General features: G+C 54.3%; 48 protein-coding genes and 1 pseudogene (1 of these 49 running past the window's edge). 22 read left to right on the top strand and 27 right to left on the bottom strand.

Going from position 1 to position 46,246, the window contains the following annotated elements; genetic code table 11:
• The 4 genes from repA to V7775_RS20425 form a co-directional block, all read left to right on the top strand.
• Positions 1 to 680, top strand: a 680-nt coding sequence (gene repA / locus V7775_RS20440) for a plasmid partitioning protein RepA (protein ID WP_335753777.1), incomplete at its 5' end; no start/stop codon positions are given.
• A 72-nt stretch (positions 681 to 752) separates the two neighbouring features.
• The gene (gene repB, locus V7775_RS20435; protein WP_335753776.1) at positions 753 to 1,748 is read left to right on the top strand and encodes a plasmid partitioning protein RepB; all 996 of its coding nucleotides are present in this window, start codon (positions 753 to 755) and stop codon (positions 1,746 to 1,748) included.
• A 164-nt stretch (positions 1,749 to 1,912) separates the two neighbouring features.
• On the top strand, positions 1,913 to 3,211 hold the full coding sequence (repC, locus tag V7775_RS20430) for a plasmid replication protein RepC (RefSeq protein WP_335753775.1): 1,299 nt from the start codon (positions 1,913 to 1,915) through the stop codon (positions 3,209 to 3,211).
• Positions 3,212 to 3,431: 220 nt separating this feature from the next.
• Positions 3,432 to 5,303 carry a BTAD domain-containing putative transcriptional regulator gene (locus tag V7775_RS20425; protein WP_335753774.1) on the top strand — a complete coding sequence of 624 codons (1,872 nt, stop codon included), beginning with the start codon at positions 3,432 to 3,434 and terminating at the stop codon, positions 5,301 to 5,303.
• A 35-nt stretch (positions 5,304 to 5,338) separates the two neighbouring features.
• On the opposite strand, the gene V7775_RS20420 is transcribed toward V7775_RS20425, so the two are convergent.
• Genes V7775_RS20420 through V7775_RS20410 form a run of 3 tightly spaced genes read right to left on the bottom strand, consistent with a single transcriptional unit; the run spans position 5,339 to position 8,405 of the window.
• Positions 5,339 to 6,040, bottom strand: coding sequence for a hypothetical protein (locus tag V7775_RS20420; protein WP_335753773.1), 702 nt, complete (start codon positions 6,038 to 6,040; stop codon positions 5,339 to 5,341).
• Positions 6,033 to 7,514, bottom strand: a complete 1,482-nt coding sequence (locus tag V7775_RS20415; protein ID WP_335753772.1) for a peroxidase family protein — start codon at positions 7,512 to 7,514, stop codon at positions 6,033 to 6,035. The genes V7775_RS20420 and V7775_RS20415 overlap by 8 nt, the downstream gene beginning before the upstream one ends.
• Before the next feature lie 15 nt (positions 7,515 to 7,529).
• Entirely contained in the window at positions 7,530 to 8,405 is an 876-nt protein-coding gene (locus tag V7775_RS20410) for a YcaO-like family protein (protein ID WP_335753771.1), read from the bottom strand.
• A gap of 181 nt (positions 8,406 to 8,586) precedes the next feature.
• Here V7775_RS20410 and V7775_RS20405 point away from each other — a divergent pair, with 181 nt between their 5' ends.
• From V7775_RS20405 to V7775_RS20345, 13 genes are all read left to right on the top strand, one after another.
• On the top strand, positions 8,587 to 9,438 hold the full coding sequence (locus V7775_RS20405; protein ID WP_335753770.1) for a hypothetical protein: 852 nt from the start codon (positions 8,587 to 8,589) through the stop codon (positions 9,436 to 9,438).
• Positions 9,439 to 9,450: 12 nt separating this feature from the next.
• Positions 9,451 to 9,768: a hypothetical protein gene (locus V7775_RS20400; protein WP_335753769.1), complete on the top strand. Its 318-nt coding sequence runs from the start codon at positions 9,451 to 9,453 to the stop codon at positions 9,766 to 9,768.
• Positions 9,769 to 9,796: 28 nt separating this feature from the next.
• Positions 9,797 to 10,201, top strand: a complete 405-nt coding sequence (locus V7775_RS20395; RefSeq protein WP_335753768.1) for a hypothetical protein — start codon at positions 9,797 to 9,799, stop codon at positions 10,199 to 10,201.
• Between the two features lie 21 nt (positions 10,202 to 10,222).
• Positions 10,223 to 12,943, top strand: a complete 2,721-nt coding sequence (locus V7775_RS20390; RefSeq protein ID WP_335753767.1) for a hypothetical protein — start codon at positions 10,223 to 10,225, stop codon at positions 12,941 to 12,943.
• Positions 12,936 to 13,601 (top strand): tlde1 domain-containing protein, encoded by a 666-nt coding sequence (locus tag V7775_RS20385; protein WP_335753766.1) that lies wholly within the window; start codon positions 12,936 to 12,938, stop codon positions 13,599 to 13,601. Before V7775_RS20390 ends, V7775_RS20385 begins: the two co-directional genes overlap by 8 nt.
• 543 nt (positions 13,602 to 14,144) lie before the next feature.
• On the top strand, positions 14,145 to 14,483 hold the full coding sequence (locus V7775_RS20380) for a DUF736 family protein (RefSeq protein ID WP_335753765.1): 339 nt from the start codon (positions 14,145 to 14,147) through the stop codon (positions 14,481 to 14,483).
• Positions 14,484 to 14,622: 139 nt separating this feature from the next.
• A complete protein-coding gene (locus tag V7775_RS20375; protein ID WP_335753764.1) occupies positions 14,623 to 15,285 on the top strand; it encodes a DUF6088 family protein in 663 nt (220 codons plus the stop codon).
• Positions 15,285 to 16,325 carry a nucleotidyl transferase AbiEii/AbiGii toxin family protein gene (locus V7775_RS20370; RefSeq protein WP_335753763.1) on the top strand — a complete coding sequence of 347 codons (1,041 nt, stop codon included), beginning with the start codon at positions 15,285 to 15,287 and terminating at the stop codon, positions 16,323 to 16,325. Before V7775_RS20375 ends, V7775_RS20370 begins: the two co-directional genes overlap by 1 nt.
• Before the next feature lie 384 nt (positions 16,326 to 16,709).
• Positions 16,710 to 16,886: a hypothetical protein gene (locus V7775_RS20365; protein ID WP_170124821.1), complete on the top strand. Its 177-nt coding sequence runs from the start codon at positions 16,710 to 16,712 to the stop codon at positions 16,884 to 16,886.
• A 511-nt stretch (positions 16,887 to 17,397) separates the two neighbouring features.
• Positions 17,398 to 18,120 (top strand): helix-turn-helix domain-containing protein, encoded by a 723-nt coding sequence (locus V7775_RS20360; protein WP_335753762.1) that lies wholly within the window; start codon positions 17,398 to 17,400, stop codon positions 18,118 to 18,120.
• Positions 18,113 to 20,041: a relaxase/mobilization nuclease domain-containing protein gene (locus V7775_RS20355; protein ID WP_335753761.1), complete on the top strand. Its 1,929-nt coding sequence runs from the start codon at positions 18,113 to 18,115 to the stop codon at positions 20,039 to 20,041. The genes V7775_RS20360 and V7775_RS20355 overlap by 8 nt, the downstream gene beginning before the upstream one ends.
• Positions 20,042 to 20,056: 15 nt before the next feature.
• A complete protein-coding gene (locus V7775_RS20350) occupies positions 20,057 to 21,970 on the top strand; it encodes a type IV secretory system conjugative DNA transfer family protein (RefSeq protein WP_335753760.1) in 1,914 nt (637 codons plus the stop codon).
• Positions 21,971 to 22,365: 395 nt separating this feature from the next.
• Positions 22,366 to 24,828, top strand: a complete 2,463-nt coding sequence (locus V7775_RS20345; protein WP_335753759.1) for a hypothetical protein — start codon at positions 22,366 to 22,368, stop codon at positions 24,826 to 24,828.
• A 12-nt stretch (positions 24,829 to 24,840) separates the two neighbouring features.
• On the opposite strand, the gene V7775_RS20340 is transcribed toward V7775_RS20345, so the two are convergent.
• Positions 24,841 to 25,299, bottom strand: coding sequence for a hypothetical protein (locus V7775_RS20340; RefSeq protein WP_335753758.1), 459 nt, complete (start codon positions 25,297 to 25,299; stop codon positions 24,841 to 24,843).
• Positions 25,300 to 25,475: 176 nt separating this feature from the next.
• On the opposite strand from V7775_RS20340, the gene V7775_RS20335 reads away from it, so the two are divergent.
• Positions 25,476 to 25,793, top strand: a complete 318-nt coding sequence (locus V7775_RS20335) for a hypothetical protein (protein WP_335753757.1) — start codon at positions 25,476 to 25,478, stop codon at positions 25,791 to 25,793.
• Positions 25,794 to 26,098: 305 nt separating this feature from the next.
• Here V7775_RS20335 and V7775_RS20330 read toward each other — a convergent pair whose 3' ends face one another.
• The 16 genes and pseudogenes from V7775_RS20330 to V7775_RS20255 all read right to left on the bottom strand — a co-directional run bounded on the left by V7775_RS20330 (position 26,099) and on the right by V7775_RS20255 (position 38,696).
• Positions 26,099 to 26,635 (bottom strand): helix-turn-helix domain-containing protein, encoded by a 537-nt coding sequence (locus tag V7775_RS20330; RefSeq protein ID WP_335753756.1) that lies wholly within the window; start codon positions 26,633 to 26,635, stop codon positions 26,099 to 26,101.
• 1 nt (position 26,636) lies between these two features.
• The gene (locus V7775_RS20325) at positions 26,637 to 26,993 is read right to left on the bottom strand and encodes a hypothetical protein (RefSeq protein ID WP_335753755.1); all 357 of its coding nucleotides are present in this window, start codon (positions 26,991 to 26,993) and stop codon (positions 26,637 to 26,639) included.
• A gap of 338 nt (positions 26,994 to 27,331) precedes the next feature.
• Positions 27,332 to 28,297, bottom strand: a complete 966-nt coding sequence (gene virB11, locus V7775_RS20320; RefSeq protein WP_443070151.1) for a P-type DNA transfer ATPase VirB11 — start codon at positions 28,295 to 28,297, stop codon at positions 27,332 to 27,334.
• Between the two features lie 11 nt (positions 28,298 to 28,308).
• A complete protein-coding gene (locus tag V7775_RS20315; protein ID WP_335753753.1) occupies positions 28,309 to 29,736 on the bottom strand; it encodes a TrbI/VirB10 family protein in 1,428 nt (475 codons plus the stop codon).
• Between the two features lie 2 nt (positions 29,737 to 29,738).
• Entirely contained in the window at positions 29,739 to 30,470 is a 732-nt protein-coding gene (locus V7775_RS20310) for a TrbG/VirB9 family P-type conjugative transfer protein (RefSeq protein WP_335753752.1), read from the bottom strand.
• A 4-nt stretch (positions 30,471 to 30,474) separates the two neighbouring features.
• Positions 30,475 to 31,146 carry a virB8 family protein gene (locus V7775_RS20305; RefSeq protein WP_335753751.1) on the bottom strand — a complete coding sequence of 224 codons (672 nt, stop codon included), beginning with the start codon at positions 31,144 to 31,146 and terminating at the stop codon, positions 30,475 to 30,477.
• Between the two features lie 19 nt (positions 31,147 to 31,165).
• Positions 31,166 to 32,178 (bottom strand): annotated as a pseudogene (locus V7775_RS20300) (type IV secretion system protein).
• A complete protein-coding gene (locus V7775_RS20295; RefSeq protein ID WP_335753750.1) occupies positions 32,179 to 32,601 on the bottom strand; it encodes a hypothetical protein in 423 nt (140 codons plus the stop codon). It abuts the pseudogene before it with no gap.
• Positions 32,598 to 33,365 (bottom strand): type IV secretion system protein, encoded by a 768-nt coding sequence (locus V7775_RS20290; protein WP_335753749.1) that lies wholly within the window; start codon positions 33,363 to 33,365, stop codon positions 32,598 to 32,600. Before V7775_RS20290 ends, V7775_RS20295 begins: the two co-directional genes overlap by 4 nt.
• Positions 33,362 to 34,474: a lytic transglycosylase domain-containing protein gene (locus V7775_RS20285; protein ID WP_335753748.1), complete on the bottom strand. Its 1,113-nt coding sequence runs from the start codon at positions 34,472 to 34,474 to the stop codon at positions 33,362 to 33,364. The genes V7775_RS20290 and V7775_RS20285 overlap by 4 nt, the downstream gene beginning before the upstream one ends.
• Complete coding sequence (locus V7775_RS20280) at positions 34,471 to 34,677, bottom strand: hypothetical protein (protein ID WP_335753747.1); 207 nt, start codon at positions 34,675 to 34,677, stop codon at positions 34,471 to 34,473. Before V7775_RS20280 ends, V7775_RS20285 begins: the two co-directional genes overlap by 4 nt.
• Positions 34,674 to 37,064: a type IV secretion system protein B4 gene (locus V7775_RS20275; protein ID WP_335753746.1), complete on the bottom strand. Its 2,391-nt coding sequence runs from the start codon at positions 37,062 to 37,064 to the stop codon at positions 34,674 to 34,676. The genes V7775_RS20280 and V7775_RS20275 overlap by 4 nt, the downstream gene beginning before the upstream one ends.
• Positions 37,039 to 37,317, bottom strand: a complete 279-nt coding sequence (locus V7775_RS20270; protein WP_335753745.1) for a type IV secretion system protein VirB3 — start codon at positions 37,315 to 37,317, stop codon at positions 37,039 to 37,041. The genes V7775_RS20275 and V7775_RS20270 overlap by 26 nt, the downstream gene beginning before the upstream one ends.
• Positions 37,318 to 37,448: 131 nt before the next feature.
• Positions 37,449 to 37,730 carry a TrbC/VirB2 family protein gene (locus tag V7775_RS20265; protein ID WP_335753744.1) on the bottom strand — a complete coding sequence of 94 codons (282 nt, stop codon included), beginning with the start codon at positions 37,728 to 37,730 and terminating at the stop codon, positions 37,449 to 37,451.
• A 14-nt stretch (positions 37,731 to 37,744) separates the two neighbouring features.
• A complete protein-coding gene (locus V7775_RS20260) occupies positions 37,745 to 38,398 on the bottom strand; it encodes a lytic transglycosylase domain-containing protein (protein WP_335753743.1) in 654 nt (217 codons plus the stop codon).
• The gene (locus V7775_RS20255) at positions 38,382 to 38,696 is read right to left on the bottom strand and encodes a hypothetical protein (protein ID WP_335753742.1); all 315 of its coding nucleotides are present in this window, start codon (positions 38,694 to 38,696) and stop codon (positions 38,382 to 38,384) included. The genes V7775_RS20260 and V7775_RS20255 overlap by 17 nt, the downstream gene beginning before the upstream one ends.
• Before the next feature lie 131 nt (positions 38,697 to 38,827).
• On the opposite strand from V7775_RS20255, the gene V7775_RS20250 reads away from it, so the two are divergent.
• Complete coding sequence (locus V7775_RS20250) at positions 38,828 to 39,406, top strand: hypothetical protein (protein ID WP_335753741.1); 579 nt, start codon at positions 38,828 to 38,830, stop codon at positions 39,404 to 39,406.
• Between the two features lie 566 nt (positions 39,407 to 39,972).
• Here the strand turns inward: V7775_RS20250 and V7775_RS20245 are convergent.
• Together V7775_RS20245 and V7775_RS20240 are read right to left on the bottom strand one after the other, a co-directional pair.
• Entirely contained in the window at positions 39,973 to 40,986 is a 1,014-nt protein-coding gene (locus V7775_RS20245) for a zinc-binding alcohol dehydrogenase family protein (protein ID WP_335753740.1), read from the bottom strand.
• 68 nt (positions 40,987 to 41,054) lie between these two features.
• Positions 41,055 to 41,597 (bottom strand): YbhB/YbcL family Raf kinase inhibitor-like protein, encoded by a 543-nt coding sequence (locus tag V7775_RS20240; RefSeq protein ID WP_335753739.1) that lies wholly within the window; start codon positions 41,595 to 41,597, stop codon positions 41,055 to 41,057.
• 327 nt (positions 41,598 to 41,924) lie between these two features.
• Between V7775_RS20240 and V7775_RS20235 the strand changes: the two genes are divergently transcribed.
• A complete protein-coding gene (locus V7775_RS20235) occupies positions 41,925 to 42,299 on the top strand; it encodes a LysR family transcriptional regulator (protein WP_335753738.1) in 375 nt (124 codons plus the stop codon).
• The gene (locus V7775_RS20230) at positions 42,247 to 42,852 is read left to right on the top strand and encodes a substrate binding domain-containing protein (protein WP_335753780.1); all 606 of its coding nucleotides are present in this window, start codon (positions 42,247 to 42,249) and stop codon (positions 42,850 to 42,852) included. Before V7775_RS20235 ends, V7775_RS20230 begins: the two co-directional genes overlap by 53 nt.
• Positions 42,853 to 42,887: 35 nt before the next feature.
• Here the strand turns inward: V7775_RS20230 and V7775_RS20225 are convergent, their stop codons facing one another.
• The 5 genes from V7775_RS20225 to V7775_RS20205 form a co-directional block, all read right to left on the bottom strand.
• On the bottom strand, positions 42,888 to 43,295 hold the full coding sequence (locus V7775_RS20225) for a DoxX family protein (RefSeq protein WP_335753779.1): 408 nt from the start codon (positions 43,293 to 43,295) through the stop codon (positions 42,888 to 42,890).
• Positions 43,296 to 43,364: 69 nt separating this feature from the next.
• Positions 43,365 to 43,733, bottom strand: coding sequence for a hypothetical protein (locus tag V7775_RS20220; protein ID WP_335753737.1), 369 nt, complete (start codon positions 43,731 to 43,733; stop codon positions 43,365 to 43,367).
• A gap of 71 nt (positions 43,734 to 43,804) precedes the next feature.
• A complete protein-coding gene (locus tag V7775_RS20215) occupies positions 43,805 to 44,986 on the bottom strand; it encodes an MFS transporter (protein ID WP_335753736.1) in 1,182 nt (393 codons plus the stop codon).
• 25 nt (positions 44,987 to 45,011) lie between these two features.
• On the bottom strand, positions 45,012 to 45,683 hold the full coding sequence (locus V7775_RS20210) for an SDR family oxidoreductase (protein WP_335753735.1): 672 nt from the start codon (positions 45,681 to 45,683) through the stop codon (positions 45,012 to 45,014).
• Complete coding sequence (locus V7775_RS20205) at positions 45,680 to 46,078, bottom strand: VOC family protein (protein ID WP_335753734.1); 399 nt, start codon at positions 46,076 to 46,078, stop codon at positions 45,680 to 45,682. The genes V7775_RS20210 and V7775_RS20205 overlap by 4 nt, the downstream gene beginning before the upstream one ends.
• A gap of 105 nt (positions 46,079 to 46,183) precedes the next feature.
• On the opposite strand from V7775_RS20205, the gene V7775_RS20200 reads away from it, so the two are divergent.
• A protein-coding gene (locus tag V7775_RS20200; RefSeq protein WP_335753733.1) for a LysR family transcriptional regulator crosses the window boundary here: on the top strand, positions 46,184 to 46,246 show its 5' end (the start). It continues 837 nt past the right edge of the window; the window shows 63 of its 900 coding nt (coding positions 1-63); its start codon is at positions 46,184 to 46,186; its stop codon lies off the right edge, out of view.

The following is a 46,246-nucleotide window of genomic DNA, read 5'->3' as shown; positions in this document are numbered from 1 at the left end:
ATGAAACACTTCGGTACGACGATGAGCGCCGACCGATCAGCACGGTTATTCGGCCGACCAACTTTCCAAACCTGGATATCGTTCCTGCGAGCCTTGATCTTCAAGAATATGAGTATGACACCCCTGTTGCGCTCACGAGCCGTGATCCATCCGAGGGCCGCGCCTTCTTCACGCGCATTTCCAAAGCCCTAGAAGAGGTTGATGATCGCTACGATGTTGTTGTCATCGACTGCCCTCCTCAGCTTGGATATCTGACTCTAACCGCCCTTACAGCGTCTACTTCCGTATTGGTAACGGTGCACCCGCAGATGCTGGATGTGATGTCTATGAGCCAGTTTCTCTTAATGCTCGGCGGCATTCTGAAAACGATCCGTGATGCTGGCGCAGAGATGAAGCTAAAGTGGTTCCGCTATCTCGTAACGCGTTTTGAACCAACGGATGGCCCGCAAAAGCAGATGGTTGGGTTTCTGCAGGCAATGTTCCCCGACCAGATGCTCAGCGCGCAGATGGTGAAGTCCACCGCGATTTCCGATGCGGGGATCACCAAGCAAACACTGTACGAAGTCGAGCGCGCCCAGTTTGTGCGTTCAACCTATGATCGGGCGATCACATCTTTGAACGCTGTGAATGATGAAATCGTTGACCTTGTGCATCAAGCATGGGGGCGGGATCTGCCATGATTTTGACAGCCGTGCAGATTGGTTTTGACAGCCGTGCAGATAACCAGATCGACGAACATTTGGGAGGGCGACATGGCTAGAAAAGATCTGTTGAAATCCGTGATGGGTGACACTGCTCAAAGTACGCCTGGAACTGAACGCTCCAACTACGCGATGCGCGGTGCGTCCAAATCAATGAAGGTTTCCATTGATAGCCTTGCGGAAAACTCCAAGCGCTTGCTTGAAGGCGAAACGATTGTCGAGATCGACACCAATCTCATCGATGCCTCCTTCATCAATGATCGCTTAAGCGGTGATGACGATGCCTTTGATGAGCTCAAGAACTCGATTGCGGCGAGTGGTCAAGATACGCCAGTTCTTCTGCGCCCTCATCCAGAAGCGTCTGGCCGCTACATGATTGTCTTCGGTCATCGGCGTGTCCGTGTCGCGCGTGCGCTGAACCGTCCGGTTCGGGCGGTGGTCAAAGACATGGACGACGTTGCGCATGTTCTCGCGCAAGGCCAGGAAAACACGGCACGCGCAGATCTGTCGTTCATCGAGAAAGCGCTGTTCGCCAAGAATTTGCGGGATCACGGGCAGGGCAAGGACATTGTCCAGCAAGCCCTGACCATCGACGGCACGCTTTTGTCTCGCATGTTATCCGTTGCAAGTACTGTACCCGGGCATGTGATCGAAGCGATTGGTCCGGCCAAGCAAATTGGACGGGATCGCTGGGAAGACTTCAAAAAGCTGATGGCGGAGAAAGCCAACCTCAAAGTGGCGGACCGTATTTTGGCGACTGAGGGCTTTGATCAGCTCGACAGCGAAACCAAGTTCGAAATCTTGTACAGCAAGGTGACTGAGGCGGGCAGGGTGCCGAAACGGCGCTCAGCCAAGGCTGCACCCGCCAAACGCACATGGACGGCCGGTGAAGGTCGGATCAAGGGCGTGGTCGGCAAATCCGGCCGAGCCTATAGCATCTCGCTGACATCCAAGGATTCCGCAGGGTTTGGGGAGTTTCTCTCGGAGAACCTCGATCAGCTCTATGCGGATTATCTCGCTCAATCTGAGGAGACATCGACACCATGACCTGAGGCAAAAGAAAAGCCCCCAAGCCAGCGCGGCCCGAGAGCTTATCCGATTGATTAGACACCTACTGGATACCTCTCCCGCGAATCACTGTCAACGAAAGAACGTCGATTCGGCGAACGGGATCCTTTTGCCTCCATAAACCACGGAGGTGAAATACAGGCATGACACAGAGCGGTTGGCGCAAGCCGACGCCGGAACTTCTACAAGCCGAACGGTTTGCGGAAGTCGGCGAACAGTTAACTATACCCAAAACACGCGCGATCGTTGCAACGAAGAAAGTTGCTGCGGTCATTGGCTTAAAATCCCAAGACCTGCTTCTTCTGGATACCTTTGGGGCGGTGACACAGTCTCAGGACTGGGAGCAGGGCAGGCGGCCTATTGTGTGGGCTTCAAACCACTTCCTTATGCAACAAACGGGGTTTTCTCTGGCCACGCTAAGGCGTCATGTGCGCAGACTCTGCGAAGTTGGGGTTATCTCGATGAAGGACAGCCCTAACGGCAAGCGTTGGGGGCGCAGAGATGCGGACGGTGTGATTGTCGAGGCTTATGGCTTTGATCTGGGACCAATGGCAGCCCGCGCAGAAGAGTTTGAGGCGCTCTACGCGCACCTACAGGCCGAGAGAGCTTTGTGTGCGACCTTGCGCAATGCGATCACTGTAAAGCGGCGGATGATCCGTGCAAAGATCGAGAAGGCGCTAGAAGCTGGCCTCCGCGGCCCTTGGACAAACCTTCAGGGGGCGTTCAGAGAACTGCTGGAGAGCCTTCCAGCGCGATCTGAGAGAGCAGGGGGCCTTGAGAGCTATCTGGACCGCATCAGAGCCTTCTCAGCATCTGTAGAGACATCTTTTGAGATGGCTTTTGATTGGCCAGCTGAAACCGACGTGACGCAGGCTTCGGTAGTAGAAGATATACCAAAAGAAACTACAAATATGGTACCCACGAGTCTCAAAAATGAGGCCCACATACTAACTACAAATCAACCTCATACTGTAACTAGTAATCGCTTTGAACCAAAGCACGCGGCGGGCGTTATGCCAAAAGAGCGGAAGACAGAGCCTGATGATAGGCCAGAAGATATTGACCTAGATATCAACTGGAGCACACATGGAACCAAACGTAGCTCAGATATTGATATCCCGCTACTGATGGCTTCTTGTCCGCATTTTGCAGAGATGGCACGAAGTACCCAAGGGTTTATGCGAGATTGGAACGACGTGCATCGTGCCGCAGCGGCGCTAAGGCCTATGGTTGGTATCTCCAAGGATGCTTGGAGCGTGGCAAACAAAGTGCTTGGACCAGCGGTTGCGGCTGCATCCATCGCACTTATTCTAGATAAATCGACGAACGGTGAAGTCAAATCGCCTGGAGGTTACCTTCGTGGACTAGTCGAACGCGCGCAAATTGGCGAATTGCATCTAGATCGTAGTTTTTATGGCCGTTTAAACGCGGCAGGAACGTGAACTGTGGGAAGACTCATATCTTAGAAATACCTTTGCCAGATATACGAGATGAGAATCTGAGGCCTAGTTTATTACGTAAATTATTCAGAGCGTTAGATACCTATTCTGCTGACTTTAAGATGCCTTTGCGGTGTCGACTTTCAGTAATGCCTATTCGACTTTATTGTGCAATAGTGGATGCTCTAGATATGGCGAACAGGTAATTTCAACGGCGAATTCTATGGAAACCATAAACTCACGACTGGCGTTTGTTCGCGAACTTCGTTTGAGAAAATCTCAGGCCTTGTTGCTGTATCTGATTTCGACGCCTGGTCGATTCCACCGCAATGAAATGATCACGCAATTGCTCTGGGATGGACCGGATGAGACCAAAGCGGCGAACTCCTTTCGGCAAGCCGTGCGCCAGATCAGGCTTGAAGCAAATGATGTGATGTCTTTGGCGCTGATCACGCGTAATGCTACGATCGGGTTTGAGATGCCTGATAATCGACCGATTGAGGCGGCCCTGGCCGCGCAAATTGGTAGCTCTGTGCGTGATGGTGATGCATTGCAAGATGTCCGCGCGTATTTGTCTATACTTGATGCATTGCTGGGAGTTTCGACACCATTTGACAGCTGGTTGGCGTTTGCGCGCGCCCAAACGTTAAAGAAAGTGCAAGAAGTGCTGGATGCAATGATTGCGGGCGGTGATAACAAGGCGGCGCGATGGGCGGCCCAATCTTCATTTGAACTGGAACCCCACAATGAAATCGCTGTGCGCTTTATCATGCGGGACTTGTGGCAGTCAGGGGCCGCAACGCGCGCGATTGCAACCTACAATGAGCTTTACGCCTACCTTGATCAGTTCTTTGATCAAGAACCTGAGGCTGAGACAATTGACCTTCTAGCGGCCATTAAACTCGACCCAGAAGGACAACGTTCAAACATGGCTGGGGGGCCGGTCAAGCCGCGCATCACACTGGAAGTAGTGGAGGAGAAAGAACCGTCCAACAAGAGCCATGACGCGAGCCTGCAGGCCGTTTTGACCTCCGATTTGCGGATGCGGTTGGGACGCTTTCGTGAATGGGAAATCCAGCCGAATGACACTGAGACGCCCCCGTTTTTGTCTATCAAGTGCAAGCTCCACAGCATTGAAGACGCGCGGTATCTATCGGTGGATGTCCATCGCTCTGATCCGAGCACCGTTGTATGGTCTGAGATGATCGAAAGCCCGAATGCCGATTGGACGCGCAAGGTCAGGATGCTTGTGGTCAACATTGCAAATGCGCTCAGTGTTGTGGTGTCACATCGTAAGCATCACGACACGAACGCCAGTGTTTATGACAAATGGCTTGAATCTCAAACCCTAATTGGCACGTGGCAACTTCAAGACGAGGAAGAGGCGATCAGGCTCTTGCAAGAGGTTACCGACGCAGCACCCGATTTTGGACCAGCCCATGCAGAACTGGCAGGGGTTCTTAACGTGCGCCATATTTTGCGCCCTGGCACTCGTCACACAGAAGATGCGATGCTTTTAGCCCTTGATCATGCCCTTGAGGCCGTGGCCAGTGACCCGATGGACACGAGGGCGCACCGGGTGTTGGCGTGGTGTTATTGCCATTCGGGCAAGTTCGATATGGCCGAGTTTCACTTTGAACAATCGCTGTTGCTCAACCCTCAAAGTGCCATGACCTTAGCCTCGGCAGCTTTGGGGTTTGCGTTTTCGGGAAACACGACCCGTGCGCAAGAGCTGATCGATGAGGTCGCGGATTTGCCCCGCACTATGGAGCCGTTCCACCTAATCTATTTGGCGGCTTCAAACTTTCTTTGTGGGAACCCTGAAATTGCGGCTGAGCAATGTGCGCAAGGTCAGGGGCTGATGTCCACCGTTGGCGGCTGGCATGCGGCGGCTTTGATGCACACGGGCCAACCTGAAGCTGCACGTGCGCGCCTGAACAGTTATGTGGCGGAAATTGCGGGGCAATGGTGTGGGCAAGGTACCCCCGACGGGCGGGCCGTGATTGATTGGTTCGCGTCGTGTTTTCCGCTGCGCTCGGAGGCTGTCAGGCAGGATTTGCACGCAACGTTGCTGTCCGTTTATGCCCAAAGCTAGCGAGGCGACCCAAGTCAAGGGCCGCCGGGGAAGAGTCACTTACACATTTCGGTAATGTAAATGCCAACGGCGCGGTAATACGAGACCAGCTGTTGCTCCAGAACGGCCTGTTTGCTGAGCATCTCTGGACGGTCTTCATCTGGGCGCACATAAAAACGGCCCAGCAGTTCTTTGCGAATATGGTCCTTCAGGGCTTGGCTTTGCCCATCACTCAAGGGCTCGATACCTGCTTTGGGCACAAAACTATTGATTGTGCTTAAGACGCGGTCGATATTGGCAGAGAACACCAGATCAACGTCGAGTGGATAGGTCAAAGGTGGCTCAAAGCCCCTGCCATGGGGCTTATCTTTCATGTTGGCCACGTTTACCGAGTGGGTGTTGTCCGCAGGAATGACGATGATTCGGGTGTTTTCGTCCTTGGGCGTGCGGGTGTCCCATTTCAGCTCGACGGCCGTGTTTTCCCAGATGGCGTCCAAATCTTCGTCTTTAAGGATAGTGTCCCCTTGGGGGATTACCTCAAGGGCATGTTTGATTTCTTTAATGGCTTGCTCGTAGACGGGCGTGCTTTCTTTTATCGCGCCGCTCTCGGACAATTCAACGACACGCTGGCCGATGTGGGCCACGGTCAGCGGAATGCCGTCTTCGCCGCGGGTTTGGTTAATAACGCCGCCGGTGTGCAAAAAGTATTTCGCCTCTCCGACCTCGCGGCCAACGATGATGTAATTCTTTTCAGACATGTGGTGTTCCTTTCAATGTGCGAACAATTTCAATCATGGAGTTCAGGTGCGCAGGTCCGTCGTCGGGCAGATCGTTTTGGCCGTACTCGACGGCATCAATGCGATCACACAGCGCACGGCGGAGCAAAACACTGCCCAGAGGGCCAAGCTGGCCCAGGCCACCGTGCAGTTGGGCTTCGATCATCAAGGCCACGTAAAGGGGCATTTCACGAAAGGCTTGCGGGCTTAGGGGTTCAAAGTTGTGGACTGTGATAACGGCATTGAAAGCCTCGCTCAGGGCGTGGCGGGTGAGCTGGTCGCGCCAAGATGGATTGGGCAAACTGTCGATAATAGCTTGCATTTTTTCCGATGAAAGGCGCAAGGGGCCTACGTCTTTGGCGGTGGCAAAGTCCTGTCTGATCAACCCCTTCAACGCCCAAGCGAGGCTTGCAGAAATGCCCGTTTTGTCGCCTTTGCCGTTGGTCGGGTCAAACAACTCATCCAGATCGGTGGTCCAACCCTCGTGCTCACCTGCGGAGCGTTTTGGAAGATTACTGGCAAGAAGTTCCTGCAAAATCTTGGGGCCTTTGCCTTTCATGCGATAGTCTGCGCGGGGCATGCAGTGAAAGGTCCGAAAGATGCCGTGTTGCAAGGTTGTCTCGTCCACGGGATCGAAGGTCTTCATCTCAGTCTCTGACATGGCGGCCACATCAGGGTGGATCATCGCGTTCACAAAATCCTCGCGGATCACACGGTGCCATGTGGCCAGCACGTGTTTGCGGGCTTTGACGAAAACGTCCATCGCGAGGCCGTCTTCTTTGTCGGCACGGTCCCGAAGGTCGTGGCGAAACGCAAGGGCTACAAAATTGTGGTATTTCATCCACGTCACGGCCAATTGGTGGACCATCAGATTGTCACGATTGCGCACGTCATAAAGGGCGTAGATGTGCTTGTGCCCCTCTTTGCTGAGATCGACCGAGAACGCAGAGTTTGACGAGACCCGAAACAGCATTGTAATGGGGTCAAAAACGTGGTGGAGCGTAATCGGTCCCGAGCCGTAGAGAGTTTCAAACGTCAGTGGATTTTCAATGATGTTATAGCGTCCATTGGGCCGCGCATTTGCTCCCGTCTGTACGAGTTTGTCTTCTTCCTCTTCGTCTTGATCGTCAAATTCAGCTTGGGCATCGTTTTTATCATCTTTCGAAAAGCTGTTTTGAACATGGGGGATCTGATTGGCCTTGCGGCTTTCGCCTGCATCATGGCCGATCAATTGCCCCAAATAGGTGTAACCTGCAGGAATACGGGCTTTTTCGAGCATACATGCATCGCGCCAGTCACGATCAGCGAAATCAAACGCTGGAAGCCTGCGTGGTAAGTCATTGTCCGAAATGATTGCGCCAGTTTGCACGCCGTCGGGGTCGTAAACCGTGCAGCATTGCCCCATCGCCTTTTTGCCGAAATCCAGCGTGATTTTTTGTGGGCCTTTGTCTGTCATCCTGTCGCTCCTTGTTTATTGCGCCATGAAGGGATGGTCGGGCCTAGAGCCATCGACGATCCGCTTATCGTCAAGTTGGCAAAGCCATACGGGACGTGATTTCGGGTGCGGTGTGAGATCGATCAGCTGATGGGCGGGCATTGCGGTTGACAGATCATGGGCGGTGTCAGAGGCCAGTCTGGCCTCGTTGGCGGGGCTATCGGGCAATAGTTCCATGCGCCTTTTGGCATATTCGTAAATGATAGCCTCAATGCGGGCGGTGTCAGTGTTGTGGTTCCCACCCCGGGCTGCCATCACGGAATAGAGGTTTAGTTCCATCAACATGAGCTCCGTGACGGCGAGATGCGCTGCTTTTTCGGCGTCTGTTGCGGTGCCAAATCCAAGGATGACGTCTTGGCCCATGCGATTGGCCGAACAGGCAATGATACAATGGACGGGCAGGGTGCAGGCAAGATGCCACAGCTGCGTGTTGCGATGGGCTGTTGCGCCCGCCCGCGCGCGATTCACAAACGCGGTGACCTGAGCTGCGTTGAGCCAATCGTCTGAAATATGTGCGGCGGGGCACTCGCCAGCCCACCAGTCCAAGATGAACTTGCGCTGAAGCGCCTCAAGCTGCGCATGACGGCGCGCGGTTTCTGCATCTGGATGGGCGGCCAAGCCGTCTGTGACGCTTACATAGTCGGTTTTTTGATCCGCGAGGGCCAAAATCTCGGCGGTTTCACTGAGGCATTTTTCAAAAGCGACCTCGCGGCTGTCTCCTGCTCCACTGGCGGTCTGCCCGTTATGGGTGCGGCTTTGCAAAATAGCTAAGGCGGGGGCGTAGATGCTTTCGGGCCAGATTGGCGCGATCCAGATATCATTTAAATTAATGTCTGATGTAATGAAATGCATGCCGCAAAGCTCCTTTCGCCTATGCCTTAAGTGTTTGCCGTTTTGATCCATCAAACAAGGGGCGTGTGATTTTGATGTGAATTCTGCCCGCAATTTAAATCACAATTAAATCACATGCCTTCGATTTCCTGACCAAGACACGGCCTGATTTGGGCTGATTGGCGATTGGAAGGACTTTGAAATGCGCAATAAAATACCCACGCGGTGGGGGCTGCTACCCCTAGCAGTTGCCAGTTTGACGGCCTGCACGCAGCCTTTGACAGAAGGACAGGCGGCGGCTTTGCAAACGACGACAGGGCAAATCGAAGCGTCTTTGTCGTTGCCGGCGACTCTTCAGCAAGACGCCCATGGAGCCGCCTTTGTAACGGGCAACTTGTGTGAATATTTGGCAGGCAACAGGGCCTATGGGTTGGGGGCGTTGCCGCCTGCTTTGGATATCGGCCCGACGGCGAATAGCCGGTTGAGCCTTGCACGCGCCCTCAAGAGATATTTGAATGACCTGATTGATGCGAGCCGCGGAGACAGCCTCACGCAGTTGCAAACGTCACGCGATGCATTCGTTGTGCAGGCGGCAGCCCTCACGGGATCGCCTGCCACGGTCGAGCCAGTCTTGGCTGCAACGTTAGTGCTATTGGGGCGCATCGGTGAGGCTCAGCGTCAGGACGCCATTCGCGGCATTATGGATGGTGTCGCTGATGACATCAGCACCTTGCCTGTTGTGCTGGCGGGGGATGAGATGGCGGTTCTGGCCGACGTTGAAGCACAGATCGGGCGCTATGAGCAGGCAGCGCGCTGCGTTTTGAACGTGCAACGCACAGATGCCGCTGCCTCAGAGATTTTTTTAGCCTATGACGCCGAGATCCGCGATCTGCGGGCGCAAGCCGCCCTGATAAAAGCCGCCCCGGCATTGGTGCGCAGCTTGCGGAAAATCCACATCGATATCGTAGATGAAAAGGTCTCCTTTGTGGACGGCCTTAGCCAGTTGGCGGACGTTCTTGAGGATATCAACACCATCACATCCCCCGAAAATTAAAGGATTTTTCAAATGACAGACAATCAACTGGCCAAGCGTAGAATTCTGAATGCCCTTGCTGATCTCTACTTTATTCAACGCCATAATGAGCAACTGACCGTCGAACAGAGAACCGCGATCGACCACGCAATCGCCGTCTTGGAGGGGGAGTATATCTCCCTTGGCGGGCGCGCACCCGACGGCGCTTATGAGGTGGTCAAAGGTAATCTCAAAGATGCCTCAAAGAGTTTGAAGACCATCAAGGCAGAACGGGATGAACTGGCGACGCGTTATGCCTCGGCAGCTAAGATTCTTGGCTCGATCTCTCGCATTCTTTCGCTGATTTCCTGAGCACCCTTATCCCTCGAAAGGACAGACTATGGATTATGGATTGAACACATGGATTCCCGTACTTGTAACGCTTGGAATTTTGATCTGGGGCCTGCGGCTTTTGTCGTCGATTTTGCTTGCGCCCCACGTGCAGACCACACGGCCCATGATGGCCAGCGCGTTGACCGAAAAGAAAGACCCCGACCATGGAATCAGCTTTAGCCGCGTGTCCGGTGCCATCGGGTCCATTGGGCTGGCGGCATTTATGTCGGGCCTTGGGCTGTGGGTGTTTTTTGCGCTCAACACCGAAGGAAGCGTTTCGACGGTGGGGGAAAGTGTGACCTCGCCACTCGCGCGGTTGGCTGAGCTTGAGGTCTATCTCTGGGGCAGTGCTGCCCTATTTGCCCCCTATGCCGCCAATCAGATCAACGGTCTTTTCAGTGGCCGTAAATAGTCCATCAACAGGAGACACAACATGACAAGCCCCCTCGCAAAACACGTGAGCATTTCCAGCCCCACCGATGTGACCCAAACGAAGGTTTGGGGTCAACTCGACGTTGACTATCTGTCCGCCGCCCCCGCCTTTCGGTTTCGCCGCTCCCGCGAAGTGCCAAGTCGGGCCAATGAGGCCTTTATGGCGGCCATGGGCGACGCTGATATTAATCTTTGGCACAGCAAGAATGCTATTCTCGCGGTGCGTGATTTTCTTGAAGACTTATGGGTGCCCGAGGATGAAGACGCAGTGCCCAGCACCATCCAAGCCAGAGCCAATGATTTCGTCTATGATTATGCAGTGCCCGATGGGACGGACCTGGCGGTGCCAAAACTCGTGATTCCTGTCGCAGGGTCGGGGGGCGTGACAACAGAAGACGTGCCTGCTGGCGCGGTGATTGCCTCCGCACAAGATCCGGACGCGGGAAGCCGATATTACTTCGTGCTGGGAACGATGAAAAACGCATCGCTTAGCGCGGCTGATTTCTCGGACAGTGTGGACAGCTATGAGACCGCATGGCGCGCCAAGGTCGACATCGTGAAACGGGTCTTCCCTGACGGTCAGGCTATGCATTCAACCCACGAATTTTTGGATTTGTCGGTGGGTGCAATCGTTGAGCGGTTTCCGTTTCTGGAAAACCAACGCACCGCCGTTACCGAAGTGCGCAACGCTTTGCAGGAGCGTCTGAAGGCCGAGGAGGATTATGGTCTCATGCAGGCCTTGTTCAAAGAGGTTCAAGACCTCAATCATGACCTCGCTGCGATTGAACGGGCGATTTCGGGGCTGGTCGGATTTGCCTCTTCGAGGGGGTATGTGCTGGTCGTGAAGGACAATCAGCCGCTTAAGGGGCTTTTGAAAGGGCAAGAGCATACCTACACCACCTTTATGGCGGGTGATCTGGTCCAGACCCGACGGTATATTTCCCGTTGGGTGGAAGAAAAGATTGTCCACCGTTCGCGCCGCCGCTTGTTTCGCAGCCGCAAACGATGGACCGAAACCCATAAGATCCAACGTTCCGCCGAAAGCATGGATTACCGAGCCGTTGAAAGCACAGATTCCATGGTGTCTGATTTCATCAGGGACAATCTGGCAGGGCGCAATGCGATCATTTTGCAAAATGCCGATGAGGGTCTTGAGGCGACCGACGGGCGCTCTTTGGCGAGCATCATGGCCCAATGCGAGCTGGACGCCGCTTATCAGGACAACTGTGTTTTGTTGATGCCCGTCTACAATCAAAGTCTGTTTGGTGAAGACATTATCGTGGGATATCACGTCATTGAGCGGCCCAACCGCGGGCGTCGTTTGGTGTCGTTGCCGGAGTTCTTCTTCGAAGAGCAGGTCAGCTATAAATTGCGTTGGCTGGGGCTGGAGTTGGGCGAACTTGTCAGCAGTATCAACCTTTTGCCAGGTGAAGTGCGCGATATCACGTTGAAGACGAAACGCTCGTCGTTGCGTGAATCAGAGGTTAAGTCGACACAGACTTATGAAACCGATGCGACAACATCGCTTGATACGGTTACATCGATCGAAAACGAGTTCCAACGCGAAAACACATCGGAAAAAACCAAAAGTTGGAGCGTCAAAGCGTCAGGGTCGTATGGCGGGTTTTCGGGGGGGGCCAGCAGCTCTGGGTCGTCCAAGCAAACGGCACGCCAGTTTGCCAAAAGCCTCAACAAGTTGACGACACAAGCCATAAGCAAAATGCGCAAGAAGGCCCGCAGTGAGGTTGTCGCACGGGAGCTGACCCGCGAGGAGGTTGAATCCACGTCGAGTTCTTCGGGGCATATTGCCAACCCCAACGTAGGCCGCACGCTCAACGTGAACTTCTTCACCATCAACAACGTCTTCGCGTCCTCAACTTACATGGATGACATCGGGTTTACCTATATTTCCCCGTTTGAGTTGATTGACGGCACGGACATTCGCGAAGTGCGCAGTTATTCAAAAGAGGATCTGTCCGAGTTCTTGGACACTGTGCTTGAGGACGTTACTCGGATGTTGATGATGGGGCAGCGCTTTGCCAATGGGGGACTGGGACGCATAGATCGGTATGATATGGCGCGGGCTGCGGCGCGGGCCTATATCGAGGACGTAAAACAGGATTTCTTGGCCGCCTTTCAGGACTACGCATTTGAAGACCGTTCCATTGAGGAGGCGGCAACGTTGATGGTGGCCGAGAAGGACCCTGTTGCCGCCTTTGCGGTGCAGGGCGACGGCGCTGATCCGCGCGCGCTTGATCCGACAGCAGATAATGATCTCGGGCTATTGTTGTCTAAACTGGTGGCAACGGGCCGCGCGATTGAGCCCGATATTGTTATTAGCCCGTCAGGTGCGGTTTATGCCGACAGCTATACGGGGCAAACCGAAGGCTTGGAAAGTTACGCAGTTGAGATGCGCAAGCTTGAGGTTGAAAAGCAATTTGGGTCGGTCCTCAAGGATATGACGCAGCATGCTGAGGCGACTGCTGGCACACGGGATGCCCATTACAATGTGTCACATCGAAAGCTGTCAGATAACCAGTTGGAAGTGCAAATTGGCGGGAAGATCGCCGAAGGCACTTGGCAGTACTCTGTGGGGGGGCATTTGATCGGGCCGATTAACGTGCAAGTTGGGGTTGGGGTTTATATGTTGCCGCTTGATCCAGTGCGTCACGATGTTCTGCCGTTGGATCAACTACCAGGTCATTTGGTGCGCCATGACTGATGGTATGGCTCCACTTGATTATCCCTCCGCCATACGGGGCGGAGGGCTTCCAGTCTTTACCGCTTTGCGTTCTGGCAAAGACGGTCCGATCGTTGAGCTGCGCCAGTCACAGGAGGGGGATGGTCAATTCAAAGTTTTCTCTGGTCTCACGGATACCAGAACGGGTAAAATCATCGGTGCGCATCGTGAAAATGGCATGATTCCAAAAGGCACGTGGTTCATCGCGAAGTATGCCAATGCGCCCGCTGTCATCCGTCGCAAAGCTACGTCTGATAGGGTTGGCGCAATGACCGGTCAGAACCTAATAAACGAAGTGCGACATCGGTCCTATTGGATGGCGCTTTATCGCGATGACCGAGATATTGGCCAGCCGATTGATGACGAGACGTTTGTTCAAGGGCAGCGTCGAAGTCTTGTGAGAGCGCACTTCGGTCGCTACAGTCTGGGCTGTCTTACCTTTCGCGACACATCCCAATATGCCAAATTCATCGAAACGTTGGTAAGACGTCCTCCTGATTTTATCGATTCAGCGGGGCGGTCTGTCGAAGCGGGAACAAAGGGTGCGATCGAGGTCTATGGAAAACTGGTTGTTGGGGATGCTGTGAAGGCGGCCAAACCAAGAGCACCGGATTGGAAGCGGATATTTGATTGGCTTTGAGGGAGCGCTGCTGCTGGCTAAATTGAAGAAATGGCTTATCGATGGCGACATTTTTTTGTTGATGATCGGCGGTTAGATGAAGTCAGGAAAACTGAGAAGCATTTTAAGAAGGTCTGCATCAAATCTACCTGCTAAGCGGCTCCAGCTTTGACCATCGTGTCTCGCTGAGACAGTAAAGATTGCTCATGTGACTGCTTCGCTTTATCAGCGATGAATAACACAAGAGATCAGAAATTGTTGCATCCTGAACCCCTGGAAGCCTTTCGGAGTTTCTCATGCGACCGTTCACTATCAGCGACGTGGCCATAGGCTTTCTCCTGATGTGTTGAGTTGCTCGATAATGCTGGTCGCAGCTGTCGCCCCATCCACAAAGGTTGCCCCGGATCTTTTTCCCCTGTCCCACCAAAGATAAGAGGTGGGCCATTCCTCGCGGGACAAAAAGAGCGGCGCCTGCCCCTCTCCGCTGCGCTTCGCCTTCGGTGTGTAAGGGCCTTAGCCAGCTGCAAAGTGACCATCATTGCAACGCAAACAAGGAGAAAAGCAATGACCACGAACTGCATCAAATTCACAAGCGACGATATCGAAACAGCAAAAGGCGTAGGGTCCATTTCAACCCTAAACTTCGACCTCGACATCACAGTCGAACCCATCGCCAGCAGCAACCCCATGGCACCGACGCACCGCGTCCTTGGCCGCTCCCCTCGCGGCAAACTGGTCGAATGCGGTGGCGTCTGGAAGAAGCAGAACAAGGATACCGGTTCTGACTACTTCACCCTGACGGTCCGCGATCACGCCTTCAACGCCAACCTTGGCAAAGCCGCGAGCCAAGATGACATGTCCCTGCAGGCCATCATCCCCTGGGGCCCCAAAGAGGCCGCTTAACAAACAAGCCAGACCGTTTCGGCGGTCTGGCTTAATTCGTACAGATGTGAGTTTTCGACCGTGCGTGAAATATATATGTCCGAAATTTGTAGTATTCTTCGGACTCGCATTTGTCCGAAACTTGTGGCATATTTCGGACATGACAGATGACGCACAAACCAAAACACTGCCAGATCGCTTGCGCGCGCGCATAGATGACGCGCCGCGCCAAGTGTGGACACCAGCCGATTTTGCTGACATTGGCGCTCGCGCTGCCGTCGACAAGGCTCTCCAGCGAATGGTCAAGTCCGGTCAGCTGCGTCGCATTGAGCGCGGACTCTACGACAAGCCATCCCAGAACGCACTGACAGGAAAATCTACCGTACCTGACTATCGCGCTGTCATCGATGCAATCGCGCGCCGTGATCAAGTCCGCTGGCTGATCGATGGTATGACCGCAGCAAACACACTTGGACTTACCAACGCGGTGCCAGCCAAAATCGAGGTACTGGTCGATGCGCGCCTCAAGCCGGTCACGCTGGGCAATCAAAAGATCGTCTTCAAACATGCGGCCCCAAGTCGGCTATACTGGGCGGGGCGGCCGGGCATGTATCTAGTGCAGGCCCTGCACTGGCTTCATGACGTCATGTCGAATGATGTTGAAGAGGGCGCTGTTCGCAAAACTGCCCGGCGTTTGCTTGCCGACAAGGACAAAGGTCCGGCTCTTTTGGATGATCTGAAGGGCGGCTTGTCAGCCATGCCGATCTGGATGCAGGATATTTTGCGTGCGCCTCTGTTTGATGCGGCAGAGGGAGATCAGTGATGAGCACTGAAGGTTTCCAGAAGATCATTGCTGCCAGTGTTGCGGATCGTGCTGATCTGTTTCTCACCACTGCGAACAGGCTCGGCGCACCGCTGATCAACATCGAGAAGGACTTCTGGGTCTGCTGGACACTCAATGCGCTCTATCATCGGCTTCCTGCCGGTGGTCCACGGCTCCTGTTTAAAGGGGGGACATCCCTTTCAAAGGCCTATGGTTTGATTGATCGGTTTTCCGAAGACATCGACGTGACCGTGTTCCGCGACGATCTTGGCCATGGGGCATCGCCCGAGGCACTGGCCGCGCTCTCTGGGAAGAAACGCAAAGCAGCGATTGAGGCGATCCAGAACGATTGCCAAGCTTATATTACGGGACCGCTTCTTGCGGAGATCTCCCAGCTTATTGCCGAGGATACCGGCGGCGAGGGTCGGATCGAAATCGATCCTGATGATGGCACGGGCCAGACACTGCTTGTCTGGTATCCACGCGTCGACGGTTCCGATACCGGATATGTTCAAGCGGCTGTTAAAATCGAGTCCGGTGCGAAATCAGCTCTCGATCCCAACAGCCGAAAGATGATCTGTCCCTACATTTCCGACGATTTGGATGGCATCGATTTGGATGTCCCAGACGTTCGAACGATTGATGCAGAGCGCACCTTTTGGGACAAGGTCGTCATTTTGCACGGGCTACGGAACTGGTTCGACACGCGCGGCGAGCTGAAGCAGGACGGGCAGCGCATCTCGCGCCACTACTACGATCTGCATTGCATGTTGGAAACTGAAACGGGCAAACGCGCTGTGGCTGCCTTTGAGCTTGGTCGGGATTGTGTGGCCCACGCGAAGACATTTTTTAACCGCCCTGACTTCAATCTTGCCACGGCAGAGCCCGGAACGTTTTCGCTCGTACCACCTGAAGACATGGCCGCACGGTTGGTTGGTGATTACAAAAACACCGAAGCTATGATCTTCGGGGAGGCTCCATCCTTTGATGCAATGTTAGCGTCGATTAGGTCTCTTGAGGAGCAACTGAACCGATCATGATCTTGTGACTTTGAAGTCGCCGTTGGGGTTTTTGAGACGACTTGGTTGACGTGTGGTTTGCAGCAACTTCGCATTTGAGCGTGTGATAATGTCCTCTGTCGCGTTCCGGCAAACTGGTTGACGACAGTTCGATTTATCACCCCGTTGTGCCCCTTCCCATTGACCTGTGGGCCCATCAGATCGCTAGCCGGAGGCGAGCAGCCTGCAACGCTTGGGCGAGGTTTCTGGACGGCTGACGCCTTGCGCGCTGCGTGCATCGCGCACAACAAACATCGCCCTTCACGTGCTCCATTTCATTGCGCCCCAAGTTGGGTGCAGCCCGCTCTGATGCCTCCAGTCTTTTTCACGATCCGTCCAACGACGATCAATGGAAAGGATCACAACATGACATACGAACAATCCCTCGACCTCGCAGAACTGCAAGCTGACATGGCCTTTGAAACCTACCTCTCAGCCTTTGAAGAGGGTGATCATCCCGAAGTCATCGACAGCCTCGCAACCGAGGCTCTGATTGCCCAAGATCGCTGCGCAGATTTGCGCACCCAGGATCTGGCTCATTGAGCCAGTTGCCCCTGCGGATTGAGTGATCCGCAGGGGTAAGGAACCTCCTGTAGGGGGCCCTGACAGGCAATTGGTGAAGTTGATGCCGACGCGGTCGGGCGTCAGCTTTCTTGGCGTTTTCATGTTGATAACTCGATGCGCCTTGGGGGAGCAAATCCTTGCTTGTTGTTTTGTATGTGAAGGCACGCGCTCGCATTGTGCGAGCAGCCAATAGAGTCAGTCAGAATAGCTCTTATGCTTGGTATGGCTTTTGACAGGCGGCGTAGGGGGCATCGAAATTCCGGCAATACAAAAAGATAAATTGTGCAATATGTATTATTGATATATGAAGGAAAGAGAAGAGAAAGACGTTGGCAGGATATGCCACTTGTCTGCGACATTTGTCCGAGGGGTCTGAGAGCGTGCCACGCAAAAGAGAATTCCCCTGCAGATGGATGCGCGTTTGCAAGCAAACGCTGCCTCGCACGCGCCGTCGGATATTTGATTTTGGATGTAGCGAGGTACGCTTGTGATGAAGACAGGAAGACCAAAACGCCTCAAGCTGGAGCAGCGCATTGAACTGGCGCGGCGCTACCATGCAGGTGAAACCCCAAAGGTCTTGGCCGAAGCCTACGGCGTCTCTCGCAGGCATGTGACGCGGCTGGCAAAGGAAGAGCAGGGCGAAGGACTGGCCGTGCGCGATCCCTCTGAGCGGGTCAGTTTCCGCGCCTCAGCGTCAGAGCTCGCAGCCTTTGATGCAGAGTGGCAGACACGTGGTTTTGCCAACCGCTCCCAAGCCCTCAATGCAGTGCTGCGTGGGCGGTGTGGGTTCCTTGATGTGCCGCGCGATTTGGTTGCTGAATTCTGTGCCAGTTGGCGACAAGCCAAGGACGTCAGTGACGCTGGTTTGGTGCTCGCAAAGGCGGTCCATCGCGGCAAGGTTTCAGTGTCGCCTGGGGACCGTGCATTGCTTGTCGAGCTGCTTGATCTTGCGCAGAGCATGAGCCGTGAGCTTGGTCAGATTAAGGATGCAGCGCAGGTTCGGCGCAAGCAGGATTGGCCGTTAAAGGAAGACGGGGATGCCGCCCTGCGTGCGCATCCAGATGGGCTTGCGCGCGTGGCCTCCGGATTGCGTTTGGTGGCAGGGGAGAGTGGCCGCGAAGAGGCGCGGACTTCGGTGGCATTGGCTCCGAATGGAGGGGTGGCGCGGGAGGCGAGTGCGGCCGTTAATGATCGGAACATCTCCAATGGTTGACCCACTCGCTCTCTACAGTTCTGTCATGGGCAAGCTCTGGGAGGATGAACGGATCCGGGGCAAGGCGGCGGCGCGGATTGATGCGCGCATCGCGGGCCGAAGGCAAGGGCGCAGCTTCGGGCGCGTGGGATCCATGTCGGCGCGCAACGTCGCCAAGGCTGCCAGCGGCCAGAGCCGCGCAGCCGTGTTCAAACGGATCAGGGCAGGGGGCTGTAAGACGCAAACCTCTCTTGGCAATCAGCTTGCCTATATCAATGACAAGGCGGTTTACACCTATTCGACCATGACCAATGCGCTCACCGATGAGACTGTGCTGTCTGAGGATCAGAAGTCAGATATCATCGAAGCTTGGTCCGAGACTTGGCGCGGCTCGACCAAGCTTGGTTTCACCTCTCACATGCTGCTGTCATTCCCAACAGATGTCACTGTCGATCAGGTGCGCGACATTGCGATGGATTGGACTGAGCATTTTTTCGAGAGTGGTGAGTACGGTGATCAGTGGGATTACGTTCTCGCCGTACATGACGACCGTGCCCACAAACATGCGCACATCATTCTGAACAACCGTGGGCTCGATCAGGGCACGTGGTTTTCTTGTTGGGCCGAAGGTGTGATGTCGCCCCAGCTGATGCGCGAAAAGCAGGCAGAGATTGCCGAAGGCTATGGCGTCATGTTGGACGCCACCACGCGGCTTGAGCGCGGCATCTTCGAGAAGCCCGCAGACCTGTCGGAGATCTACCGTGCCAAAGAAGAAGCGCGTCTGCCGCGCGAAATCATCATGACGGCCGAGGAGTCGGCCGTCGCACAAGCGCAGGTCGTGGGCTTTGCCAAAGACTACACAGAGTTTGCAGACCTGTTGGACCGCATGGATCAGCGCCATCTTGCCCGCGCCGTGCGCGGCATGGCCGCCAATCTGGGCACGGGCACCCCTTGGACATTCACCGAAGGAGAGATCGATATGAAAGACATCAAAACCGTCGGTGACGCCATCGACTATTCCGAGCGCACGATTGAGGCGTTGCGGCTGAAAGCCGAAGAGCTTGATGTGAGCGAGCGCGCCGCGTTTGAAGCCAAGGCTGCTCCCGTCATCGCAGACCTGTCACAGATGGTGCCTGATCCAGAACTGCGCGCGCGGTTTGGCAAGCAGCTTGAAGAGCCCTATCCGCCCGGTGCTGGAAACGAGGTGCTGATCGCGGCGCTGCAATCGGGCAATGATGACGCCCTGAAAGATGTCCTCGCTCAGGCTGATGAGGCGGGCATGGACAGCAATGAGCTGGTGGCGCGGATCACCGCAGGCGGCACCAAGAACTACGGTATGGCGCAAGACTGGGTTGAGCGGGACATGAATGCCGTACTGAGCAAAGATGGACTGACCGTCGATAGTGCCAGCGATGAGCAGCTCGATGGGGCGTTGGAACGTGTCGACGGGGTCATGGAGGCCTTGACCGAGCGTGCCAAAGAACTTGGCGTCGCGATCGGGCTTAGCCTTGCAGAGGAGGAAGCAGCGGATCTGCCCCTGATCGATGACGATGATCGCACTCCAAATACCTATCTGCAGGATCTGGCCGATATGCTGCGAGACGGGCAGTTGTCGGAGGTCCAAGAAGAGACGGTTGAGCGCACCTTGCAGGCCGAGCTGTTCAAAGAGTTGGGCGAGGAAGGCCTCTCAGAGCTGAGGCGTGGCAATTACGAAGTGCTTGACGCTGTGCTGCCCAACAAGATCGACCAGATCACCGTCACGCAAGAATTCTTAGAAATGACCTTTGAAGAAACCGGTGACCAAGTCTTCACTGATCGTGCATCCAGCTTGCAGCAGGACAAGGCAACCGAAGTCGCACAACTCAAAGGGCAGCAAGAGGCGCAAACTTTAGGCAAGGATCTCGGGCGCGATCGGGTGCTCGATGATGAGATGGAATTCTAAGGCGAGGACGGACAGATGAACAAAGCATTTCCTCTTTGGGCTGCACTGCCCTTTGGCGCAATCTGCGGCGCGATCCTTGGGACAATCGTCGCCAGCTTCTATTTGGCGTTGGCGTTGCGGACTGGGTTTGGCAATTTCGACATGCTGGCTGTATGGAATGCCAGCGCGGGATTGCGCGCCGCACACCCCGAAGCCTTCAAAGTTGCCTATAGCGCGGTTGGCTTTGGATCTCTCGGGCTCGGTGGTCTCGCGCTGGCCTGGACTTGGAAGAAAGAGCGGGATGACTATGGTTCGGCCCATTGGCAGACCAAACCCGAGCTTATGAAAAATGACATGCTGCACAAGCCGGGGGAGGGATTTGTTTGTGGCAAGCTTGGTACGCCAAAATCAAAAGGTGGGTTCATTTCTTCAGCGGCCATCCCTCATGTGATGATGGTGGCGCCAACGCGGGCCGGTAAGGGTGTGGGCTTCGTCATCCCAAACCTGATGGCCTTCGCGGGGTCAGTTGTGGTGCTCGATGTCAAAGGCGAGAACTTTGAGAAAACGTCTCGCTTGCGCGCGCTCAATGGCGATGAGGTCTATCGGTTTAGCCCCTTTGATTGGTCCAATGCCACACACCGCTACAATCCTCTGTCGCGCATCGCCAAGGCCCCGACGTTCGCGCAACGGTTCACCGAAGTCAGCATTCTGGCCGATCTGTTTCTCGATAAGGATAACAAAACGCTCGATACGTTTTCTGAAGCCGGCAAGTCGATCTTTGTGGCTGCCTGTCTGCTGGCGGTCCAGCGTGGCACGGCAAACCTAGGTGAAGTGAACAAGATCGTTGCGGGTGGTGAATACAAGAACGCGCAATACAAGACCTATGCCGATGAGGCCGAAGAAGCCATTTTGCGCGAGCTTTGGACCAACGCGGCGAGTGCGTCTTCCCGGTTACTGACCTCGAATATTCAGGCGCTGATGACGGCAGGTCTGAAGCAATGGGACAACCCGGCGGTAAGATCAGCCACCCAAGGCAGCGATTTCGATTTTGCAACGTTCCGCAAGACGCCGCAGTCGCTTTATATCGCCGTGTCAGAGGATCATATCGCGACGCTGGCGCCGCTGTTGCGCCTGATGTTCGCGGATCTGATTGCGTCCATTCGTCTCAAAGAGCCAGGACCGGATGAGCCGTGGCCCGTCATGATGATGATTGATGAATTCCAACAGATGGGGGCGATGCCGTATCTGGAACGGGCTATCCACTCGCTCGCAAGCTACGGCGGGAGGGTGGCGATGATTGCGCAGTCGCTTGCGTCCTTGGATCGGATTTATGGTCCCGAAGGCCGGGAGAGCTTGGAGAATGGGGCGGGGCTCAAGCTCTATATCACGCCGCGGGATCAGCGGACGGTGAAGGAGGTTTCGGCGGCTGTTGGCAGCAGGACGCGGGAAGCGGTGACCCGGATGTATGGGCGGAACAAAGGGATACTCGGCGCGACGTCGACGTCTGCGCGGCTGGAAGAGCGGCCGTTGCTGTCGGAAACTGAAGCGAGGTTGATGGATCCCGACGAGGTAATAATCCTTGCGTCCCCGCAACACCCAATTAAAGCGCAGCGGATCAAGTACTATGATGACCCAATGTTTAAGGAGATGGATGCCAAACAGAAGGACAAGCCGTTTCCTTATCCGCCAAGTGTGGAAGGTGTTGGGCCGTGGGGTGTTGGGGGTGACGAGGACAGAGCGCAGGGGGCAAATGATACCGCGGGCCATCCGCTGGCGCGAGATCGTGCGGAACGGCGCGAGGCGCGGGGAATGAGGGTCATGGCGGAGGGGGTCGAGATGGAACATCAGCCGCAGCCAGAGATGGTAGAGCGGGAAGCGGATGTGCCGACGGCCTGGAAGCAAACGTTGGATATGCGGGAGGAGTTCGTCGAGGAGTTGTTGGGCGGGTAATGCTTCGATCTGTGAATTCCGTTGCAGATGGGGTGGATGGCTACTGCTCCAACCTACGTCGCAATGCGCCATACTGAAGTTGTCTTTATCTGCAATTGAGAGGAGCTACTCAATGCAATTTGCCACGTTTGGTATAGATCTAGCCAAGAATATTTTTCAGGTCCATGGCTTGCCGGGATCTCGTTGCCTATGGTGAGGTATTCGGACTCGATTGAGAGTGTGGGGGCTGGAGCCATCATCAAAAGTCGAAAACTGACCTAAAAATTAGATAATGCTAACTTCCCAATTTTGGCCTCGAACGAAACAGCTCGCCTAAGTTTTCAGGTTTGGCGTTGACTTTTATCGCCAATACACTGACTTCTTTACAGAAGTGAAAAAGTGAAGGTGGACAGAAAATGCGTGGCGAAATTTATCAGGAAGATCCAGATACTCCACGTGCGAAGCTACTTCGGTTAATAGAAGAAATTCCTTCCCTCAACCCAAAACGCTTAGCAACTAGTGAACTTTGTTACCCTAAGCTCTCACGGCCTGGCGGCGAGGAAGCTTTCATCGGACTTCCCGATATCGATATTGAAGAGCTCTGGGAAGAAATCGAGAGCGACCTAGATGAAGATTTTCGAGTGCGCCCAAAGGATCACGAAGACACAGAGTACCCAATTGAACGGTTATTTCGCGGCATTCGGAGAGCCGCCGAAAAATCGGAATACGGGAAGACCACGCTAGAGCGTTGGAACCAAACGCTCATTTACAGCGAGAATAACGTTAAAAGATTGTCTACTGAAGAACGCTTCGAAATAATTGCAACAACATCTACAAGATATGCTGACGGCATTCCAATCAATTCTAGTCGTAGTGTCGCCAATGACTGGTTTACTCAAACCGTCCTTCCTGAAATTCTAGATGAGCGGGTGCCAAAGCATTCTCGGGCTGTCGTGGGCGGTCCTGGATGCGGAAAATCAACTATTTTCAAATACTTATTGTCCGAGAATGCTGAGGTAATTGACCGGAAGAACGTCGTTTTCTCGCGGTTTGAGTTCCTAAAGTTCTGGCGGCGATGGCGTGACCAACGGGAAACGAAGGAGCGGGCGCTTGAAGACTACATGTCGTTTATTCATGCCCGAGATCTCTTTCTGCACCATTTCTTTACACTTGTGGACGGATGCCGTTTCGAACTTCGGTGGCAGTTCATGAGCGTTGAGTTTCGTGACGCGGAACTAGGCAAGCTCGAGGTTGCGATGCAGAAGCATGCTCCGCAATTCGGGCTTGCTGACGAGGGGGATCTAAAAATGCTTGTGCAAGAGACTTTTGCCCAAGCAGCCTTAAGCAACGCCAACTTAATCGAGTGGCTTGCAAAAAGATCAACTGCAGAGCGAAAGCTATTGATAGCGGCCTTGTGGCAGGAAGACGTTCATCTGGTCACCATTTTTGATGGTTTGGACTCATTGCGCGTTGAAGACGCTTTCAAGGATAGTAGGGAGTGGGAGGCTGTTGATCATATCATTCGAAATCGTCGCTTCCTTTCGGCACCAACAGAACTTCTTGATTTAGGCTGGCTCATAAAAACAGACAGCATAATTGTTATGCGTAATAACACAGCAGATGCTATGGAAGCTCGCTATGCTAGCAAGGGCGAACCGCTCGAGTTTCAAAAATACTTTCATTTGGATAGCATTCATGGACTTGCTGCAATGGTTTCCATTATCACGCGTGCTGCGGACTTAATCCCAGACGTTGCAAAGCTAGACAAAAATCAGAAAGATGCTTTTGTTTTCAATGTTATGCGGGTTATCCAAAGGACAGTTTTGGCCATATGGCGCGGACATGGACCTGCAGTTTCAAGCGATCTCATCTACAACTTCTTTGACGGTAACCTCCGTGAAACTTTTTACTTTGTCGCCCGCGTTATGTTTTGGAGCGTCCGTGAGATGCTCAAACTAGGTTACCTCAACGATGAGGAATATTTCCCTGCACCCACGCCTAAACTTGTTGGTGCGCTGGCTTCTTCGCGCGGTAACGACTTTCTACATCGCAAGTCATATCGCGTAGTTGAGCTTTTGCTATTCAGAAAAGGAGAATGGTTCGAAAATCAAGCATTTATCTTAGACACCGATGACCCCATGATGGAGGATATAGGTGTGACGAAGCGGGTTGTCGGAAATGCGCGATTTTACGGCGAAATTGATAACATCTTCAACTACACCAATGATGAACACATTGCCAATCTCGACAGACACTGCATGTTGGAGAAAATACGCATTGTGCAATTATGTAGCCAAGGATCACTTAGTTTCCGTGAACTAGAATCGGCGCTCAATCGTGAGTTCGGCTTCGTCGTTTCTGACTTAAGGTTGCTGGTACGCTTCCTGCAGAAAACGGACTTCTTAACGTCAGAAGTCTACCGGAATCCCAAGATCCAATTTCGTTATTCAGCAACTGCTCGGGGAAAGCTCTGTGTGGGGTCGCTGATCAACAACCTATCCTATGTCGAACATGTTTTTCACCGGACTTTGATTCCTGAAGCAATTGTGGAACTCGTGGATGATCTACCAAGGAATGAGAACTCGCTGAGATGGGCGGCGCATTCCGTGCGTAACGCATTTATCTTACTGGCCTACTTTAAGGCGTTAGAGATGAATCCGGCCAAAGGCGTCGCTGCATCAGACCAGTACCGCCTTTTTGATAAACTTCAAAAGAACCTTATGAAGTCGCTGGTACGCATGACGCGCCCGGGAGCAGGAGCGCCAGGCGCGCTGGAACAAAGGGGACAAACGCAGCGCGACGCTGCTTGGATCTGTGAAACTGCCGTCGAACAGATCGAGGCCGTTTTGCGCGATTGGGACAAAAAAAATCTACTTTAGGAAGTTCCTACGCTAGGCAGTTTTTCTTGGTTCCGCAGAGACAGATGAGTCAAATTCAAGATTCAACCGTTCGAATGCATCGAGAACGACATCGAACCGAGACTCATGTGAAAGATCAAAAATGCGATTAAGCGTTGTAGCTCCCACACCAATCCTTTTTGCAAACTCTGCTTTGGACACACTCAATTTTCGAAAATGTGTGTAGAGCAGCGCCTTAGATGCAGCCAACGGCGAAAGCTGCAATTTTTCGTACCCGTCTGGACGAACGGTTCCATCAGACGATGGTATCTCGTCATTGTAGTCTATCCGCGCCTGAATTGCGTTCTTGATTCCGTCGTTTGCGATTGATCGAACTAGACCGCGCTCTATATCGATTTCGTCTATGGAAATGGTGATCTCAGGAAACGCTGGGACCTCCAGTACGGCATACCCGTCCTCTTCCTCTACAGCGTAGCAAAATTCCAACTTCATTTTAATAAACCTCGTTCTTTGGCTTGTCCGCATGTCTGACTTAAATCAGCGGCCTTTAACTCATGATGGTCTACTATCGGCATTTTTCAAAAATGGCAATATATACACTTGTGTAAAAATATCTTATGTGTGATAGATGTTCATGTCAGAATTGTATGACTAAGGAGACCTCGGCAATGCATCCTAAGAAAGCGATAGATTTCAAGCGCGGTTTGAAAGCTCTGGCGACCGATCAGGGTTGGCTCATCGATGTTTTTTCTGAGTCTGGTCGGCCCACCGAACGGATCGTGGTCGTATACAAAGAGGGTTATGAAACAGCGCGAATCGCATCCTTTATTCTCAAACAGGATGAAAAGGAGATAAATCCAGTTATCGCGCGGAAGATTGTTCGTAACATCCGGCTGCTGATCAACGCGGACAACAAGGCTCAAATTTGCTTGCTAGACGAACGCCGTGCGATCCTAGTTACTTGGATTGTGAATTTCTTCTCCTAAGATCACCAACGCAAGGCCTCTACGTATAGATTCGAGCGAAGGATGAACCTAGGAGTAAGAAATAGCCAATAAACAAGCAGATTTCATCAATTCGCCGCCATTGGCCTGCTAAGGTCCCTCGAGCTTCTTGAACTTCGGATATTACCTCATTGAACGGATCATCGGCCGTGCGTTGTAAGGCGCGGTCCAAAATTCCGTTTGCCTGTTGAAGGCTCTTTTTCCGTTTGTTCAACGAAAGGGTTGGGACTGCCAAAATGGCGATTCCAAAGAAGGTTGCGATGTTCAAAAATGTAATCCAAGTCATTTCAATCTAGTGATACGTGAAACTCAACGCCGTCTACGACAGTTTCGATCACTTCCTCTGTTCTGATTTTCACTTTTTCTCCGCGTTGAACTGCGTGAATTTGATCGTCGCTCAACCGGGCTAGATGAGTTGGCCGCATCTTGGTAGCTGCGAGTGAGCCCTTTATCACACGGAAGGTCGACGCAGGAGCTTGCTCTACCTCTGCTGTAGATGCCGTGGATATTGCATGCGATACATCCAATACGGTTGAGTATTCGTCCTCTTGGGTGAGGTTGAAATCCAAGCTCAACTCAGCATTACATGCTGCCGCGTACTTTAACAGGGTTTCGAGTGTCGGCATCGCGCCGGTGGCGGCCTCCAATTTGGAGATATGAGATTGTTTTAACCCCGATAATTTCGCGGCTTCCGTTTGTGTGAGATTCGCGGCATGGCGCAACGACCGAAGAGTCACAGCCAGCTTCCGCTTTCGCTTGTTCTCTTCCATAGCATTGGCAAATTCGGGGTCTTGCGCAGCGAGTGCTTTTGTAAGGTCCGTCATGTTAGGTCTCCCAGGGTCGATGGGTGGAACTGAGATGTCGCGCTGCAAGCTGCCCAGATGCGTCGATGATGTTCAAAGCGGACAAAATGCCGTGAAGCAAGATGGTCGTAGTGTCTGTGTCCGATCTGTCGATGGAAACGACAAACAGGATATTGGGGCTTCCCTCGATTTCAAGTGCGAACACCTCATATCGGGAATCCAACAGTCCACATCGGCTTTTGATTGGAGGATCAATCAGCCACAATGTGTCGTAAGCCACAGAAGCGTTTTGCTTCGCATCTAACGACAGCGGTCGAATGCTGCTCAGAATCTCGTTCTCGAAGCCAGGCGCTGTTTTTACTACGCGTTTCTTTGTCACGGTATACACCTCAATGTATATATACTGAGATATATAAGTCCAGATGAGCTAAAGATCAAGCCCCACAACTGACTTTCAAACAAACGGGTCCTATCTTCTACGCATCGAGAGTTGCGTCCTAATCAAGCTGTTGTTAAAGAATACTCTTTCACGGGTGGTTTGACGCGCCCTAAGCTCAGTACTTGGTCTGGGCCGTTAATCGGTAATCCGCCATTTGCACTAAAAAGAATATGACCGGGCTCCATTTTTCTCGCTTTCAGTGATATGGTGATTTTTCCGCATTATGAGAGTTGGTACGTACCGTGGTGAAAGTCCACCATAACCATAGTTGATGAGGGCTATTTGGGTAAAAAGAACTCAGTTATCCCACGTTTCCCGTCTTTCCGTCCCAATTGGACGATCACATCGATCGACTTCTGAATGTACTGCCGCACCTCAGCGAAGGTCAGCGGCGTGCCCGCTTGCAAGACCATTATGGCTAACCGATCAATTGCGAGCTCAGCTGTTTCCGCATGGATCGTTGAGACTGACCCACCATGTCCGGTGTTGATCGCTTCGAGGTAGGTTAAGGCTTCGTCTCCGCGCAGCTCCCCGACGATGATACGGTCTGGACGCATGCGTAGCGACGCTTGCAGGAGCGCGTGAGAGCTTCTCTGTGATCCAGTGCCGCGACTTGCCAGTAGGGCAACGGTATTGGGTTGGATAGGGAACAGCTCAAATGCATCTTCAATCGTGATTAGTCGTTCGCTATCGGCCACATGAGTAAGGAGATGTCGGGCAAAGGTGGTCTTGCCGGTCGACGTGCCACCACTGATCAATATATTGAGCCTTTGCTGCACTAAGGCCTGCAAAGCGGATTCGAGGTTTTCTTCAGCTTGGCTGGCAATGGCCTTCATCTTCTCAGCCCTCAGTTGGTCTAGAGAGACAGCTTTGCCAAAAAGATATGATGGTTTGTACCCCTTCACGCCCACCGTGGCGAACAGACGGATCGTGATTGAAGCACCCTGTTCAATGGCGGGTGGAACCGCGACCTGAACTCTCAAAGGACGGCCAGCATATTCAACTTTGCCAGACACCAGAGGGTTCTTCTCTGACACGCGGGCATTGGCATCACCGACGATTGTCTGTGCCATATTGAATGCCGTGGCGCGGTCAACGGTTTGACCTTCATGCCGCATTGTTGCGTCACCTGCGGCTTCGATCCAGACTTTCCCATCAGGATTGATTGCGATTTCAACGACGTCGTCCCGCAGTAATAGGTCGCGAAACGACTCAAGATATCTCTCTAAGTAGGACGCAGGCAGCGGGGGTTGGCTCAATAGATCACCACATCACGGTCGACGAGAACTGTCACGGATGCACCTTGATCAATATAAATAGTGGGTGAGATCGAAACCTGCTCAGCGATCACAGACCCCATAGCGTCTTCCAGATCTCCGGAAACCCCCTGAAGTACTTCGCTGGCTGTTTCATTGTCAGTGCTGTTTGCGGCGACAGCGGGAGTTGCGCCAATGAGCGAGATGAGCGCCGCGCCGCCAAATCGTTCAGCGAACTTCGTGTCCACGATTCCAGTTAACCCAGAGCGCCCAAGCTGGTCGCCGCCAACCGAGGCGATTTCTATCGACGTCCCATCAGGGGTCAGCACGCGGGTCCATAGGATCAGGATACGTTTCTGGTTCAACTCAATTCCAGACCGATATTGGCCAAAAAGACGGGAGCCGCGCGGGATCAATATCTGATCGCCAGAAAACGCAGGCACCGGTTCAGACACAACCGCCACAACAGAGCCCGGCAAGTCGCTGTTGATAGCCGTCTGCAAGGCGGCTTGGATGACGGACCCTTGTGAGAGCGTTCTCTCTGGGAAGGCCATCTGGGACGCTTCTTGAATTTCCAGTGGCCTTGCGCCTTGCCGGAGATACTGTTCATTTTCAGAAAGGGTTGGCCCATCTGCTCCGGTGGCTGCATTTGGGTTCGTCGTTCCAGCTGATGCAGCGCGTGGACCGTCGGCATAGACAACCGATGGCGAGACAATCTGCGCGGTAAGTAATTCTTGAGCCACCCGTTCGGCTTCACGCAGCCGTTGTTCTTCCTCTTGGCGCCGGCGTTCTTCAAGCAACCTTTGATCTGCAATCAATCCATCGCGCGCCATTTCTGCCTCAAGGCCTTCGCGCTGCGCGCGTTCGGCGTCCAACATCGCTTGGAGGCCAGACAGCCGCGCTTCGTTCTGTCGCTGCGCGTTTTGCAACTCGGTGTCTTTGGCGGCAATGGATGCTTCAAGCGCGTCGGTCTGAACCTGAAACGCTTCTCGTAAATCAGACACAGCTTCTTGGATTTCGGCGTTGCGGGCGGACTGGCTCGCAGCAAGCGCTTCCCTCAGCTTTGCGATTTCTTCTAAGACTGCGGCACTGGGTTCTGCCGCTGGGGCAGGGGCTGGCACATCGAGTGCCTCTTCAACCGCGATCAGCGCATCATTAACCCGCTGTTCCGCTTCATCCGGCGGGAATTCTAGCCTCCCGCCATTTCCGGTGCGTTGGTCTTGAAAGGTCTCAACATCAGAGGTTTCTAAGCCTTCGGTGCCGTCTTGCAGATTTGCTGCCAGAAAGTAGGCAGCACCACCGCCGCCAAGGGCAAGAGCGATCGCCAATGCCCCGACACCGATGTTGCCGCTACGGCGTTTGACTTTGCCCTTCTGGCTGAACGTGCTGAGGCGGTATTGCAGGTCGGGTGTGTTCTCATCTGCCATGATCAGTTGCTCACATAAATTGCGCTGTCATCGCGCAAAGCGCAGATGGCCTCGTCGCCAATCCGCAGAGTCCAAAACTGGTTCACGCCAAGCACCCGGACAGTGTTGCCTTGCTGGGTCCAGTTCACGGTGCGTTCGCGGCCTTGATCGTCTGCCTTGAACACCGCGGGTTGGCGTCCGTTTTCGGGGAAGGCGAAGTAAGTGTACCGCCCGTCGTCATAGATATGGGTTGGGCGGAAATCGCCTTCGCCAGCAACGCGATAGCTGTAATTGCGCGGTGCTTCAAAGCCCTTGGGTTGGGTATTGGCCGCTGCCACCCGACGCTCGTCTTCGGGATAACGAAACCGCACCTCGAAAAACATGCCTGAGCGACCCGGAATGGCCCCTTCCCGGAGATGGAAGGAATATGTCCTCCGGTTGGTGATTACCGTCATGTTGGTTGAGGCACCTTGCACGTGCGGTTTGATGGTCAGCACGTTTCCAAGCTCAGGGATCGGATCGACTTGGAAACTCTCGGTGTCGCCAACAATGACGGCGTCAAACCGTTCGCCCTGCCCAAAGTGGATGGTCGTTGAATGACGCAGGTCAGTCTCAATCACAAAGACTTGGTTCTCAACATAAGTCGCGGTGCGCACGCGGTTGTCGAGCGACCCGCTTCGCGGAACGGCCTCGGACAGGGCGGGGGACGCCGATAGCAATGCGGCAGCGCAGATCAAACGGGCAGCGATATTCAAGGGATCAGTTCTCCAAAGTCTCAGCGTCGACGCGGTATGAGGTGACCACGAAGCCCAAGGGGTTGGCCCAGACGTCTTGCAGGCGCTGGCGGGTTTCAGGTTCAAAGGCATAACCAGCAGTGGCGACATAGCTGCGCGTCACGGTGCGGGTGTCGCGCGTGCGGCGCAGGGTGCGGGTAAAGCGGATTTGGGCGACGCCGGGTTCAATTTGGTTTACAGATTTGATTACCACTTCGATGACGGCATCGCGGCCATAAACAGCGATAGGGTAGTCTTCGTTGGACGAGGTCCAAAGATCACGCAGGGTGCGTGCGGCATCCCCATCTGAGCGCTCGAGCACCGAATTGATCCGTTGTTCGCCATCGGTCAAATCATAGGTTTCACGATCATCCACATAGGCCACAAGGTTGGCTTGAATGATGGCGTCACTCTCGGACAACGACAGCGCTTGGACAGCTGCGACGCGGTCCATTTGGCCAGTTTCTTTGTCCACGACGACAACAAAGGTTTCAATCGACTTCAATGGGAACAAGCTTGCACCCGCGACAATTCCTGCCAGCCCGACCAGAACGCCAGCGGCGGCCACAAAATACGCAAAGCGTTCGCGTCTTCGCGGGCCGTAGATAAAATCCACTGCAAAAGCGTCACTTTGATCTTGGCTCGTTGTGCTCTTCATTTTTGGTGTTGGTCTTTCATCATGAGGCGCGGAAGGATTTGACGGTGTTCAGGGCTGAGGCTGGTGTTCTGCGGATCGCTTCGCCGGTTTTGACAACACCGCTGTTCACGGCTTGCTGGAGCTCTTGCGGTGATTTGCCTGTTGCGAGGCGCGTGGCACTGCCCGTGCCGTAAACGCTTGTGTTGACGATGCCGCGACGCGCCAGCCCCGTCAGTCCAACAGCGTTGGAGGCGATGCCCATCACGCCGGTTAGGTTGGAAGCGATGTAAGGGACGGATGCCATAATCCGGCGCTGAGCAGCAGAATGACCAAGAATGGCAAGATGAGACTGACGGTTTCGACATCGACGGGATCGGCGGACGCATCGCCAATGGCTTCTGCGATCGCAACGATAATGCCAGCAGCACCCGCAGCGGCGACGGGCATCAGAGCATAGCCGATGGTTGCACGGCTCCAGGCCTCAAAGAGAGATTGGGTTGGTTTGAAAAGCGATGTGATGATCATAAAAGGGGCGATCACGATCATCAGCGCAAAGACGATCTTGGCGAATGCGATGATGCCAGCAGTGACCGCCGCGAAAAGTGCTGAGAGAACAAAGAAGATTGCGCCGAGCACTGCGCCAAAGACCCAACCCGCTTGGTCGCCGATCGTGTCGCCGTAGGCCGTGATACGGGCCACCATATTGTCGAGGCTCTCATAGACGCCAGCCTCGTCGCCAGATCCTGTGAGAGCGAGAATGGATGCGCCGACGGAGTCTGGCACTTGTGTTACGATGCCGTATATGACGCTGAAATTATCCCAACTCTGGGCAAAGATGGCGACCAGCGAGATTTTGATCCCAAACGCAAATGCGCTGCCAAATGTCATGGGCCTGAGTTGCATTACAACATTGATGCCCAGCAAGACGAGCAACAGGACTGCACCTGCTGTGATGACATTGCCCACTGCCGCAGCCGACGAAATGAAACCATCTTGTGCGACGCTGTCGACAGCTGCATCGACCTGATCGAGGATATCGCTGATAATCCCCATCTATTCTGAACAACCCTCGGCGTGCTTGGCCTCAAGCGCATCGGCCATGGCATAGAGGTCGAGGACTTTGAACGGCAGGCGCGGATTGTCGGACGTTTGAAAGCGCGGCAGTTCCGCGAGTGCCATGTCCCATGTGAATTCGCCTAGGAGGCAATCACAGGTCTCGGCTTCAAGATGCCGCTCGGCGACAAGGATGCGCAATATCGCGCGATATCCGTTTCGTTGGTAAGCCGTCTCCGCGAGATCTGCAGGTGGGCGCGGAACGCGGCAGGCCTCCCCAGCATCAGGGGTAATGGCCATTGAATGGAATGGCTTTGGCCCACCGGATGTTGAACTTGGTGTTTCAGCTAGAGCAGACATCGGCAGCAAAAGGGCAAGTGCTGCAACGGCCGAACAGAGCCCATTTGGGGCTTTCATCATCATGGGTCTACCGCCATAGACCTGAATCGCCGCTCGTCAGCCAATGTCGCCGCGTCGACCACACCAAGCTGTCCAGCGCTGACACCTTGGGCCGCTTCCAAGCGCCAAATTTGGGTCAGGATGATCCCAAGTTCGACAGTGACCCGCGTGTTCAAATCAACGGCCGCTTTCAATCCGTCCTGATCGTCGATGAGGCCAACCATCGTCTCGAGCCGTTCTAGACTTTGACCTGCCTCAGCATGGCTTTCTTGGGCAGCCACTGACAACATGGCGCTGGCGCCTGCGGATGTCGCGATACGGTTGTCAGCTGGTTGTGGCGATGACGAGAGGGTGCTCAAGGTCTCAGGTGTAAACCCACTGCCAGACAGCACACGTTCTACTGAAGCTTCCAGTTCCGCGCCGGGACTAAAGCCACTCAGGAAATCTCCGCTCGCCAGTGAGCGCGCTGTATTTAGTGGGCCAACAAGTTTGCCCCGCAAGGCGCGGAATTCCTCAACCGATGCAAAGAGACCGCTCAGCCCGCTGCCTTCGATAAGAGATGCCAACTGGGCGTCCAAGTTAAGAAGCTGGGAAAGCTGCGTCTCAAGTTCCAGCCGCATGGTGGCCAGCTGTTGCAGCTGCACATTCAGGTCTTCGGCCATGTGCTCAAGTTGCGCGACCAGCTGGCCAAGTTGTGAGCCGTCAAACGTCGGCACGCCTTGTGCGCGCGCTGGCGTCGAAAGGCCAAGGGCGGTTATCGCCGCGACCGAAAGAAGAAGCTGTTTCAATTTGGCACTCCCATTCGCATGAATTCACGCTCGGATAGGCGGTCCGCGACCAGATGTTGGGCATGGGCCGCTTCGCGCTGTTGGTTGGCTGCCATCAGCCTGACGCGCAGATTTAAAATGCGAGCGATTTCGGCTTTGGCGTAGGTGTTGAGTTCCCACGCGGCTTTGGCATTTGGTTGCGTATCGATCTGCAGAATGATCGCGCGCAGGCGGTTGATAACCTGCATCGTCGTGGCATGGCTGCTTGCCGCATAGTAGACGCCTGCATCCGAGACGTTGGCGTATTCCGCGAGGGCGAAGTCTGGGGACGACAGCGTGCCAAGTGCGTCTGCCCCGCCGACAACGGCTAGGTATTCGTTGTAAAACTTGGAGATATTGCGCACGTAGCCTTGGGTCTCAGTGAAAGGCGGCACGCCGCCATACTCGATCACGCGGCCGGGACCTGCGTTATAAGCGGCGAGGGCATGCGGGATATTGCCAAAGCGGTTCAGCTGGGTCGTGATGTAGCGCGCACCGCCACGCAGATTATCCATCGGATCATAAGGATCTACGCCCATGTCCGACGCCGTGCCGGGCATGAGCTGGGTCAGGCCGTAAGCACCAACATGACTTTCAGCCGTAATGTTAAACCGGCTTTCTTGCTTGATCAGTGCCTGAAACAAGCAGCGCCATTGCGTGGCCGACAGACCAGCCCGTGCAACGCCCGGCGCACTGGCATATTCGCCTGCAACCCGCACAATCATCATCTCAACTGTTTCACGCACCTCGCCAAAGAGACGGCTGTTCATCGGGCTTGTATCGGTGTTGGGATAGACCGAGGCGACACCAAAATCCGCGTTGCCTTCAAGGGCGCTGATATCAAAACCCGGACCGGTCATGGCGGCAGAAATAGCTTCAAGCGTGCGCAGCTGATCCGCTTGGACGTCTGCTATGGAGGTGCGTTCAGTGTCTTTGTCACCTTGAGTTCCCAAATCCTGAACCAATGCGGTCACGCGCGCGATGGTTTGCCCGATCGCGGCATTGTCTTGCGTAGGCACACCTTGGGCGAAGGTTGTTGTTGCATGTAGGCAGAGGCAAAGCCCGGCAGTTATGATTGCAGGGCGGCTCATTCTGGGCGCGGCAGGGCTTCGAAAGTACAGTCTTTGTCGCTCTGGTCTGAAACGATTGCTGTCGCCGCGAATGATACCGCTGCGCGTGTCACCAGAGGCTCGCCATTGCGACCGAGGCAGGGCGACGTTTTCTCGGTGTATTGCTCGCATGCTGATAGCAGCGGCACCGCAGCTACGATGAAGAGAAGTGGGGAAAGTCTCATTGAGGTCTCCAAAAATCAGGGTTTGTGCGCCAGTCAGCTGGTACGCGGGCCTCACCAGTGGCACCGCCGCCAAGGATCGGCAGTAAGTCGCCAAGAGCAGAGAGATCAGCATCAACAAAGACGCTGTCGCCTGCGGAGCGCACCAACGCGATGCGTTGGCCAATGGTGGGTTGGACGAGCAAAGCGGCTTCCTTGGCGTTCACCCGCAGGAAGTCATAATCGGCAATTGTGGCGCGGTCGTTGGGGAACAGGATCTGCGTTGGGACAGTTTCAACAATGGTTTTGCCAACGCGGCTGTCGCGCAACTGGCTGGGATACTGCGTCATCATGATCACGACGCAGTTCATTTTGCGCAGGGTCACGAGCCAGTTTTCCAAACGTGCGCCGAAATAAGGATCATCAAGCAGCTTCCATGCCTCGTCTAAGACGATGATCGTGGGGCGGCGGTCCTCAACAACGCGTTCGATTTGGCGGAAAATGTAGGAGAGTACCGCCATGCGCTCGGTTGTCATGTCGAGAATTTCAGTCATATCAAACCCGACGATATCGCCTGAAAGATCGAGGCTCTGCCCACGGTCAGGTTCGTCAAACACCCAGCCAAATCGCCCGCCCGGTGCCCATTCGGCGACGCGGGATTGCAGTTCACCATCGTCATCCAGGGACTGGAACAAGGTCTCAAAGCTGGCAAACCGCTGTAGGGCAGCACCTGCATCTGCATTCTGTGTTACCGCACCCTGGATATGGCGCGACTGTTCGCCTGATAAGGCGCCACTGCGGGTGAGCAAAGTTGCCAACCAATCAGAAAGCCACGCGCGGCCACGTTCATCGGTTTCAGAGGCGAGCGGGTTAAGGCCTGTGGGCACGCCTGCGCGGATTTCATTGTAGCGACCACCCAAAGCTCGGACTGCCATTTCCAAGCCGCGATCTTTGTCAAAGAAGAATAGCCTTGCTCCGACACGTTGCGCTTGGGCGGTGAGAAAGGCTGTGGTCAGTGTTTTGCCTGTTCCTGTGCGGCCCAAAACCAGTGTGTGACCCACTGTCGGTTCTTTGCCTGCAGCCCCCGCTTCGTGGAAGTTGAAGCGATAGCCTGATGTACCGACCGTTGGCAGGACCGCAATGCTCTGGCCCCATGGGCTTTCGTCGTTGCTCCGCCCTTCGACGCTGCCGTGTAGTGCTGCGAAGTCAGCAAAGTTGGTTGAGGAGATCGGCGTCTTGCGGGCGCGGTAACCAAAGTTACCCGGGCTCTGTGCAAAATAGGTGGCTTTGAGGGCCATATTCTCGCGCACGATCACAGCCATGATTTCTTGTCCAACACGTTTGATCTGCGCCGCAGCGCGTTCAAGCGTGTCGCGGTCAGGCGCATAGACCGCGATGGAAAGGTGATGGTCACCAAAAGCGATGCGCCCGGCTTCTTGATCGTCTGCCGCCAAGGCCAGCTGGTCGCGCAGAGATACAGCAGCATCATCGGATGCATGCATCTGTCTGATGATCCGTTGGATGCGCTCGGCCATGATGTTGTTCGGGATCGGGCTGAAAGAATTGGTCAACACGATATCGAGCGGCAGGTCTAACGCATCGAGCAAGGTCACGTCGGTCAGCGCGGGATAGGTCTTAATGCTGAAAAGTGCCCCATATTTGACGGCACCCGTCGTCGCGCATGTAGCGGTGACCACATCGCCATCAAATGTTGCGCGGCAATCACTGATGGTATGGGAAAGGGGCAGGGGGCTTTGACCAAATGCAATAGGTGAAAAGCTTCCCGCGTTTAGGGTGTTCAGATAGCCCAACCATTCACCGCCTGTCTTTGTTAAACGGACAGGGTTTGCCGAAGACAGCGCCACCGCGAAGAAGCCCATGACTTCATTGAGTTCTTGGACACGGGCCGCGCGGTCTTTGATCCATGCTTTGCGGGCGAGTGCGCGCAGGAACGGAATGCGGGCCGCGAGATTGGGGCGGCGAATGACACTCAGATACATCTGCCTCTTGGAAGGTCGCAGGCCTTTGATATGAGCAGCCCATCGGGCATCAACATGGGACGCGAAGGTATCGCCTTCAACGGGCTTAAGGTTCAAGTCTTGCGGAACAGAGACGCGGTGGATGTAGAAACCGAACGCGTTCCCGGTTTGGGCCACGATCGCTGCAACCGCGCGCTTGAGCGCATCAAGGCGATCATCCTCGGTGGTCATGGGGTTGAGGCCATCAAGGCGCAGTGTTGCGAGCAGATCTCCCTCGCGCAGAACCATCACATCGTCCGTTGCTAAAGCAAAATAGGGCAGGTGCTCCGCAAGGTAGCTTTCACGGGCAAATTCTGTTCCGCCAGCTTCATGCACCGCGGGGCCGATGCCGCTCAGAGTTCCACTATCAAGCGCCAAAGCTGTCACCCCCATGATGCGCGCGGTTTTTGGTGGAACGAACAGTGCCGAATGAGATGCGCAGTACCTCAAAGAAATGAGGTTCTTTGTCCGCAACAAACCAAAGAATGGGATAGGCGATGATCCCGATCAGGAAAAAGATCAGGGATTTAGTCCAGATAAACGGCAGAACGACCCCCATGGCCAACATCACCAAATATCCCACAGGGAGACCTAGGTATTTGGGTGGTCGGGCGAGGCCGAGGAAAAGGGGGGATCGTTCCGCCATCTAGTACCTTTCCCGCTCAGAAAAAAATGGGCGTCCGGAGGGCAACTCGAGGCAGCGTTTGCGAAGCACAACGCGTTCGAGCTGACCGCAGGATTCCGGCTTGTGGGAAAGGGGCAGTGCTCTCCAGCTCATTAGGTGAACCCATCTACGATGGTGCCCGCCGAGAAGATCAGCACGATGCCAATGATAACTGAAGCGAACCATCCCCAGTTCAGCCGCCCCATCATACACATAAAGCCGGTGCCGATGACCGCGAGCGTAGACACTGCAACGCCAATCGGGCCCGTCATGGCCGCCTCAACAGATTCAAGCATTGTAACGATGGGCGACAAGTCTTGCGCGAAGGCAGGAGAAGCAACAAGCGCCAGGGTTGCGGTTATCAGTGGCAAGTTTCGTGAGTGGTGTCTTGGCATGAAAATGTCCTTGATCAGTTCAGGTCGATAATGACGGGTGCACGTGTGGGTGCCGTACTGGCGACGCGAATTGATGGCTCTGGCGACGCTCCACCCGAGAGCCGCTCGCGAATGTCGTGGATACGCGCGATGTAGCCTCGCGTTTCTGCAAATGGCGGGACGCCTGCATATTGCACGACACGGTGCGGGCCTGCGTTGTAGGCAGCCAAAGCGAGATCAACGCTGCGAAATTCTGCAAGCTGCGCCAACAAATAACGCGCAGCACCATCGAGATTTTGGGAGATGTTACGCGGATCAACACCAAGGTCCTGCGCGGTTGCTGGCATCAACTGCCCTAAGCCGAATGCACCTTTTGGACTGATTGCGGTGGGATTGTAGGTGCTCTCCGCCTCGATCATGGCCTGAAACAGGACGTGCCAATCTCGTGTCGAAAGGCCCGCTCTTGCTATTGCTCTGTTGTCTTGGTGGCGGATGGCCGTCTGACCAATGAGTGCTAGAACTTGGGTTGTGGCTCCAACGGGCGGCGCAAGACGTGCCACTTCTGAAGCAGGGACTTCGATAGCGTCATCGGCACTGGCCCAGTTCGGCCGTGTTCCATGAAACGTCCAGCCAGACGTCGTGGCTGATCCGTCAGCGCGAAACGCTAAGACGTCAGCTGTCGCCCTCAAAGGCAATACTGTAGTCAGCACCAAAACGCAGATCGCGCCCGTCGCCAAACTCGAGGTGATGCCTGAAAAGCCCTGGCCAGATGTTGAAATATCGCGCTTCAGGTCCAAGCGGTGTGATCCGTGTAGACACAAGAATCGCCTCAGGTTCACCTTTGCGCAGATAGATGCACTGGTAGCGCGGCTTGCCATCGTCAGTGAACCCCACGAGTTCATACCGGCAGTGGAACGCAACGCCCTTCTTTCGAAGGTCTTTGACCCCATCAAGTGTGATCAAGATTTGATTGCGCGCTATCGGCATTTGGACTCTCCCCTTGAGAGCCCTTCTAGTCCGCCCCAGTACAAGCGGAAAGACACATTGAGTCAATATCATATATTGCAGAAAATGACAAAATGATAAAACATGGCACCATTACAACTCAGGAGAGAACAATGCGGCAGTATCTATCAGCAATAATCCTTGGTTTTTTGGCGACGTTTGGCGCACCACAAAAAGCGCAGGCCTACGATGTCGACTGTGCCATTATGCTTTGTATGGCAGGTGGCTTTCCACCAAATGCCGTTTGTGCGCGTGCCTATAGAACCATGATCCGGCGCATAACGCCGTGGCCCAGCCGGCCACCTTTTGGCATTTGCACCTTTGCCGCAGTTCCAGTTGAGTTGGGCGGCCCTGGTGGAGAGGGTGAAGTTGATACCGCGCTGCCCGAGTATGAATGGCTCAACCGAACCCATGTGATTTGGTTTACGGGTAGGTCTTACACACCGCGCGATGATCCAAGACAGTGGGATTGGAGCATTCGATCTTGCGACCGTGAGAACAGAACTTGCCGATACATCGCGCGGGTTTATGGATCGCATACCCGCTGGCCCAGTTCATTTGTCTCTGAGAGTGGCCTGACCATATTGTTGCCGGTTGGGGGGAGCTATGGAGATTTTTACGCACGCGATATCATGGTCGAATATGGCGATTACGAGGGCAACATGGGTCATTCGGACTGGTTTTCTTACTGACTATTTCTCAGGTGTCTTTATTGAGTATGGGCGAATAGTCACCTTTTCGAGATCCACTCGTATAGGGTTGACGTGCCAGCTTCGTTCAACTTTGCCCGTATTCCAACGGTAGTCAGTGAAGACGAGGGTTTCGGCATTGTCGACCGTCCCAAAGCCTTCCTGAAATGGCACTGCGATAATTTTCTTAACTTTCACAGGGCTGAATCTTCACTTGTTACATCGCATGAAATGGGGTGTGCTGATCGTCAATTCCGAGCGCTTTACGATGTAGTGTACTCTACAAACGTCATGGTTGAATAAGTGGAATGATGATTGCAGTTGGAACGTAAAGTCGTTGATGTTTGCTGTGAGGCTATGGTTCTTTATATATCTAATCGGATGAACCTGTGTACTGTCCCTGATATCGTAAATTGGGCCATATGCCCGTTTATGTTTCACAGTTCGGGATTGTGCCCGACAGATGTTTAAAATGTTCAAGAAATCGATTTGAAACTGCGATCCGATGCCTAACAGAACAAGCGAAGGTACGGCGTGGTGCTTGGCCATTTTCTGGCCAAGCACGTTTGCTATAGAAATCCCTCGATGACAATCTTGCCTTTGGCCTGACCCGTTTCGACCAACCGGTGCGCTTCGCGCATGTTCGCCGCGTTGATGGGCGACAGGATTTCCGACACGGTGGTCCGAATGCGGCCTGCGTCAATCTCGTCGGCAACATAGCTTAGCAGATTGTGCTGCTCGATCATGTCAGGGGTTTGGTGCATGGAGCGCGCGAACATAAATTCCCAGTGGAGGCTGGCCGCCTTCATCTTCACGCCACCCATTGGCATCGGCAAATCGGTGTCATCAATCGATACGATACCGCCCTGTGCGCGGATCAGCTCAACAGCGGTTTCCCAATGGCGCATGTCGTTGAAAATCGCGATGTGATCGACGTTATGCATGCCCAAAGCACGGACCTGCGCGACGATATCTTCGCGGTGGTTCACGACATGATCTGCGCCAAGGTCTTTGACCCACGCCGTTGTTTCAGGGCGTGATGCGGTTGCGATGACGGTTAGGCCCGCGGCCTTTGCAAGTTGAATGCCGATCGAGCCGACACCACCACCTGCGCCGATAATCAGGATGGATTGGCCTGCATCTGCACCATCGCGGTCAATGCCAAGGCGGTCAAAGAAGGCCTCGTATGCGGTGATTGTGGTCAGCGGCAGGGCGGCTGCTTCAGCGTGAGACAATATTTTTGGTTTGCGTCCGACGATGCGTGCATCGACAAGGTGGAATTCCTGATTGGTGCCCGAACGTGTGATGTCGCCTGCATAGTAGACGTCATCGTCCACTTTGAAGCTTGTGACATCGGGGCCGATTGCGGCGACGGTTCCGGATGCATCGTATCCGATAACGCGTGGTGTTTCTTCGACCTTGTCTTTGGGTGCGCGAACTTTGGTGTCCACGGGATTGATTGCAATCGCTTTCACGTTGACCAGAATATCGTGGCCCGTTGGTGTGGGTTTATCAAGTTCAACGTCAAGGAATGCTTTTGGGTCTTCGACGGGAAGATAATGAGTAAGTGCTACGGCTTTCATGGGATTTTCCTTTCGCAGAAATATGAATCTGGGTGGTAGCCGTCCGGTGTATCCGAACGGCACATTTGTTATTCGCTACGTGGGCCTGCAACGATGTTCAGCGTGGCGGTTTCAAGCGTATGTTGATAGATGAAAAAGCCTGTCAGTGCAGCACTTGCGCCTGCGGGTGCGCCAAGTTCATCGGTCTCCAATGCGTGGACCGTAAAGGTGTAATTGTGCACAGTGCCAACCGGTGGGCATGGGCCGCTATATCCGGCAACGCCTGCATCATTGTTTCCTTCGATTGCCCGATCTGGGATCGCATCCGACGCGATGCTGGTTGCAGACGCAGGGATGTCGGTGAGAACCCAGTGCCAAAAGCCGCTGCCAGTTGGCGCATCATGGTCGTAGAATGTAACCGCGTAGCCGTTCGTGCCTTCGGGGGCGCCTGTCCAGTTTAGTGTCGGGCGAGCATTGGCGCCGGAACAGCCAAAGTTGTCCCAATATTGATCGGCTGCAATCGTCTGGCCCTCGGCGATGTTCGGGCTGGTGACGTTGAATGATCCTTCGGCAAAAACCGGGGTTGCCATCATTGTGGCGGCGGTGATCGCGATAAGTGCAGAGCGTTTCATGGCGTTTCCTTTGGGTATATTTTGTGGCGACCGCGACTATGTTCGCGGTTTAATCAGTTTTGAATGTGCTGCATTGGAGTTGCCCATATGCGGATGCGTCGGGTAATTTTGGAGGCACCCGTTGCAAATGCCGTGTGGATGAATTGACCCAATTGAACCATCGCGATTGAGCGTTCGATGTGGGCTTGGCGTTTGCCCTGAGCGATTTGGTCTGGCGTGATATTGGATCATTGATCCCGCTTTCTTGTTGTTAAAGTCTGTCGCCGTTTGTGGTGGCGTGTTTGTGAAACAACACCTAACGCACTTGCTTGATCGGGATAATTGATCTTGAAATACAATCTCTATTTGGCAAAACGGGATAATGAGTTTGACCTGAAAACCTTGGAATTTTACGTCCGTGTGGCTGCTGCTGGTGCGATTGTGCGTGCAGGGTTGGAGTTTGGATTCTCTGCAACGACGGCATCGCAGCGCATCCAACCCCTTGAAACCCAAATCGGATGTAAGTTGCTGAACAGGACCACGCGCTCGGCTTCTTTGTCTGCCGATGGTGAGTTGCTTCTGGCCCATGCAAAGAAGATTTTGGCCGATGTTGATGATGCGTTGACCAGCATGCAGGGCGCTGACACGCCGCTTGCGCGGCCAATTGCGGGTGGTGGTGTCAGCCTCTTTTGGCCGAAGATATGTTGCACCCCATATTGGTGAATTCTTGCGCGCGCATCCGGAGGTGTCGATCAATCTTGAGCTAAGGGATACCACGTTTGACATTGTTCAGCACGGTTTTGATCTGGCGCTGCGTATTGGATCGCTCGTGCCGTCCACATTGATGGCGCGTAAAATCGCTGACAATCCGCGTATTCTGGTGGCAGCGCCCACCTATATAAAGCTGAATGGCACGCCGTCGTCTCCTGCCGATCTTGCGGATCACAATTGTATTGTTCTGAATGAAAATAGAGTTTGGGGTCTGCGTGCCACGGATGGCACGACCGTAGAGACTCGCACGCAGGGCATTTTTACCACCAGTTACGGCGAAGCATTGACCGAGGCGGCGTTGGCTGGTGTCGGTGTTGCGTTGAAATCAAAGTGGGATGTTTTGAACTATTTGACCGATGGATCGCTTGTTCCGGTCTTGCCCGATTACGCAGTTGAGCCGGAGTGGAGCATCTGGGCGGTCCGTCCGCCGGGCCGTTTGGTGTCGGCGCGGGTGCGGGCTTTCACAGAATTTATCGAGCAGAAGCTGCATGAAGCGCTAGAGTAAACGGGCGCCAGAGTATCATCCGGCGCCCTGAGTTTTTAATCGAAGGAGTGCTTGGGCATTTCTGGGAACTTGTTTTTGAGCCATGTATCGACCGAAACTGGCCCCCCACCAATAAACGCAAAGATGGAGACGGCAAACATCCACAGCGCTGGAAATTCCCAACCGCCTGTTGTTAGCACCCAAACGTAGCCAACTCCAAAGTGACCCCCCAGACCGACCGAGACGAATAGATAGGCAACGGCCCCCAGCGCCGCGATACGTGTCATGAACCCGGATGCCAGCCCGATTGTCACGGCCATTTCGATCAGGCCAGCAAGGACCACCATTGCGGTAGGGAAGGGCTGGTTGATGCTGGCAAAGTAACCTGTGAACACGCTAAAGGGGATTGGCCCTGCGAACAGATGCTCCGCGCAGTGCGCGATGAACATCATCCCGACATAGATGCGCAGAAACGTCTGCGCCCAGTCGGCTGTGGACGCGCGGCTGTTCGTGGCGACATCGCGACGTGCGATTTACAACATGTGAAACGCGAGAACAATAAAAAGCGCGACACTTGTATATGCAATCGCCGGAATGCCCGGCCCAGTTTCTGCAACAAGTAGCGGATCGAGGGATGCAAGTGAAACGCCCTCGAGCCGTAGTGTCGAAAGCAAACGCCCGATGACGAGCGTTCCCAACAGCGCAAGGGTTGGTGCAAAGATGTCTGATGGGTTCCGCCAAATTGCGATGATACCGATAGCGAGTATGACAAAGAACTCGGCGACTGAAATCGCGGTCCAGAGCGGAATGGGCAATGTGAAGATCGCATAGGCGGTTTGGGCGGCAAGCCCGATCCCGATAAGGGTCGCGGCCAATGTTGTCAGATGAAATGCGCGGGACATGTCGCGGCTCCTTTTGTGGAAAAATATGTGGATCGGCCCAATGACTTGGGCCGATCCAATTGTCGCTTCACTTACGCGGCAGTTTGTGGCTGCTTTGAAGGGTTTTTGCGTTCTTGCCAGATGATGAACAACAACCCAACCGCAGGGACGATGATCGCGGCGAAGGGAATATAGCTTGGCCCCCATGTGCTATCGACCACGATCCCACCGATGATCCCGCCCAAAGCGTTGGCGATGTTGAAGGCCGAGATGTTGGCTGTTGCCGCAAGCTCGGGGGCTTCACCACCGTGTTTCATGACGCGCATCTGCATTGGTGGCACGTTGGCAAAGGATACGATGCCGAAGACAAAGGCAGCGGCAACAAACAGGTAAGGTTGCGAGGCGACCAATCCGACAACAACAAGCGAGACGATCATTGCAGCAGGCCAGCCGATCAGGGACGCGGACAGGTTCCGGTCAGCGGTTTTGCCACCGATGGTGTTCCCGATTACCAAACCCAAGCCGACTATAACCAAGATCCAAGTCAGGGACGACCGGCTAAAGCCTGCAACCTCTTCTGCGATTGGGGCGATGTAGCCGTAGAAGGTCATAAATCCGACCCAGCCCAATGTTGTGATTGCAAGACTGGCAAGCAATTGCGGGTTCTTGAATGCGCCGATTTGGTTACGGACGGATTTTGGTACTTCGGCCTCTTGACGCGGGATTGCGAAGGTAATTGCGATAGCGGCCAAGGCACCGAGGGCTGCAACCACGACAAAAGTGACATTCCAGCCAAATGCGTTGCCGATCCATGCCCCACCGGGGACGCCTAGGACGTTGGCAAGTGTAAGACCCGCAAACATCTGGCCGACGGCTTGTCCCGCCATTTTGTCAGAGACCAACCGTGTCGCGACGACTGCGCCGATCCCGTAGAATGGCCCTTGTGTCAGACCCGCCATGACGCGGCTAAACATCAATGTTGTATAATCTGTCGAGGCGGCGGTGATCAGGTTGGATACCACAAACAAGAGCATCAGGCCGATCAACACTTTGCGTTTGTCATAGCGCGCGAGCCAGAGTGTCAGGATCGGACCGCCGATAACAATGGCCAACGCATAGCCGGTAATCAGGTGGCCTGCCTGACCTTCGGAAATATTTAAGGTTTCGGATACTTGGGTGAGAATACCGGCAATCACAAATTCTGCGGTGCCGATTGCGAATGCGGCCAAGGTCAAGATCCAGACCTGTAACGGCATTCTCGATTTTAGTGACATGATGCGTTCCTTTCTTGGAACAAATTCAGTTGATTAATGCGCCGCCGTCGATGTCGATAACGGCACCGGTGACAAAGGGGTTTTCGATTGCAAACAGGTAGCCCAATGCCAGATCGTCTGGCGTGCCAGTTTTTCCAGCGGGGAGTGACGCCGCGGTCTGCTGCAACATGGCGGTGCGCGCGGCGGTGTCCATTCCTGCATAGGCTTCGGTGTCGGTCAAACCGGGGCTGACCACGTTGACGCGAATTGGCGCCAGCTCTTTGGCGAGGATTTTTGCCGTCGCTTCAAGGGCTGCGTTCATTGCGGTTTTGACGTAGGTGCCCGGCACAGTGCGTCGTGCGAGAAAGCCGGAAGTTAGCGTGATTGTTCCGCCTCGGCGGATGTGCTTGGCCGCCGCTTTGGCGACCGCGACGGAGCCCCAGAATTTCGTATCGAAAGCGCGTTTGGCGTCTTCACTTGCGACGTCTGTGACAGCGCCACCAGGGGCCGCTGATCCAGCGGTGAAGATCACGTGATCTACGGGGCCGTAGGCGTCAAAGTAGGCGATGATCGCGGTTTCATCAGCGACATCCAGACCGGTTGAGCGGCTGGCGACTGCGACTGATCCGCCACGCGATTGCAGGGCGGCGGCGACGGCTTTGCCAATGCCGGATGTGCCGCCGATGACGATGGATTTGGTGTCGGATGTAAAGGTCATTGGAGTGTCTCCTGAGAAATTGGTGTGGGTTCGTGAAAAACGGCTTCGATCAACGGGCCGGATGGGGTGCGGAAAAATAACCGGCGTTCGTCGAGTTCGGGCAGGTCCATGGTTGAATACCGGATGCCTAAACATTCGATCTTGGTGCGGAATTGATCATAGCCATCGAGGTGAATTCCAATATGATCAAACGCTTCGGCGGCGCTATCAATTCCGTGACCCCGCGCGCCAATCAAATGGATGATGGGTTGGTCGTTGGCATAGAGCCAATGACCGGGAATGCGCCGGATGGGCTTGGGGCGTTTCCGCTCTTCAAGGTCGTCAAACACATTGAGTAGAAATGCCTTTGTGCCCGGCAGGTCACGTGTACGGATGGTGATATGATCGAGGTGCATGTTGGTTTCCTTTCGCTCCTCTCGAAGTATCACTTGTGTTAACTCCGTTTAATTGGGAAAATAACGGAAGTATAATTCGAAAATACCGAATGGTTGAGGCGTCAAATGCTGCTTAAGAATCTCGCACTATTTCTGCGTATCGTTGAGAAGGGCGGCCTTGCGGTAGCG

The sequence above is a fragment of the Sulfitobacter sp. genome (assembly GCF_036960155.1).
In the GTDB taxonomy this organism is placed as follows: domain Bacteria; phylum Pseudomonadota; class Alphaproteobacteria; order Rhodobacterales; family Rhodobacteraceae; genus Sulfitobacter.
Note: the sequence above shows the minus strand (reverse complement) of the source record. Positions and strands in the feature narration are given on the sequence as shown.

What these genes read in the sequence shown, in the direction of transcription:
- V7775_RS20380 (WP_335753765.1), top strand. Translation starts at nt 14,145, where the DNA reads ATGACCACGAACTGCATCAAATTCACAAGCGACGATATCGAAACAGCA.
- V7775_RS20425 (WP_335753774.1), top strand. Translation starts at nt 3,432, where the DNA reads ATGGAAACCATAAACTCACGACTGGCGTTTGTTCGCGAACTTCGTTTG.
- V7775_RS20405 (WP_335753770.1), top strand. Translation starts at nt 8,587, where the DNA reads ATGCGCAATAAAATACCCACGCGGTGGGGGCTGCTACCCCTAGCAGTT.
- V7775_RS20275 (WP_335753746.1), bottom strand. Translation starts at nt 37,064, where the DNA reads ATGGGGGTGACAGCTTTGGCGCTTGATAGTGGAACTCTGAGCGGCATC.
- V7775_RS20335 (WP_335753757.1), top strand. Translation starts at nt 25,476, where the DNA reads ATGCATCCTAAGAAAGCGATAGATTTCAAGCGCGGTTTGAAAGCTCTG.
- V7775_RS20240 (WP_335753739.1), bottom strand. Translation starts at nt 41,597, where the DNA reads ATGAAACGCTCTGCACTTATCGCGATCACCGCCGCCACAATGATGGCA.
- V7775_RS20340 (WP_335753758.1), bottom strand. Translation starts at nt 25,299, where the DNA reads ATGAAGTTGGAATTTTGCTACGCTGTAGAGGAAGAGGACGGGTATGCC.
- V7775_RS20370 (WP_335753763.1), top strand. Translation starts at nt 15,285, where the DNA reads ATGAGCACTGAAGGTTTCCAGAAGATCATTGCTGCCAGTGTTGCGGAT.
- V7775_RS20375 (WP_335753764.1), top strand. Translation starts at nt 14,623, where the DNA reads ATGACAGATGACGCACAAACCAAAACACTGCCAGATCGCTTGCGCGCG.
- V7775_RS20345 (WP_335753759.1), top strand. Translation starts at nt 22,366, where the DNA reads ATGCGTGGCGAAATTTATCAGGAAGATCCAGATACTCCACGTGCGAAG.
- V7775_RS20355 (WP_335753761.1), top strand. Translation starts at nt 18,113, where the DNA reads ATGGTTGACCCACTCGCTCTCTACAGTTCTGTCATGGGCAAGCTCTGG.
- V7775_RS20385 (WP_335753766.1), top strand. Translation starts at nt 12,936, where the DNA reads ATGACTGATGGTATGGCTCCACTTGATTATCCCTCCGCCATACGGGGC.
- repB (WP_335753776.1), top strand. Translation starts at nt 753, where the DNA reads ATGGCTAGAAAAGATCTGTTGAAATCCGTGATGGGTGACACTGCTCAA.
- V7775_RS20305 (WP_335753751.1), bottom strand. Translation starts at nt 31,146, where the DNA reads ATGAAGAGCACAACGAGCCAAGATCAAAGTGACGCTTTTGCAGTGGAT.
- V7775_RS20315 (WP_335753753.1), bottom strand. Translation starts at nt 29,736, where the DNA reads ATGGCAGATGAGAACACACCCGACCTGCAATACCGCCTCAGCACGTTC.
- V7775_RS20210 (WP_335753735.1), bottom strand. Translation starts at nt 45,683, where the DNA reads ATGACCTTTACATCCGACACCAAATCCATCGTCATCGGCGGCACATCC.
- V7775_RS20330 (WP_335753756.1), bottom strand. Translation starts at nt 26,635, where the DNA reads ATGACGGACCTTACAAAAGCACTCGCTGCGCAAGACCCCGAATTTGCC.
- V7775_RS20365 (WP_170124821.1), top strand. Translation starts at nt 16,710, where the DNA reads ATGACATACGAACAATCCCTCGACCTCGCAGAACTGCAAGCTGACATG.
- V7775_RS20360 (WP_335753762.1), top strand. Translation starts at nt 17,398, where the DNA reads ATGAAGACAGGAAGACCAAAACGCCTCAAGCTGGAGCAGCGCATTGAA.
- V7775_RS20400 (WP_335753769.1), top strand. Translation starts at nt 9,451, where the DNA reads ATGACAGACAATCAACTGGCCAAGCGTAGAATTCTGAATGCCCTTGCT.
- V7775_RS20415 (WP_335753772.1), bottom strand. Translation starts at nt 7,514, where the DNA reads ATGACAGACAAAGGCCCACAAAAAATCACGCTGGATTTCGGCAAAAAG.
- V7775_RS20255 (WP_335753742.1), bottom strand. Translation starts at nt 38,696, where the DNA reads ATGCCGATAGCGCGCAATCAAATCTTGATCACACTTGATGGGGTCAAA.
- V7775_RS20295 (WP_335753750.1), bottom strand. Translation starts at nt 32,601, where the DNA reads ATGATGATGAAAGCCCCAAATGGGCTCTGTTCGGCCGTTGCAGCACTT.
- V7775_RS20280 (WP_335753747.1), bottom strand. Translation starts at nt 34,677, where the DNA reads ATGAGACTTTCCCCACTTCTCTTCATCGTAGCTGCGGTGCCGCTGCTA.
- V7775_RS20410 (WP_335753771.1), bottom strand. Translation starts at nt 8,405, where the DNA reads ATGCATTTCATTACATCAGACATTAATTTAAATGATATCTGGATCGCG.
- V7775_RS20265 (WP_335753744.1), bottom strand. Translation starts at nt 37,730, where the DNA reads ATGCCAAGACACCACTCACGAAACTTGCCACTGATAACCGCAACCCTG.
- repC (WP_335753775.1), top strand. Translation starts at nt 1,913, where the DNA reads ATGACACAGAGCGGTTGGCGCAAGCCGACGCCGGAACTTCTACAAGCC.
- V7775_RS20390 (WP_335753767.1), top strand. Translation starts at nt 10,223, where the DNA reads ATGACAAGCCCCCTCGCAAAACACGTGAGCATTTCCAGCCCCACCGAT.
- V7775_RS20420 (WP_335753773.1), bottom strand. Translation starts at nt 6,040, where the DNA reads ATGTCTGAAAAGAATTACATCATCGTTGGCCGCGAGGTCGGAGAGGCG.
- V7775_RS20205 (WP_335753734.1), bottom strand. Translation starts at nt 46,078, where the DNA reads ATGCACCTCGATCATATCACCATCCGTACACGTGACCTGCCGGGCACA.
- V7775_RS20250 (WP_335753741.1), top strand. Translation starts at nt 38,828, where the DNA reads ATGCGGCAGTATCTATCAGCAATAATCCTTGGTTTTTTGGCGACGTTT.
- V7775_RS20395 (WP_335753768.1), top strand. Translation starts at nt 9,797, where the DNA reads ATGGATTATGGATTGAACACATGGATTCCCGTACTTGTAACGCTTGGA.
- V7775_RS20215 (WP_335753736.1), bottom strand. Translation starts at nt 44,986, where the DNA reads ATGTCACTAAAATCGAGAATGCCGTTACAGGTCTGGATCTTGACCTTG.
- V7775_RS20285 (WP_335753748.1), bottom strand. Translation starts at nt 34,474, where the DNA reads ATGAGCCGCCCTGCAATCATAACTGCCGGGCTTTGCCTCTGCCTACAT.
- V7775_RS20270 (WP_335753745.1), bottom strand. Translation starts at nt 37,317, where the DNA reads ATGGCGGAACGATCCCCCCTTTTCCTCGGCCTCGCCCGACCACCCAAA.
- V7775_RS20245 (WP_335753740.1), bottom strand. Translation starts at nt 40,986, where the DNA reads ATGAAAGCCGTAGCACTTACTCATTATCTTCCCGTCGAAGACCCAAAA.
- V7775_RS20350 (WP_335753760.1), top strand. Translation starts at nt 20,057, where the DNA reads ATGAACAAAGCATTTCCTCTTTGGGCTGCACTGCCCTTTGGCGCAATC.
- V7775_RS20220 (WP_335753737.1), bottom strand. Translation starts at nt 43,733, where the DNA reads ATGTCCCGCGCATTTCATCTGACAACATTGGCCGCGACCCTTATCGGG.